Raw genomic sequence first — 57,671 nt, forward strand, 5'->3', positions numbered from 1 at the left:
GGGCGAGCTGTGGCTGGAGCTGCGGGTCGCGCCGTCCGGTCGCCGGGCCGGCACCCTGCACGGCCAACGGCTGGTGTTCGCACCACGCGGACTCTCGGGGATCCTGTGGTGGCAGGGCATGCTGCCGTGGCGGCGCATGGCCCTGGGCAAGCTGGCCGACGGGCTGGACGTCCGCAGCCCCGAGCAGTGACCCCGGGGCGGCCCATGGCGAACGCGCTGGAGGACAGGGTCGCACTAGTGGCGGGTGCGACCCGCGGCGCGGGACGGGCGATCGCCGTCGAGCTCGGTCGTGCCGGGGCCCACGTGTACGCCACCGGCCGCAGCAGCAGGACGTCGGGCCCGTCGGAGATCGGGCGGCCCGAGACGATCGAGGAGACCGGCGACCTGGTCGTGGCCGCCGGTGGGTCGTGCTCCGCCCTGGTCGTCGACCACGAGGACCCCGATGCCGTCGCCGACCTCGTGGCCCGCATCGACCGGGAGCAGGGCCGCCTCGACGTCCTGGTCAACGACATCTTCGGCGGCGATCGCTACGCCCAGTTCGGGTCGCCGCTGTGGGAGCACGACCTCCACGGGGGCCTGCGGATCCTCCGGATGGGCGTGGACACCCACCTTGTCACCAGCGCCCTGGCGATCCCACTGGTGCTGCGCTCCGGCGGCGGCCTGGTCGTCGAGATGACCGACGGCACCCGCGAGTTCAACGCCCACTACCGCCAGGGCGTCGGCTTCTACTACGACCTGGTGAAGGCCACGGTGGACCGGATCGTCCACTCGCTGGACACCGAGCTGGCCGACCACCCGGTGACCGCGCTGGGTGTCACGCCCGGCTGGCTCCGGTCCGAACACATGCTCGAGCAGTTCGGCGTGACCGAGAAGAACTGGACGGACGCCTGCCCGGACCACCCGGGCTTCGCGATCTCGGAGTCCCCGACCTACGTCGCCCGCGGGGTCGCGGCCCTGGCCGCCGACGCCGACGTGGCCCGGTTCGGCGGGCAGATCCTCACAGCGCGACAACTGGCCGACACCTACGACGTCACCGACGTCGACGGGTCGCGCCCGGACTGCTGGCGGCTGATCGCCGACCACGGCATCGGCGGCGGCGACGAGGTGGTCGCGCAGTACCGCTGATCCTGCCGGCCGGGGCGAGGGGCCGAGGACGCGACCCGTCAGAAGGTGAAGTGGCGGATGGACTCGCCGTCGTTGGCGATGTCGGTCATCGCCTCGATGCCCAGTTCGAGGTGGACTCGCGACCAGTCACGCGTCACGACGGTGTCGGACTCCTCGGACTTGATGCCCTCGAGGAGGTAGGGGGTGTCGGAGACCAGCAGCAGGGCGCCGTGCGGGATCTGGTTGGCGTGCGCGACGATGAAGAAGGTCGCGGTCTCCATGTCGATCGCCAGGGCGGTCAGCCGCCTGAGCCGCTCGAGGAACGCCGCGTCGTGCTCCCACACCCGCCGGTTGGTGGTGTAGACCACCCCGGTGCGGTACTCCATGCCCCGCTCGACGATCTTCTCGGACACGAACTTGTGCAGCTTGAACGACGGCAGCGCCGGGACCTCCGGCGGGAAGTAGTCGTCGGACGTGCCCTCGCCGCGGATCGCCGCGATCGGCAGGATGAAGTGGCCGATCTCGGTCGAGTGCTTGAGCCCGCCACACTTGCCCAGGAACAGCACGCCCGCCGGGTCGATCGCCGTCAGCAGGTCGGTGATCGTGGCCGCGTTGGAGGTGCCGATCCCGAAGTTGACCATGGTCAGGCCATCAGCGTTGGTGGCCGCCTGCATCGGTCGGTCGCGTCCGCGGACCTCGCAGTCGAAGTCGCTGGCGAAGGCCTCGAGGTAGGCCTTGAAGTTGGTGAGCAGCACGTAGTCGCCGAACTCGTCCAGTGGCATGCCGGTGTAGCGCGGCAGCCAGTCTGCGACGATCGCGGCCTTCTCGCGGGCCGGGATCTGGCTGGAGGCCGGGGTCGGCGTCGTGTCGGTCGGTTCGCTCACGAGGTCAGGCCAGCGCGCGGTACAGGTCGAGGGTCCGCTGGGCGATCGCCGACCAGCTGAACGCCTCGACGGCACGCTGCCGGCCCGCCGCCCCCATGGCCGCCGCCCGGTCGGGGTCGTCGACCAGGGCGGTGATCGCGCTGGCCAGGTCACGGGCGAACCCCTCCGGGTCGCGTGGCGTGCCGTAGTCGTCGTCGCCGGGCTCGTAGTCGACCAGCAGCCCGGTCTGGCCGTCCACGACGACCTCGGGGATGCCACCGACGGCCGAGGCGACGACGGCGGTCTCGCAGGCCATCGCCTCGAGGTTGACGATGCCCATCGGCTCGTAGATCGACGGGCACACGAACACGTCGGCGTGGGTCAGCAGTTGCACGACGTCGGCCTTCGGCAGCATCTCCTCGATCCAGGTCACGTTGCCACGGGTGGCCTGCAGCTCGGCGACGGTGGCGGCGACCTCGTCACCCAGGGCGCGGGTGTCGGGGGCGCCGGCGCACAGCACGACCTGCACGGCCGGGTCGAGGTGGGCGACGGCGTCGAGGAGGTGGGGCAGGCCCTTCTGGCGGGTGATCCGACCGACGAACAGCACCGTCGGGGCATCCGGGTCGAGGCCGTGTGCGGTGAGGACGTCGGTGTCGTGGTCGGGTGCGTACAGCTGCGTGTCGATGCCGTTGTGGATGACGGTGACCCGGTCGGGGTCGACCGCCGGGTAGCAGGACAGCACGTCGTCGCGCATCCCGCCCGAGACGGCGATCACCGCGTCGGCGTGCTCGATGCCCAGTCGCTCGCACCAGCTGGACAGGGCGTAGCCACCCCCGAGCTGCTCGGCCTTCCAGGGTCGCAGCGGCTCCAGCGAGTGGGTGGTGACCACGTGCGGGACGTCGTGGGTCATCGCCGACAGGTGGCCGGCGAGGTTCGCGTACCACGTGTGGCTGTGGACCAGGTCGACGTCGGCGGTGGCGGCGACCATCGACAGGTCGGTGGCCATCGTCCGCAGCGCCGCCAGCTCGGGGGCGTCGCCGGCCAGGGCGTCCCAGGTGCCGTGGGCGACGACCGCGGGCTGGTCGTCGGCGGTCGGGTCGGGACGCGGATCGCCCCAGCAGTGCACGGTGACCGGGGTCAGGGTGGCGAGGTGGCGGGCGAGTTCCTCGGCGTGGACCCCGGCCCCGCCGTACACGTCCGGTGGGTACTCGCGGGTCAGCAGTCCGACGTGGGGCGTGGTCATGCCGGCACCCTCCCGCCCTTGCCGACGACGACGATCCCGCCGTCGGAGATGGTGAAGCCACGGGCCCGGTCGCGTTCGTGGTCGCCCCCGATGCGTGCGCCCGGCTCGACCACCACGTCCTTGTCGAGGATGGCGTCGGTGACGACGGCACCCTCGCCGACCTCGACGTTGTTCAGCAGGACGCTGCGGCTGACCTCCGCGGTGGACTCGACCCGCACCCCCGGTGACAGGACCGATCGCCGGACCAGCCCACCGGAGATGATCACGCCCTCCGACACCATCGAGTCCACCGCCCGTCCACGACGGTCGTCCTCGTCCAGGACGAACTTGGCGGGGGGCAGGGGCTGGCGCCAGGTCAGGATGGGCCACCGGTCGTTGTAGAGGTTGAACGCGGGCTCGACCTCGACCAGGTCCATGTTGCCCTCGTGGTAGGAGTCCAGTGTCCCGACGTCGCGCCAGTAGGCGTGGTCGCTGGCGGTCTCGCCCGGCACCACGTGGCGCGAGAAGTCGTACACGGCCGCGTCGCCCGACTCGACCAGGTCGCGGACGATGTTGCCACCCATGTCGTGCTTGGAGTCGGTCGCGTCCGCGTCGGCCGTGACGGCGTCGACCAGCGTCTGGGTGGTGAACACGTAGTTGCCCATGGACGCGAAGACCTTGTCCGGGGCGTCGGGCAGCCCGATCGGGTCAGTGGGCTTCTCGTGGAAGCCGGTGATCCGGGTCGGGTCCTGGGCGCTGGTCTCGATGACCCCGAACGCGCTGGCCTCCTCGATCGGGACGCGGATGCCCATCACCGTGACGCCCGCCCCGGACGCGATGTGCTGCTCGAGCACCTGGCTGGGGTCGGCCCGGTAGATGTGGTCGGCGCCGAACACGATCACGTAGTCGGGCTTCTCGTCGCCGATGAGGTTGAGGTTCTGGAAGATGGCGTCCGCGGAGCCCGAGAACCAGTGCGGTCCACGCCGCATCTGGGCAGGGACCGGGGTGACGTAGGAGCCGGTCAGCGGGGACATCCGCCAGGTGACCGAGATGTGGCGGTCGAGGCTGTGGCTCTTGTACTGGGTCAGGACGGCGATCCGTCGGAACCCCCCGTTGACCAGGTTGGTCAGGGCGAAGTCGATCAGCCGGTAGGGCCCGCCGAACGGCACCGCGGGCTTGGCGCGATCCAGCGTGAGTGGCATCAACCGCTTGCCCTCGCCACCGGCGAGGACGATCGAGAAGACGTTGGGCATCGGGGGTGCCTTCCGGGTTGCGGACGTCCTTCGGCACGATAGGGGCTGCCCGTGCCGGCGACCGGGGGTTCGCCCGAGCCGGGCCGTGGTGGGGTCGATCTGGTGGGGTCGATCGCGTGGCCGGCGGTAGTGTCCCGCCGGGATGCTGGCAGGCCGAGGTGGAGGGCCGCACTTCGTGACGACGTCGACGGTCGGCGACGAGGACCGCCGTGCGGGGCTGAGGGCCGCGCGACGTCGGGCCACGGGCCTGCTCGTGGTCGTGACCGCGGTCTTCGCCGCGACCTTCCTGGTGGACGAGACCACCCTGGTCGGGTTCGTGCGGGCCACCGCCGAGGCGGCGATGGTGGGCGGGCTGGCCGACTGGTTCGCCGTGGTCGCCCTGTTCCGCCACCCTCTGGGCATCCCGATTCCCCACACGGCCGTGATCAGCCAGTCCCGCGACGGCCTGGGCGCGAACCTCGGCACGTTCGTGGAGGACCAGCTGCTGGACCCGCAGGTGGTCGCCGAGCGGCTGCGTGCCGCCGACCTGGCCGGGCGGGTCGGGGCGTGGCTGCGGGTGCCGGCCAACGCCGAGCGGGTCGCTGGCTCGGTCGCCACGACGCTGGCGACGGTGCTGGACGGGCTGGACCGTCGCGCAGTGGCCGACGACCTGGCGGAGCTGGCCGCCCGGGGACTTGCTGCCATGCCGGTGGCCGACCTGGCCGGCCGGGGCCTCGCGGCGGCGATCGCCGAGGACCAGCACCAGGAAGTGCTGACCGCCGCGATCCGTGGGGTCCGCCAGGCGCTGGACGACCATCGCGCCGTGCTGCGCGCTCGGCTCGGCCGCGAGTCGCCGTGGTGGGTGCCGCCGGCGGTCGACGACGTCGTCTACGACCGCGCGGCCGACGCCCTGCAGCGGTTCCTGGGTGAGCTGGCCGAGGATCCCGACCACGAGCTGCGCCGCTCGGTCGACGACCAGCTGCAGGTGCTGGTCGTGCGACTGCGCAGCGACCCGGAGGTCGCCGCCCGGCTCGCCGAGCGGGTCGACGACCTCGCCAACCGCGACGAGGTCCAGGCGTGGGCGACGACCACGGCCGAGCACCTGGTCGAGGCGATGGCCAGCTCGGCGCTGGACGACCAGTCCCAGGTCCGGGACCGCCTGACCCGGGCGATCACGACCCTGGGCGAGCAACTGACCACGGACCCACAGTTGCGACACCGGGTCGACGAGTGGATCACCGACCTGGCCCCCATGATCGCCGACGCCAGTCGTCGCGAGGTCGGCCGGATCATCGCCGACACCGTGCAGGGCTGGGACCTCGAGGACACCTCCAGCCGGCTCGAACTGTGGCTCGGCCGTGACCTCCAGTGGGTCCGCATCAACGGCACCCTGGTCGGCGGCCTGGTCGGACTCGTCCTCCACACCATCACCGTCCTCGCCACCTGACGGCCGGTCCCCCCCCCGACGCCCCGCCGAGAAACCCCGTCCCCGCCCCGAGCGTGATGGCTCAGTGCAACAGTCCGCACGATCCCATCACGGTCGGCGAGTCGGTGCACGAGACCAGGCAGGCACGTCTCGCAGCGAGAGACTGTGCCGACAGGAAAAAGGTGGAGCCCCGGCGCTTCTCAGCAGTCCGGGGCTCCGGCGGGGACGGCTTGGCGCTGTCCGGTCTCGAAGCCCCGTGAGGGGCGAGCCCGGCGCAGCGGCTTGGCGCCTCCGCAGACCAGGTCCTACGTCTGCCGTCGTCCGGCCCGAAGGCCGTCCTCCAGCATCCGTGGCCCCCGAAGGAGCCGCTGTGGACCCAGCCGCGCCGATCCTTCCGGGCCGAAGCCCTTCCAGCCGACGCTTTGCCAAACTCCAGCGCAGTGGACCTTGGCTCGGCGGCTCCCCTCCGAAGAGGGACTCCGCCTGCAGGAACCTCTGCGCGGCTCCTGCGGTCTCCGGTGGTGTTGCCACCCTCGGCGACTGGTTGGAACAGTAGCCGACGACCCCCCTGGCCTGTCCAGTCCTCGACGGGAAATGCTCGCTTTTGGAGACGTCGTGCGGTATGGCCGCACACTTTCCCACAACCCTGCACGGACCCCCCGTTCCATGTGCTAACGACGGCGCACGATGGTGTGAAATGCAAGTTCGTCACTGAGCTCGAACGTGGCGTTCTCCGTCCTCTGTGGGGCGTGTTCGCCGCCGTCCAGTCCACCGCCCCACGAGCTCGACGACCGCCGACGGCATTCCACATGTCTCGTCCTTCGGCCAGTGTCCGTCCGGTGGGTCCGATACGCTCGCCGGTGGCCAGGTGGGGCCTGTCACGCTGTCGACCCAGGTCACCTCGCACGCGGAACGGGCGCACCGCCATCCCCCGAAACTCCCCGGCGATCGTCCACGCGCTCGGGGCCGGCGTGCTCCATCGCGGTCGCCCACACTGCCCCCAACGCCTCGGAGCCTCGCTTGTCGCTCACCTACGCCGTCGGAGACACCGTCATCCACCCCCACCACGGGGCCGCCACGATCGACGACGTGGAGCAACGAGAACTCAACGGCGACCAGGTCGAGTACGTCGTCCTGACCTCCCCCTTCAACGACCTCACCCTCAAGGTTCCGGTGTCACGGGTCGAGGACGTCGGGATCCGGGCGTGCATGTCGACAGAGCGCCTCACCGAGGTGGTCGCGGTGCTCGAGGACGAGCCCACCCCGCAGAAGGGGCACTGGTCCCGCCGCTTGAAGCGCAACCAGTCCCGCATGCGCTCCGGTGAGCCGGCGAAGCTCGCCATGGTCGTCCGCGACCTGACCGCCAAGCTGAACACCAAGGGCCTGTCCCCGGCCGAACGCCGCATCCACCGGACCTCGCGACGCATGCTGCACGGCGAGATCGCTGCCGTCGTGGACGGCGGCGCCGAGGCTGCCGACGCGCTGCTCGACGAGGCCCTGTTGCGTCACATGGCCGACGACGACACCGAGGACTGAGCCACGGGTCGCCGGCCCGGCATCACCCCGGTCGTCGGGCCACGACCACGACGTAGTCCTGCTCGTCGTCGAGCGGGCGCCCGTCGAGGTCGCCGACGACGTCGGTGGTCGCCAGCCCGCGACCCTCGACCATCGCCACCAGTTCCTCCGGTCGGTACAGCCGCTGGACGGTGCCCGTCGACACCGCGACGCCCGCTCGTGGCTCGAGCCGGTAGTGGCTCGTCAACTGCTGCGTGGCCGCGGCCCAGCGACGGTGTGCCCGGACCGTGACGCCGTCGACCTCGACGACCTCGCGCTCGGGCTCGGCCAGCGCGGCAGCCCGGTTGGCGACCTCGAGGACCAGGCGACCGCCCGGCGCCACGGCATCGGCCAGGCTGTCGAGCAGGACCTCGTCCTGGGCCTGCGTCGGGAAGTAGCCGAAGCTGTTGTAGAGGTTGACGACCAGGTCGAAGGGGGGCCCGTGGCCGTCGGCCGGCAGGGGCAGGTCCAACGGACGACGCAGGTCGGCGTCGACGACCCGCAGGTCGATCCCGGCACCACCGGCGTCGCGGCGCGCCCGGTCCAGCAGCCCCGGGGCCCGGTCGACCAGGGTGACCCGCGCACCCAGCAGGGCCAGCGGGATGGCGTGGCGGCCCGCACCTCCCGGCGCGTCCAGCACGCGCCACCCCGGCCGGAACCCGACCAGTCCCAGCAGGTCGTTGACGGCGCGCTCGGTCTCCTCGGGCGTGATGGCCGGTGCGAACAGGGCCTCGTAGTGCGTGTCGAAGAAGTCCAGGAACCAGTCCGGCGCCACGGCAGGGCTGCCGGACTCGTCGGTCGGCACGGCTCAGCCCCCGAGCAGGTCGACGAGCCCGTGGTTGCCGGCGTCCTCGGCGTGGCGGGCAGCGGTCCGGCCGTCGTCGTCGGTGGTGCCCCGCCGGGCGCCCGCTGCCAGCAGTCGCTCGATCATGACTGGCTGACCACCGGCTGCGGCTCCCATCAGCGGCGTGAAGCCACCGGCCTGCCGGACGTCGACGGTGGCGCCGGCATCCACCAGTGCCGTCACGGTCGCCGGGTCGCCGCTGGCGACCGCGCTGTGGAGCGGGCGCACCTGCGAGTCGTTGTCCGCGATCGTCTCGATGTCGGCGCCGAGGTGGACCAGCAGGATCGTCACGCCGGTGCGGCCGAGGAAGGCCGCCAGGTGCAGCGGCGTGAAGCCGTCGACCGTGCGGGCACCCAGGGCCGCGGGATCGTCGGCGACGATGGCGGCGACGCGGGCCTGGTCGCCCATGGCCGCGGCCTCGAGCACGTCGAGGTCGAGGTCTGCCACGTCCATGGCGGCGGCGACGTCACCGGCCAGCCGCGGCCGGCCGTGGTACAGCGCCGTGAGCAGCAGCGAGACCTCGCCCGGGACGGTCGCCCGTGGGGCGCCCGGGTCCTCCTCGAACGCGCGCAACAGGGTCCCCCGGTCCCCGTCGATCACCGCCTGGCGAAGGGCCGCTGCATCGGTCGCACCCATGGTCCCCACTGTCGTCCGCTCCGCACGCCATGCTAGGAGGCGACGAGCATGCCGGACGATGCCAGTCGCGCACGGCCAGACGAGGTCGCTGCCGTCACGGAGGACACGATGACCACCCCGTACCCGGGACCCGACGCCGACAAGTCGACACTGCGCGCCTGGGCGCGGGCGCTGGCGCCGGCCACGCCGGTCGAGAGCCGCGCGGTCACCATCCGACTGGCGGCGTCGACGTGGACGGCACGGGTCCGACGAGCCTGCGTCTACCTGGCCATGCCGGGCGAGGTCGACCTCGCCGACCTCCCGGCCCAGTTGCCCGACGTGGACTGGGTCACCACCCGCACGACCGACGACCCGCTGCTCACCGTCCATCCGCTCGACGCGCCGCGGGAGCGCCACCGGTTCGGGTTCGCCCAGCCGGTGGAGGGCGCCCGCCGGATCGACCCGTCGACCGTCGACGTGTGGCTCGTGCCCGGCCTGGCGTTCGCGCGGACCGGAGACCGACTGGGCAACGGCGCGGGCTACTACGACCGGTTGCTCGCCCACGCGGCACCCTCCGCGACCACCGTCGGGGTGACGCTCGCACGCCGACTGGTCGACACGCTCCCACGCGAGCCCCACGACGTGGTGATGGACCTGGTCGTCCACGAGGACGGCACCAGCGGACCGGGCTGACCGCCGCCCGCGTGGCTCCGGCCCGGGCCGGGAGCGAGCTGCTCCCGACCCGGGCCGGTCCGTCAGGACACGCCCGGATCAGCCGATCCGGAAGTCTGCCTTCCTCGAGTTGTTGCCACGACCGGGCGTGTAGCCCTTCTCGGTGTTGCCCGAGGCGTCGACGGAGAACCACCGCACGGTGGTGTCGGAGGAGATCATGATCTCCTCACCGCCCTCGCGGACGCCGGCCGACTCGTAGACGGGTGAGTCGTAGTCCGGGCGCGAGCCGTCGAGCGTGTAGTAGATGTCGACCGGCTCGGAGGCACCGAAGGTCAGCGCCACCGGCTCGTCGTAGTTGCCCGGCTCCGGGTCGGTCCAGCTCTCCGGCGGTCGCCGGTCGGCGGCCCAGTCGTTGGCGACGTCGTAGAGCTCGATGACGCCGTTGGAGAACTCCATCATCTGGTTGAAGGCCTCGTCCCATTCCGGCTGGAAGGACGTGCCGACCTCGAAGTTCCACGCGTACAGGCCGTGCTTGTAGTACAGCATGTCGCCCGAGTTGCCGGCCGCCGAGTACAGCACGTCCGCGATCGGCCCGGTCCGGGCCGGCGTGACCGTCAGGCCGCGCCACTCGTGGATCTCGGTGAGGATGTCCTCCGACGCGGCGAAGAAGTAGTCCTCGGTGCCCAGGCTCGGGCGCGGCAGGGTCTCTCGACCCGGCACGACGTAGGCCCCTGGCGACCACATGAAGTAGTTGCCCGAGCTGTGGATGTTCATGGCGAACTTGATGTTGTCGTAGGTCGCCGGGACCCAGTCCACGTTCTTGCTCTCCGGCTCCGACAGCTCGGACGGCCCCGAGAAGACCGCCGACGTGCAGCTGGTCGACGCACCGTCGTAGCCGTCGAACAGCGACCCGACGTCGTAGTTGCGGTTGTTGTCGACGCCCCACGCGTTGCGCGCGTTGAAGTCGTTGGGATCGCCCGCTCCGCAGTAGTTGGTCATGTTCTTGCGCTGCGAGGCGAAGTCGTAGTAGCTGTACAGCTGCCCGTCGGGGTTGACGGTCGGGATGATGAAGATGTCGAGGTTGTTCACCAGCTTCTTCGTCTCGGCGTCGGTCTTGTAGTTGTGGAGCAGCCGGTAGGCCGTCTCGATGTTGACCAGCGGCGTCTGCCACTCGCGTGCGTGCTCCTGGCTGTAGGTCATGACCCCCAGCTTGGAACCGTCGCGGTGCTTGCCGATGCGCAGCATCAGCGGCTGGAACGGCTCACGCTCGACGTACTCGGGCGCGTTCAGCCCGTCAGTCATCTCCTGGCTGCCTGCCTGGACGACACCACCGCCACTGCTGCCGCGGTAGGTCGTGGCGGACACCAGCGCGCTGGCATCGGGCGAGGCGTTGATCGCGGCCACCACCTGCGCGGCAGTCGAGATCACGGCCCCGGCGGCGTTGGTGCCAAGGCTCACGGTGATGTCGTCACCGGACACCGCCACCGACAGTGGACTGTCCGTGGCGCCCGGGTCGACGTACCTGATCGTCAGGTCGTTGCCGCCCTCGTGGCCCCAGGCGTGCGAGGTCAGCACGACCCGCGAGGACGTGCCGCCGCCGGACAGCGCCATGGCGTTGCGCCGGTAGCCGTTGGTCTCGTAGGGCAGCTCGATGATGTCGGTGAGGTCCGGGAACTGCTCGTGCAGGTCGGCCAGGATCTCGTTGGTCTCGTAGACGTCCGGGTAGTGGTCCAGGAACCCCTGGAAGTACGTCGGCGAGTTGTCCTTGGTCGGCTCGCCCAGCCACTCGGTCACGTCGGCCTCGGCCGACCCACCCATCGAGCTGGTGACCCGCACCCGGGTCGGCACGACGGCCTCCTCCGCGGCGAGCGTGCCGGTGGTCGGCAGTCCGGCCTTGATGGCGGCTCCGTCGTCCTGGGAGACCATCACCGACGGGATCGTGATCGACGAGTCGCTGCCGCCCATCGAGAAGGGCGCTCCCCCGTCGTTGTTGGCGACGATCACGGCGACCGCACCCGCGGCCTGGGCGTTGCTGACCTTCTGGGTGAAGGGACAGCTGCCGCGGTCGACCAGGGCGATGTTGCCGGCAGTGAAGCCGACGAGCGGGTCACAGCCCTCGGTCGGGGCACCACTGTTGTCATCGACCAGCTCGATGGTCCCGCTGACCCCAGTCGTGTCCGGAGCCGATCCGAAGCCGGCCAGCACGGCCTCCACCCCTCCGATGCCGTCCACTTCCAGCGAGATGATGCCCGACAGGTTGAACTGGCCACGGTGGTACTGGTACTCGCCGGCATCGACGAAGGCATCCAGTTCGGCACTGCCGCCGTCCCCGATCTCGGTGCCCTCGCCTGCGTCCCACTCGACGGTCAGGTCGACGGCCTGCTCCTCGGTGGACTTGGCCTCGACCGACAGGTACTGGTCGCCCAGCGAGGTGAACCGGTCGGCCCGCGCGACCACGACCGTGTCGGTGGCCTCGACGGCCAGCGCCTCCGCCACGGCCTCGGCCGCCTCGATCGTCTCGGCGCGCTCGTCCATGAGCGCCACGCGGTTGGCCTCGATCTGTGCCGCCGTCTCCTCCACGGACACGGTCACGCCCATGGCCTCGAGTGCTGCCACCTCCTCGGGCCACACGATGCCGGTGACCTCGAACCCGGAACCGACCGGCTCCACGTCGTGGTCCAGGTCGGTGCCGGCCGCGACCACCTCGTCGAGGGTGTCACGGTCCGGGATGACCAGCGTGGCCACGGATGGTCCGACGTCGGACGGGCCGGCGGGGGGATCCTCGGCGCTGGCGGTGGCACCCGGCAACAACGCCAGGGCGACCGCCAGTGCGAGCGCGACCACGCCGAGAACGCGGCGCAGCAGCAGTGCATCGGTTGGGGAGTGCGACGACATGTGGGCCTCACAGTGCCGGTGGCCGCACGACGGCGACCACGTCAGGACGCCTCGGACCGCCGGTGCCCCCGAGCAACCTGCCCCGGCCCGAGGACCTCGACACCGCCCGCCCCATGTTCGAGGACGGCATCACCGGGGTCGACGACCCCAGTCGTCCGAGTAAAGACGCACGGTGACGACTGGTCAACAGGCTTTGTGCGACTGGCGTCCGAACGTGTGCAGAAACCTCGATGCACACCATGTTTCCCGGTGTGGCCACGTGGCACGGCCAGCCATCCCGGCGGTGATGGAACGAGGGCGAACCGTGTCGGCCCAGGCCGGGAGCGTGCTGCTCCCGGCCCGGGCCGACACCCGGTGCAGTGAGGCTCAGCCGATCGTGATCGTTGCCTTGCGGGCGTTGTTTCCGCGACCCGGCACGTACCCCTTCTCGACGTTGCCCGAGGCATCGACGGAGAACCACCGGACGGTGGTCGTCGCGTCGATCATGATCTCCTCGCCGCCCTCACGCACGCCCGCGGACTTGTACTGGGTCGACGCCAGCGTCGGCGCCGAACCGTCCAGGGTGTAGTAGACGTCCGCCGGCTCCGACGTCGTGAACGTCAGCGCGACGGGGCCGCTGTGGCGTCCCCCGGGCGGGCTGATCGAGCTCTCCGGCGGCCGGACGTCGTTGGTCCAGTCGTTGGCGACGTCGTAGAGCTCGACGACGCCGTTGGAGAACTCCATCATCTGGTTGTACGCCTCGTCCCACTGCGGCTGGAAGGACGTGCCGACCTCGAAGTTCCAGGCGTACAGCCCGTACTCGTAGTACAGCATGTCCCCCGAGTTGCCCGCCGCCGAGTACAGCACGTCGGCGATCGGCCCGGTCCGAGCCGGCGTCACGGTCAGCCCCCGGTATTCGTGGATCTCGGTGAGGATGTCCTCGGACGCCGCGAAGAAGTAGTCCTCGGTCCCCAGGCTCGGCCGTGGCAGCACTTCGCGACCCGGCGTGACGTAGGCACCCGGCGACCACATGAAGTAGTTGCCCGAACTGTGGATGTTCATCGCGAACTTGATGTTGTCGTACTCGCCCGGGATCCAGTGGATGTTGGCCGACTCCGGCTCGGACAGCTCGGCCGGTCCGGCGAAGGTCCCGGACGTGCAGCTGGTCGACGCGCCGTTGTAGCCGTCGAACAGGCTGCCGATGGTGTAGTTGCGGTTGTTGTCCACGCCCCACTGGTCGCGGGCGTTGAAGTCGTTGCTCTGGCCGATCCCGCAGTACCGGGTCATGTTCTTGCGCTGCGACGCGAAGTCGTAGTAGCTGTACAGCTGCCCGTCGGGGTTGACCGTCGGGACGATGAAGATGTCGAGGTTGTCGACGATCTTCTTCGTCTCGGCATCGGTCTTGTAGTTGTACAGCAACCGGTGCGCGGTCTCGAGGTTGACCAGCGGCGTCTGCCACTCGCGGGCGTGTTCCTGCGAGTAGGTCATGACGCCGGTCTTCGAGCCGTCACGGTGCTTGCCGATGCGCAGCATCAGCGGCTGGAACGGCTCGCGCTCGACGTACTCGGGCGCGTCCAGCCCGTCGTCCAGCTGGGCCGGGCCGGCCGGGACGACCACGCCTGCGCCGCTGTTGCCGCGATAGGTGTAGGCCACCACCAGGTCCGAGGCGGACGGCGAGGCGTTGAGCGCCGCCACCACCTGGGCCGCCGTGGAAGTCACCACGCCGGCGCCGTCGGTGGCCAGGCTGACCGTGATGTCGTCACCCGAGACCGACACCGACAGCGGTGCGTTCGCCGTGCCGGGGGCGACGTAGGCGATCGTCAGGTCGTTGCCACCCTCGTGGCCCCAGGCATGGGAGTCGACCCCGACGCGCTGGCTCGTGGCCCCGCCGGACAGCTGCTGGGCGTTGCGTCGGTAGCCGTTGGTCTCGTAGGGCAGCTCGATGATCTCGGTCAGGTCCGGGAACTGCTCGTGCAGGTCGGCCAGGATCTCGTTGGTCTCGTAGACGTCCGGGTAGTGGTCGAGGAACCCCTGGAAGTACGTCGGCGAGTTGTCCTTGGTCGGCTCGCCCAGCCAGTCGGTCACGTCGGCCTCGGCCGAGCCACCGTTGGAGCTGGTCACGCGGACACGGGTCGGGGACTCCGCCCCGCCAGACAGGTTGATCTGGCGCCGGTGGTACTGGTACTCGCCGGCGTCGTTGAACGCCTGGAGGGTGGTGCTGCCGCCGTCACCGATCTCGGTGCCCGCACCGGCGTCCCACTCCACGGTCAGGGTCACGGTGTTCAGGTCGGTGCTCTTGGCCTCGACCGACAGGTACGGGGTGCCCAGCGAGGTGAAGCGGTCTGCACGGGCGATGACGACCGTGTCGGTGGCCTCGATCGCGAGGGCGTCGGCCAGCTCGGCCTCGGCCGACATGGTCGCTTCGCGCTCGTCCATCAGCGCCTCGCGGCTCGCCTCGAGCTGGGCGGCGGTCTTCTTGACCGTCACGCCGACACCGCGGGCGCGCAGGTCGGACACGTCGTCGGGCCAGACGACACCGGTGACCTCGTAGCCGGATCCGACCGGCTCGAGGTCATGGTCGAGGTCGATCCCGGAGTCCGCCACCACGTCGAGGGTCGCTCGATCGGGGATGGACAGGGTGACCAGGGACGGTCCGTCGACGGCGGGGGGATCCTCCGCGCTGGCGGTCGTGCCCGGCAGCAGTGCCAGGGCGACGGCCAGCGCGAGGACGACCACGCCGAGCAATCGGCGCAGCGTCGGTGCGGAGGTGCGTGCGGGGGATGTCATCGGGGCCTCACAGTCCCTTGGGGTCCACGCCGGAGGCGCGGCCGGTCCGGTGCCTCGGATCGCGCGAGCCCAGGGGATTGCCCCGTCGGACGCCCCGAACCGCCCCTCGTGGGGGACGGCACCGCGGGGCCGTCGGCCCCACTGACGGAGGAGTATCCAACTGTACGATCGTAAAGTCAACAGTCTTCGTGCGGCCCGCGAACGAAGTCCTGCCACGCTGGACCCGGGTGGACGCAGACCGGCCCCCGCCGAAGCGGGGGCCGGTGTCCGTGGGGTGGTCCGTCAGGCCTTGGCGAGCGTCCCCAGGTACAGCTCGATGACCTTCGGGTCGTCGAGCAGGTCGCGACCACCACCGGTGTAGGCGTTGCGGCCCTGGTCCAGCACGTACCCGCGGTCACAGATCTGCAGGCACCGGCGGGCGTTCTGCTCGACCATGATGATCGACACGCCAGTCTTGTTGATCCGCTTGGCGTTGATGAACACCTCGTCCTGGAGGTCGGGCGACAGGCCGGCCGACGGCTCGTCCATCAGCATGACCTCGGGGTCCATCATCAGCGCACGGCTCATCGCCAGCATCTGGCGCTCACCGCCGGACAGCGCGCCGGCCCGCTGGTCCAGCCGCTCCCCCAGCCGTGGGAAGGTCTCGATCGTGGACTCGAGGCGCCGGGAGAACTTGCTCTGGTCGAGGTAGCAGCCCATCTGCAGGTTCTCGCGGATGGTCAGGCTCGGGAAGACGTTCTCCGTCTGGGGCACGTAGCCGATCCCCATCTCCACCAGTTCGTGCGCGGGCTTGTCGGCGATGTCCTCGCCACGGAAGGTGACGTCCCCGGAGCGGACCGGGATCAACCCGAACAGCGCCTTGAGCAAGGTCGACTTGCCGGCGCCGTTGGGCCCGACGATCCCGACGATCTCGCCCTCGTGGAGGGTGAGGTCACAGCCGTTGAGGATGTCGACCTCCGGGACGTAGCCCGCCACGACCTCCTTGACCTCGACGATGACCGGCGTGTCGGGCATCTCGACCCCGCCGCCGACGGTCTCCATGTCACTCATGTGGTCGCTCCGTCCTCGTTGTGGGCGTCGTCCGCCCGGTGGTCGTGGGCCACGTCACGTTCGTCGTCGTGGGCTACCTCACGCTCGTCGTCGTGGACCACGTCAGGCTCGTCGTGGACCGGTTGACCCTCGTCACCGCGGATGACGTCGCCCTCGTCGTCGAAGGTCAGGTCCGAGTCGTGGTGCGAGCCCAGGTAGGCGTCCACCACGGCCTCGTTCTTGGAGATCGCGTCGGGCGTGCCCTCGGCGATGATCTTGCCCTCGGCCATGACCACGACCCAGTCGGCGATCTCGTGGACCACGTCCATGTCGTGCTCGACGAAGATGATGGTCATCCCCTCGTCGCGCAGCCCGGTGACGTGCTGGAGCAGTGACTGGGTCAGGGCCGGGTTCACCCCGGCCGTGGGCTCGTCGAGCATCACCAGCTCGGGATCGGTCATCAGCGACCGCGCCATCTCCAGCAGCTTGCGCTGGCCCCCGGAGAGGGTGCCAGCGAACTCGTCACGCATGTGGTCCATCTTGAAGCGCACCAGCAGCTTGTCGGCGCGCTCCTCGATCGACTCCTCCTGCTCGTTCCACAACGGCTTGATCAGGGCCGGGAGGAACCGCTCACCCCGCTGCTCCTTGACCCCGAGCTTCATGTTCTCGATCACCGGCAGCCGGGTGAGCGACTTGGTCAGCTGGAAGGTCCGCACCATGCCCTGGCGGGCGAGCTTGTTCGGCGAGATGCGTCGTGGCATGGCCTCGCCGTTGAACTCGACCGCCCCCTCGTTGGGGGTGTCGAAGCCCGTCAGGAGGTTGAAGAACGTGGTCTTGCCGGCACCGTTGGGCCCGATCAGGGCCGTGATCCAGTGGCGCTGGATCTCGAGGTGCTCGACGTCCACGGCCCGCAGCCCGCCGAACTGGCGGACCATGGTGTCGACCTCGAGGATCGGGTCGGGCTTGGACGACCCGGGCACCGCCTCGATGCCGTCGGTCGGGATCCGTCCCGGATGGTCGGTGGTCGTCATGGTGTCCTCGGTCATCGGTCCGCCAACATCATCTCGTTGCGATCACCGAACACGCCCTGGGGTCTGAAGGCCATCAGCAGCATCAGCCCGAGTCCGACGATCATGAACCGGATCGAGCCTCCCCGGACCCCGGCCGTGACGGCCGCCGGCACGATCCCTGCCTGCGTCGCCTGGTCGAGCACGTTGTTGGCCAGCGACAGGATCATCCAGAACGCCACCGCGCCGAAGATCGGCGACCAGATCCGGCCCACGCCACCCAGGATCAGGGCCGTCCAGATGAAGAAGGTGACCGGCGGCGAGTACACGTCGGGCTGGACGGTGGACTGGCCGACCGACAGCACGATCCCGGCGAGACCGCCCAGCACGCCACCCAGGATCAGCGACTGCATCTTGTACCAGTAGGCGTTCTTGCCCAGGGCCCGGGCCGCGTCCTCGTCCTCACGGATCGACTTGAGCACCCGGCCCCACGGACTGCGCATCAACAGCCACACCAGCAGCGTCACCAGGACCGCCAGGGTCCAGCCGACGATGATGATGTAGGCCTGGTTGCCGAACACCTTCACCGAACCGAACCCGTAGGCAACGGATGGATCGAACGGGTTCCAGACGTAGAACCCGTCGGCGAAGCCATTGATCCCGTTCGAGCCACCCGACCAGTCGGTGAGTGCCACGGATCTGAACGTCAGCCGGATGATCTCGGACGCGGCGATCGTGACGATCGCCAGGTAGTCCGCACGCAGCCGGAGGGTCGGGACCCCCAGGAGCAGTGCCAGGAACACGGCGGCCAGCAGGCCGATGATGAACGCCAGCCACACGGGGGCGCCGTACTGCGTGATGGAGATCCCCACCCCGTAGGCGGAGATCGACATGAACCCGACCTGGCCGAAGTTCAGCAGTCCGGTGTAGCCGAAGTGGACGTTGAGCCCGACCGCGGCGATGGCGTAGACCGCGGCCTCGCGCGAGATGCCCGCGAGGATCGCGTTGCGAAAGATGACTTCCCAGTCCATGGATCAACCCACCCGTTCGGAGCGACCGAGGATGCCCTGTGGTCTGACCACCAGGATCAGGATCAGGGCCACCATCGCGGCGGCGTTCTTGAGTTCGGACGGAATGACCAGGGTCGACATCTGGATGAAGACCCCGACGACGAGGCTTCCCACGAGCGCGCCGTAGGCCGTCCCGATGCCGCCGAGGATCACGCCGGCGAAGATCGGCAGGAGCAGGCGGAAGCCCATGATCCAACTGACCGACTCGCCGAGGCCCCACAGGATCCCGCCGAAGGCGGCCAGTCCACCACCGACGGCCCACACGATCAGGATCACGCGCTGGACGTCGATGCCGGACGACTCGGCCAGGTCCCGGTTGTCCGAGACCGCCCGCATCGCCCGCCCGATCTTGGTCCTCTGGAGCACCAGGCCGACCCCGACCAGGACGATGATCGAGATGAGGACCGACCAGATGTCCTTGGGCGGCAGCACGATCGGTCCGATCTCGATGCCGCGCTGGATGTTGTAGTTGCCGTAGGAACGTGGATCGCCTCGGAAGACGTACAGCAGGCCGTACCTCAGGAACAGCGACAGGCCGATGGTGATCACCAACTGGGCGATCAACCCCACCCCGCGCTTGCGCAGTGGTCGGAAGATGCCCAGGTCCATCAGGGCGCTGGCACCCGCGGTGGCGATGATCGCCAGGATCGCGGCCAGGATGAGGTGCATGCCGATGGTCACGTTGAAGAAGTAGGCGATCACGGCGCCGATGCTGATCAGCTCGCCGTGGGCGAAGTTGACCAGCTGGGTGGTGCCGAAGACCAGTGACAGGCCGATGGCCATCATCGCGATCAGCAGGCCGAGCTTGATGCCCTCGACGAACAGCTGCAGGACCAGCCGCAGGTCGAACCCGCTGTCTGCACCCGGTCCCGGCCCTTCACCGATCGGGAACAGCACGGGCCGCACCTGGCCCGGGTTGACCGTCAGCGTGCGCGACGGCTCGTCGGGGTTGCGCAGGCTCGCGTCGTCGGGGAACGACTCGACGTCGACGGTGACGGTGTACTCACCGGTGTCGGTCACCTCGACGGTCCAGGCCCCCTCGGCGTCGGAGACGGCCTCGCCGACGACCGCACCGTCGGCGTCGGTCACCTCGACCCGCACGCCCTCGACCGGGGTGGGCCCGTCTTCGCCCTCGGGGTTGGTGAACGTGCCCTGGAAGCCGAGCTCCGGTCCCTCGTCCTGTGCCATGGCGGGAATCTGCAGGGATCCCAGCGTCACGGTGAGCAGGAGGAGCAGGAGCAGTCGATGGCGCCAGGACCATTTCGACGCCCCCCGGTCAGCGGTCATCGTGTTCATGTTCCTCCCTGGGCCTCGCCTGCCAGCAGCCTGCGGGCAGACTAGTCACTGCGATCCCCGCCTTCCGAACACTGTCCGTGTCGGTTCCCCGAACCTCGCCCCATGGAGGTGCACCTCGGCCACGCCCCGCCCGGGACGTGTGTGTGCCCCGTGCGCCCACCGTGCACCGGTTGGCGGCATGCCATCCAACTATCACTATCATAGGCTTCCGCACGCCGGAACCGGCGGCGCAGACGCAAGGAAGAACATGACCAGCAAGAGACGACTTCGCGCAGTCGCCCTCGTCGGGGCGGCAGCGCTGGTCTTCGCCGCCTGTGGCGGGGACGACGGAGCCGAAGAAGATCCCACGTCGGAGGAGACCACCGGCGCTGCGGAGACCGAGGCACCCACCGAGAGCGAAATGGCCTCGGAGATGCCGTCCGAGACCGCTGCGGCTTCGGAGACCACGGGGGGAGAAGGCGTGCTTCAGGGTGTCCGGGGGACGTTGCCGTCCGCCGACATCACCCAGGACTTCCGTGACCGCCTCCTCGAGGTGGACCCGGAGCTGACCGACTACTCCTACTCCGGTGAGACCTACGACGCCGTGATCATCCTCGCCCTCGCGGCCGAGGTCGCCGGCACCGACGACCCGCTGGCCATGGCCAGCGAGATCAACGGGGTCACCAAGGACGGCGATGTCTGCACCTCCTTCGAGGAGTGCAAGACCATGATCGCCGACGGCGCCGACATCGACTACGACGGTGTGGGTGGCCCGTACGCGTTCTCCGCCGCCGGTGAGCCGACCTCTGCCAGCTTCGCCATCCTGCAGTACGGCGCGGACAACCAGATCGACGACTCGCTGACCGAGTTCCGCCAGGCCGAGATCTCCGAGGACGCGCTGCCCACGGACGTGGCGACGCCGGAGGCTTCCGGTGGCGACTCGGACGGCCAGCTGCACGTCGGCACCCTGCTGCCGGAGACCGGGGACCTCGCGTTCCTCGGCCCCCCGGAGTTCGCAGGTGCACAGCTCGCCGCCAACGACGTCAACGACGCCGGTGGTGTCCTCGACCAGGAGATGCTGCTGACCCAGGGCGACTCCGGTGACACCAACACCGACATCGCCAACCAGACGGTGGACGAGCACCTCGCCGCAGGAGTCGACGCCATCGTCGGCGCCGCGTCGTCGGGCGTGTCCTTCACGGTGATCGACAAGATCACCGCGGCGAACAAGATCCACTTCTCGCCGGCCAACACCGCGCCGGACTTCACCACCTACGCCGACAACGGTCTGTACTTCCGGACCGCTCCGTCCGACGTGCTCCAGGGCCGGGTCCTCGCGGACTCGATCCTCGCCGACGGCGGCAGCAACGTGGTGATCTTCACCCGCCAGGACCCGTACGGCGAGGGCCTCCTGGAGTACACCCAGACGCCGCTCGAGGAGGCCGGAGCCACGGTCACCCCGATCGTCTACGACCCGGCCGCGACCGAGTTCGCCGCCGAGGTGCAGGAGGCGGTCGCCGCCAGCCCTGACACCATCGCCCTGATCGGCTTCGCCGAGTCGGAGCAGGTCATCAAGACGATGATCGAGCAGGGCATCGGGCCGCAGGAGATCCCGCTGTGGCTGGTCGACGGCAACATCGGCAACGCACTCGGTGAGAAGTTCAACGAGTGACCGACGCCTGAGCGTCACGCACGATCCGAGGGCCCCGGCATCTGCCGGGGCCCTCGCCGTGTCGTCGCACACGACAGCCCGGGCGCAACCCGCCCGGACGGACGGCACACTCGCACCCCTCCACTCCGGCGACGAGGCACCTGGATGACCACCGACGTCCGCACCGGCCTGACCGTCCCGATCTTCGGCCCGCTGGCCGAGCCGGGCGTGGTCGCGGAGTTGGCCGCCCGGGCCGAAGACGCCGGCTGGGACGGCTGCTTCGTGTGGGACCACGTCGTGTACCGGCGCGACCCCGACGGACCCGATCCCCACGGTCGCGCGGACCTGCCCGTGGCCGATCCGTGGATCACGCTGGCCGCCATCGCCACCGCCACCGAGCGGGTCCGACTCGGCCCGCTGGTCACGCCACTGCCCCGACGCCGACCCCACGTGCTGGCGCGTGCCACCACCACGCTGGACCGCCTGTCCGGTGGACGGCTGGTCCTGGGGGTCGGGATCGGCGGCGACGGCTACGGCGAGTTCTCCGACTTCGGGGACGAGGTCGACCCGCGCACCCGGGGCGCCATGCTCGACGAGCGCCTCGACCTCCTGCGCGCACTGTGGTCCGGTGAGGTGGTGGACTTCGAGCGCGACCACGCCCGCGCCACCGACGTGGTGTTCCACCCCCGTCCCGTGCAGCGCCCCGGTCCCCCGGTGTGGGCGGCGGGACGGTTCCCGAACCGGGCGCCGCTGCGTCGGGCCGTCGGACTGGACGGGTTCTTCCCGATCGACCTCGACGGTCCCGATGACCTCGCGGCGGTCGTCACCGCCGCCCGCGAGCTGCGGGGAGACCTCGACGGCTGGGACCTGGTCGCGCAGGGCATGCCCGGCGACGACCCGCGGCCGTGGGTCGCGGCCGGTGCCACGTGGTGGCTGACCACCCTGCGCCCGTGGGGGCTCGACCTCGACGAGGTGGCGTCCGTCGTCGACACCGGACCCCCGCCCGTCGAGTGAGCCGATCGCGGCCACGGATGGCCGTGGGCCGCACACTCGATGCCAGGTGGGGTCAGGCCTGGTCGGTCTCGGCGTGGGCTTCGGCTTGGGTGTCAGCGTGGGTTTCGGCCTGGGCGATGCGGGCGTCCAGCCACGGGACGAGCCGGCGTCGCTGGCGGTCCGTGGTGGAGGTGCGGGGCAGGTAGGCCGTGCCACGGCGTCGGCGATCGTGCCAGAACTCGCCGCTGGTCCGCGCCGCCTCGTCGGCGGTCGCGAGCCACACCATGGTGTCGGCGGCCTCGGCGGCCGGTCGCAGGATCGGGCCCATGACGCGATCGAACACGGGCAGTCCTGCGGTCACCCCGGGGGTCGCGGCCCAGCCGGGATGCATCGCGTGCACCACCGGGGTCGGACCCCATTCGCGGGCGAGCTGCTCGGCCAGCACGACCTGGCCCCGCTTGGCCCGGGCGTAGGCGACCGCGCCCCGGTAGTCGTCCTCATCCATCTCCAGGCGCGAGACCACGAGTGGCTGGGTGTACATCCCGCCCGACGACATGAACAGGACGCGGGCGTCCGCGGCCAGGTGGTCGGCCAGCAGGCGGGTCAGCAGGTAGGGCCCGACCAGGTGGGCCGCCAGCGTGGCCTCCATGCCCTGGGACGTCTCCCGGCGGTCCTCGGTCAGCGCCCCGGCGTTGTGCACCAGCAGGTCCACGCTGTCGGTGGCCGTGCGGAGCCGATCGGCGAACGCGCGGACCTGGTCGAGCTCACCGACGTCGACTGCCACCCCGGTGGTCGTGCCGCCACTGTCCTGCGCGACCTGCGCGGCCGCCTCCTCGGCACGGTCCTCGGAGCGACTGGTGACCCAGACGTGGGCGCCGAGCGCCGCCAGCCGGGTCGCGATCTCGCGGCCGATGCCGCTGGACGACCCGGTCACGACGGCCTCGCGTCCGGACAGGTCGGCAGCGGGAACCTCCCAGTCGTACAGGCGGCGCCGCACGACGGGTCCGATGCGCGAGAAGCTGCCCACCACGGTGGCCTCGAGCAGGCCGTCCAGCAGGTCGACGGTGGTCACGATCCGGCCTCACGTCGGGGAGAGGGGACACACCCGAGGCTATGGCCGGGTGGCCGCCACGGCCCGGGCCGTCCGGACCCACGCACGCCGTGGGACGTGGTTATGGTGGGCGCCCGCCGGCACCGTGACGGTGTCGGCCCCCCATCGACGAGGAGATGCCATGCCCGACGAGTCACGAGACACGGCCCCCGCGGATCCGGACACGGACGCAGGCACGGCGCCCCACGAGCCGGAGAAGGCCACCGTGGCCGCCACCCTGCGGACACCCACGCTGAGTGCGGACGACGCCGAGCGCGTGACGCAGCGGCTCGCCGCCAAGCTGGACCGCCGACTCGCGCGGTGGGACGCCGACCGGGTCGAGATGGAGTACACGGTCAAGGACCGCGACTCGGTCCAGCAGAAGGTCACCCTCGAGGCGTGGATCGCCGTGACCGGCCGGACCCACTTCGTGGCCACGTCCAACGAGGCCGACCTGGACGCCGCGACCGACGACGTCGCCACCGACCTGCAGCGCCAGGTCGGCAAGTTCGTCGACCGCCGGCTGGCGTCACACCGCTGAGCCAGCGGGCCGCCGCACGGCTCGATCCGCCGCGGCCAGGTCAGGTCCGGACCGGCCGGATCGCGGCCTCGCCGGTCTGGACCTGCCACAGCCCGTCGTAGATCCCCCGGCCGGCCACCAGGTCCTCGTGCGTGCCGGACTCGACCACCCGTCCGCGGTCCAGCACGTGGATCCGGTCGGCATGGCGCACCGTGGACAACCGGTGGGCGATCACGACCGTCGTGCGGTCGTGCGAGACGTGGGCCAGGGACCGCTGGATCGCCGCCTCGGTCTCGTTGTCCACCGCCGACGTGGCCTCGTCGAGCACCAGGATCGCGGGGTCCCGCAGCAGCGCACGGGCGATCGACAGCCGTTGTCGCTGCCCGCCGGACAGTTTCTGGCCGCGCTCTCCGACCACCGTGTCCAGCCCGTCGGGCATCTCCCGGACGAAGTCGGCGGCCTCGGCGAGCTCGGCCGCCCGCCACACCGCGTCGTCGCCGGCGTCGGGTGCGCCGTACACGATGTTGTCACGCACGGTGCCGTGGAACAGGAACACGTCCTGGCTCACCAGGCCGATGACCGGACGCAGCGCGTCGAAGGCCAGGTCGCGGACGTCGACGTCGTCGACCAGGACCCGTCCCTCCACGGGGTCGTACAGCCGCAGCAACAGCTTGACGACGGTCGACTTGCCGGCGCCGGTCGAGCCGACGATCGCGTGGGTCTCGCCGGCCGGGACCCAAAGGTCGACGCCACGCAGGACCGGGCCGCCCGACGCGTACGCGAAGTGCACGTCGTCGAACGTCACGCTGCCCGCGACCGGGTCGGGCAGGGCCGAGGTGCCCGGACGGATCGAGGGCCTGACCGCGAGCAGGTCGAGCAGCCGACGGACCGAGGCCATGGCGCGCTGGTAGTCGTCGAACACCTCGCCCAGCCGGGTGAGGGGCCACAGCAGTCGCTGGGTCAGGAACACCAGCACCGAGTAGGTGCCGACGGCCAGCACACCCTCCAGGGCCTGCACGCCACCGAGGTAGAGGGTCACCACGAACCCCGCGAGGATGGCGATCCGGATCAGCGGGACGAACGCGCTCGACAGCTTGATGGCGCCCCGGTTGACCACCTGGTAGTCGTCGGACGCGTCCGCGACGCGCTCGATCTCACGCTGCTCGGCGCTGAAGGCCTTGATGGTCGCGATGCCACCGAGGTTGTTGGCCAGGATCCCGTTGAGCAGCCCGACCCGTTCACGCACCTCCGCGTAGCGCGGCTCGAGCCGACGCTGGAACCACACCGATCCGGCGAGGATGACAGGGATCGGCAGGAACGCCAGGGGCGCGATGGCCGGGACCAGGACGACGAACGTCGCGCCGACGAACACCACCGAGGCGAGGACCTGCAGGATGTGGTTGGCGCCGGTGTCCAGGAAGCGTTCGAGCTGGTTGACGTCGTCGTTGAGGATCGACATCAGGCCGCCGGTCGACTGGTCCTCGAAGTAGGCGAGCTCGAGGTCCTGGACATGGGCGTAGGCGTCGAGCCGGGCCTCGTGCTGGACGACCTGGGCGAGGTTGCGCCAGGCGAGGCTGTAGCCGTACTCGGCCAGGGACTCGATCCCCCAGACCACCGCGCTGAGCACGGCGATGGCGACCAGCTGGGTGCGCTGGTCGGTGATGCCCAGCGTGGTGCCCAGCCAGGCAGCGTCACCCCGGACCACCACGTCGACCGCGGCACCGATCAGGAACGGTGGTGCAAGGTCGACCAGCTTGTTGAGCACCGACAGGAAGCTCGCCCACAGGATGGTCGGCCGGTGGTCGGCCGCATAGACCCACAGGCGGCGCAGCGGGTGCTGGCCCCGGACCGCCGGGGGGACGCGGGCCGGTGGAGCCTGGCTGGACGACATGGGTGGACCTCGGACGTGACGAGGTCCGCAGGGTACGGCGGCGGCGTCGGCGCCCCCGGTCAGCTCACCGGAAGGTGGCCAGCCGGTCGAGGGTCTCGCGGAAGTGGGTGCGACGCTCCTGGACGGTGTCGCGCATCGACTGTGCCAGGGCGGGGTCGTCGGCCGACGACGGGTCGAGCCGGCGCGCCACGTCCGCGTCGACCGCCGACCGCAGCCCGGCCGAGGCCTCCGACGACGACTTCAGGGCGTTGGACAGCGGGTCGCCCTGGGCGTCGACCAGCATGCGGGACAGGTCCTCCTCCATCCCGATCATCTGCTGGCGCGTGGACTGCCAGCTGCGCTCGAGCTGGCTCGGGTCGGTCAGGCGGAGCGCCTCGGTCGTCCCCTGGTCGAGGATCCACCGGCCGGTCCCGATGATGTCGCCGAGGTCCTCGGAGATCCGGGCGTGGACCGAGCGCCGGGCGTCCCGACGACGGCCGATCGCACCGAAGATGAGTGCCAGCAGGGCCAGGGCCACCAGCGCGGCGATGAGCCACGGGATCCAGTTGGTGTCGTCGGCATCGTCGACCGGCGCGTCGGACTCCTCGACGGCGTCCTCCGTCTCCGGCTCCTCGGTGGCCGGCTCCTCGGTGGCCGGCTCCTCGGTGGCGGCCTCCTCGGTCTCCTGGGCCTCGGTGGCCGGTGCCTCCGTGTCGGGCTCGTCGGGAACGGCACTCTGGGCCGCGTCGACAGCACTCTCGACCTGGTTGGCGATGTCCTCGCGCTCCTCCGGGGTGCACGCGGCCACCCCGAGCACGATCACGACCGTCAGCAGGCCCGCGAGACGGGCACGGACGGGGGTCCGGGTGATCGGCGCCATGACGGGGCCTCCGCTGGTTCTGTCCGAGCGCGACGATCGGTCGATCGTCGGGACGTGCGGCACGGAGCATAGGTGGCGTGCACGCCGGGTCCCACGACCCGCGACGCGACCTGCACGACCGACGGCCCGACTACGTGCCGAGCAGCTGCGCCTTGGCCGCCGCGAACTCGGCGTCGTCGAGGATCCCCTGGGCCTTCAGGTCCGCCAGCTGCTGCAGCTTGGCCAGCACGTCGTCACCTCCACCGGCTGTGGGCGCCGGGGCGGGTGGGGCCTGCGGGGCAGGCTCCTGGTACGCGGGCTCCTGGTAGACCTGCTGCTGTGGAGCGTGTCGAGCGGCCTGGCGACGGGCGACGCCGCCGCTCACGGCGGTCGCGGTGCCGCTGATGACGGCCGTGCGGGCCATCGTGCCCACCAGTCCGGGTCGTCCGATGCGGCGTCCTCCGAGTGGCATGGGTTCTCCTGTGGTCAGTCCTGGATGCCGGCGGCGACAGTGTCGACGACGTCGGCCGGGATGCGCACGTCCGCCACCAGCTCCCCACCGGCGTTGCGGACGGCGGTCTGCAGGCTGGTCGCCCAGCGGTGCTCGAAGACCAGGATCGCGGCCGAGCTGTTGGGTTCGAGCCCCGCGGCCAGCTCGAGCACGTCGTCCTCCGACAGCAGCCCGGCGACCCGGCTGTCCAGACCGGCCAGTGCCTCGGCGGCGTCGCCCTCCAGGGCGTCGAGCTCGAACCCCTCGATGGTCCCGTCCTCGTCGGCGATCACGAAGACCCCGTCGACGATCCCGATGACGTCGGCGGCGACCAGGCGTTGCAGCTCCGGGATGATCTCGCCACGGAACTGGTTGCCGGGGAACGCGAGGACCAGCACCTCGACCGGACCGAACGCCATGAGTGGGGCCTTGTGTTGGGGAGTCGGCATCGGCGCCGAGGCTAGTCGCCTCCGGTCGGTGGTTTCAGTCCGGGTGGACCAGCCAGCGCACCCCGTACGGCTCCAGCCACACGTGCCCGTCGACGCCACGTTCCGGGTGGTATCCGGTGAGCGCGTCCACGGCCCCGTCCATCCCGAGCTCGTCGACCCGGTGGCCATGCCAGGGCCGGTGCTCGGCCGTGACGTTGTACAGGCCGACCAGCCGGCCGATCGGGTGGTCGCGGACCGTGACGAGCACGCCCGGGTCGTCGAGTGGCCCGATCCGGGCCTGCGTCCCGGCGTGCAGGCGCTCCAGGCCGGCCCGGACCCGGGCCAGCGTGGCGAGGTCGGCGAACACGCGACCCGGCACGGTCGACGGATCGTGGCGCCGGGCGGCCCGGTCATGGTCCAGCACCGGCCGGTGGGCCCACCGGTTGTCGTCGGCGTGGCGAGGGTCCTGCGCCCAGTCCGCGTCGTTGGGTTGCCCGAGCTCGTCACCGCTCCACAGCACGGGGACCCCGCCCCACCCGTACACCAGGGCGTGGGCCATGCGCAGTGCGGCGACGGCCAGGTCGACGGCCGCGGGGTCGCCGGCCTCCTCGGCCGCCTCCAGGCCGACCAGGCTCGCCGCCGTCCCGCTGGTGCGCCGATCGCCGGTGGCCGGGTTGTGCTGGAACACCAGCCCGCGTGCCGGCGATCCCGGGAAGTCCCCCGAGAACCAGTCGGCGAGGAACGATCGGTGGCCGTGGCCGGTCACGCCGACGGCCGCCGCGTCGCCGTCGTCGATCGCCCACCCGATGTCGTCATGGCACCGCAGGTAGGTGATCCAGGTGCTGGAGGTGGGCACGTCGGGCAGTTCGGACAGGGCCCGGGCCGCCAGCCACACCTCGCCGGTGGCCAGCATGGACCAGGCCTGGACCATCAGGCTGTTGTGGTAGGCGAGGTCGCTCACCCGGCCGGTGAAGCGCCCGTGGCCGAGGTAGGCGACCAGGTCGCCGGGCGCCACGATCGCCTCGGCCTTGAAGGCGACGGCGGGGCAGGCGATCCGGGCGACGGCCCGCAGTGCCCGGACCAGGGCGTGGACCTCGGGCTGGCCCTGGCACGTGGTCCCGAGCCGCTTCCACAGGAAGGCGATCGCGTCGAGGCGCACCACCTCCACACCGAGGTTGGCCAGGTACAGGACGATGTCGACGAACGCGGCGAACACGTCCGGGTTGGACCAGTCGAGGTCCCACTGGAAGTCGTTGAAGGTCGTCCACACCCACGCGTCGAGGTCCTCGACGAAGGTGAAGTTGCCCGGCGCGAAGTCCGGGAAGACCTCGGGAAGCGTGGCCTCGAAGGCGTCGGGCACCGTCCGGTCCTCGAAGACGTGGAACCAGGCCCGCTTCTCGGCGTCCCCGTCGCGCGCCGCGCGGGCCCAGGGATGGTCGTCGGCGACGTGGTTGACGACCAGGTCCAGCACCAGGCTGATCCCGGCACCCCGCAGCTGGGTCGCGAGGTCCCGCAGGTCGTCGACGGTGCCGAGGTCGGGCCGCACGGTGCGGTGGTCGGCGACCGCGTACCCGCCGTCGTCGTCGCCCGCGCGTGGCTGCATGAGCGGCATCAGGTGGAGGTAGGTGACGCCCAGCTCCTGCAGGTACGGGATCCGGTCGACGACCGCCTCGAGCGTGCCCGCGAAGCGTTCGGTGTAGGCGGCGTAGCCCACCATCCGCGGGTGCTGGAGCCAGTCCGGCGCGAGGATGCGGTCGAGGTCCAGCCGGTGCAGGTCGTCGTCGCGCTCGACGAACGCGACCGCCGCGCTGCGCACCACCCGGGTCGCCAGCTCGGCCGCGACGTCGGACTCGTACACCTCCGCCAGACCGGCATGCAGGTCGCCCTGCCAGCGTCGCAGCCGGGCGTGGAACATCGACCGGCGGTCGGGTGACTGCCCATCCAGCAGGTCCGCGACGACGTCGGGGTCCACCACGGGGGGGACCGTGGCGTCGGGTGGCTCGGGTGGCGTGACCATGGGAGGAGTGTGGTCGATCGGTCCCGACGGCGCAGCGTGACGGCGGCCTAGGATCGCACCGCGAAGTGACGGACACGACCGGGGACGGCATGGACCGCGACGAGCTGGCGGCGGGATCGTGGGTGGTGGCCGGCGGGCGTCCCGACGCACCCGGCGAGCCGCTCAACCATCCACTCGTGCCGGCCTCGACGTTCCTCCACGGGGACGAGCGGCTGTACTCGCGGGCCGACGCGACCACCGGCTGGGAGGCGTTCGAGTCGGTGGTCGGTGGCCTGGAGGGTGGTCGCGCCACCGCCTTCTCCTCGGGCATGGCGGCGGTCGCGGCGGTCCTGTCCACGCTGGACGTCGGGGCGGTCGTCGCCCTGCCCGACGACGCCTACCAGGGCGTCGCGATGCTGGTCGACCGCGGTGCCGAGCAGGGACGCTGGACGGTCCGGCGCCTGCCGACCGCCGACACCGACGCATGGGTCGCGGCGGTCGGCGAGGTGGACCTCGCATGGCTGGAGTCGCCCTCCAACCCGCTGCTGGAGGTGGCCGACGTCCCGACCATCGCGTCGTCGCCGCGGCGGCCCGACAGCGTGCTCGTGGTCGACAACACCTTCGCCACGCCACTCAACCAGCGGCCACTCGCGCTTGGTGCCGACCTGGTCGTCCACAGCGCCACCAAGTTCCTCGGCGGGCACTCCGACCTGCTCGCGGGCGTGGTCGTCGCCCCCGCGGCCGGGACCCGCGACGACCTCGCCGAGGCGGTCCGGACCTCGCGGACCCTCGAGGGCGCCACGCCGGGCACGCTCGAGACGTTCCTGGCGCTCCGGGGGGTGCGCACCCTCGCCCTGCGCCTGGGGACGGCGCAGGCGAGCGCGGCGGTGCTGGCGGAGCGCCTGTCGGACCACGAGGCGGTGACCCGGGTGCGGTGGCCCGGCCTGGCCGAACATCCCGGCCACGAGCTGGCCGCCCGGACCATGGACAGCTTCGGGTCGATGCTGTCGCTGGAGGTCGCGGGTGGCGCCGAGGCCGCCGACCGGGTCTGTCGCACGGTGCGACTGGTGCGCCACGCCACCAGCCTGGGCGGGGTCGAGACGTCGGTCGAGCGCCGCGCCGCACTCCCGGGCCAGGAGCACCTCCCCGCCGGCCTGCTGCGCCTGAGCGTCGGCATCGAGGACGTCGAGGACCTGTGGCACGATCTCGACACCGCCCTGTCCGGAACGCCCTCGTGAGGGCGATCCGCACGGTCGACGAGCACACGATCGGGGAGCCGTTGTGAGGGCGATCCGCACGGTCGACTACCACACCGCCGGCGAGCCGTTCCGGATCGTGGTCGGCGGCGTCGACGTGCTTCCGGGACCCGACGTGCCGGCACGTCGGGCCCACGCGATGGCCCACCTCGACGACGTGCGCGCACTGCTGGTCAACGAGCCACGCGGCCATGCCGACATGTACGGCTGCTTCGTCACGCCCCCCGACGACGGTGACGGCGACCTCGGGGTCGTGTTCTTCCACAACGACGGCTTCTCGACGGCCTGCGGACACGGCACGATCGCGCTGGTCACGTGGGCGCTGGACGACGGCGTGATCGCCCGCACCGGTGCGCAGACCCGGGTGGTCGTCGACGCGCCGTCCGGGAGGCTGGTGACGACCGCGACCAGCGAGGACGGCCGGGTCAGCCGCGTGGCGTTCCGCAACGTGGCCGCCTACGTCCACGCCACCGGGCTGGAGGTGGCCCTGCCCGATCGCGCCGTCAGCGTCGACGTGGCCTTCGGCGGGGCGTTCTACGCCGTGCTGCCCGCGGCCGAGGTCGACTGTGCCGTGGTCGCGGAGGACCTGCCTGCCCTGGTCGCGGCCGGCCGCGCGATCAAGGCCGCGATCGAGGCCGAGCACGAGGTCGTGCACCCGACCGCGGAGCACCTCCGCGACGTCTACGGGGTGATCTTCGTCGACCAGACCCGGCGTGACGGTGACGTGCTGGAGCAGCGCAACGTCGCGATCTTCGCCGATGGGGAGGTCGACCGCTCCCCCACGGGCAGCGGGGTGTCGGCGCGACTGGCGCTGCTCGACGCCGACGGCACGCTCCCACGCGGCCACACGCTGGTCACCACCGGGATCGCCGGCCAGTCCTTCGTCGGACGGGTCGTGGACGACGCCGAGGTCGACGGTCGCCCCGCGGTCGTGCCGGAGGTCACCGGCAGCGCCCACCGCACCGGCACCCACACCTTCACCCTCGACCCCCACGACCCGCTCGGCACCGGCTTCCTCCTCCGCTGACCCGCCCCCTCGACCTCGCCGCCTCCCGCCCACTCCCCGACCCCGACGCCACCCGATCGCGATGCGAGTTCGCGATCCCGATGTGAGTTCGACGCGTCACAGCGCGGTTCCCACATCGGTGCGCACAACTCACATCGCGCGAGGTCGGCGACGGAGGGTTGGGCGGGGTGAACCGACGAAGGAGCGTGGCACGTGCTCGAGGACCTGGAACTGCTGGACGGGGCCGAGCTGGCGCGGCGGCTGCCGATGGCGGCGGCCGTGGACGCCCTGGAGGCCGTGTTCGCCGGCGGCGAGGCGAGCGCGCCACCCCGGGTCCACGCGGCGGTCCCGGGCGGGACCCTGCTGGTGATGCCGGCGTCCTCGCCCGCGCTAGTCGGGGTCAAGCTGGTCACGGTGACGCCGGGGAACCCGAACCGCGGCCACCCCCTGATCCACGGGCTGTACATCGCGTTCGACGTCGCCACGGGCGCACCCTCGGCCCTGGTCGACGGGGCGGCGCTGACCGCGCTGCGCACCGCCGCGGTCTCGGGGCTCGCGACCCGCCACCTCGCCCGGCCCGACAGCACGCACCTGGTCGTGCTGGGGGCCGGCACCCAGGCGCGCAGCCACGTGGCGGCGATGCGCGCGGTCCGGCCGATCGACCGGGTGACCGTGGTATCACGGACCCGGGCCTCGGCCGACCGCCTGGTCGACGAGCTCCGCGGGGAGGGGATCTCCGCCAGGGTCGGCGACCCCACGGACGTCGGCGTCGCCGACCTGGTCTGCGCCTGCACGACCAGCGACACGCCGGTCGTCGCGGGAACCGACCTGTCCCCCGGCGCGCACGTCAACGCGGTCGGGGCCTACACGCCAACCACCCGCGAACTGGACACGGCCACCATGCAGCGGGGCCGGATCGTGGTCGAGGACCGCGACGCGGCACTGGCCGAGGACGGTGACCTCGCGATCCCGGTCGCGGCGGGCGACCTGTCACGTGACGCCGTCGTGGCCGACCTGGCCGAACTGGTGACCGGGACGCCGGTGCGTCGCAGCGACGACGACGTGACCGTGTTCACCTCGGTCGGCCTGTCGATCGAGGACCTCGCCGTCGTGGCAGCCGCGCTCGCGGCCGGCTGACCTCAGGACAGCACGGCGTCGAGTGCCGTCACGATCCGGTCGACCTCGTCCGGTGTGTTGTAGTGGACCAGGCTCAGGCGCACGACGCCGGTGTCGGGGTCGATTTCGGTGGCCTCGAGGACCCGCCAGGCGTAGAAGTGGCCCGACGACGCCATGACGTGGTGGGTCGCGAGGTCGGCGGCCACGTCGGCCGCGGGACGGTCCGCCACGAACGACACGACCGGCACCTTGCCCACGGCCGTGGTGGGTCCCAGCACCCGCACGCCCGGGCGCTCCACCAGCGCGTCCATCAGGGGCGTGACCAACGCCGACTCGTGTGCCGACAGCAGGTCCTGCAGGACGATCCGGCGGGTCGCGGCCGTCGGCTCGTCGACGGTGAGGTGGTGGTCGGCCAGCGCGTCGAGGTAGTCGACCATCCCGGCCAACGCGGCGACCTGCGCGTGGTCGGGACCGGCCGGGACGAACCGCTTGGTGACCTGGTCGGCGTTGAAGAAGTGACCCTGGTTCGGGAGGCGGTCGGCCAGGCCACGACGCATCGCCATGACCCCCTGGTGGGGGCCGTAGACCTTGTAGGCCGAGAACAGCCACACGTCGGCTCCGAGCGCGCCGACGTCGGGCAGCCCGTGGGGGGCGGCGGCCACCCCGTCGACGATGGCCACGGCGTCCACGGCATGGGCGCGGGCCACGACGTCCGCCACCGGGTTGACCTCGCCGACCACGTTGGACACGTGCGGGAACGCCACGAGCGCGACATCGTCGTCCAGCAGTGGGTCGAGGTGGGCCGGGTCGAGGCGTCCGGTGTCCGGGTCGACCTGCCACTCCCGCACCTCCACCCCGGTGTCGGCCAGCCGTCGCCAGGCTCCGGAGTTGGCCTCGTGGTCCTGGTCGGTCACCACGACGGCGTCACCCGGTCCCAGCACCTGCGCGAACGCGCGACCCAGTGCGTAGGTCAGCGCGGACGTCGACGGTCCGACGTGGACCTCGTCCTCGCCGACGCCCAGCCAGCGGGCCAGTCCGGGCGCGGCCGCGTCCATGGCGGCCTGCTGGGCGGCGCCCGCCGGGAAGTGGGTCCCTCCCTGGATGCGGGTGAACCGCTGGAAGTGGTCGAGCCGGTCGGCCACCCGGTCGACCATCCACGATCCGCCGGCGTTCTGGGCATGGACCCAGTCGGCCAGGTCGGGGTCCTGCAGCGCCGGGAACCGGGCCCGGACCCAGTCCAGGTCCAGCGCCGTCACTGCGGGGTGCTCGGGAACGCGCAGAACTCGTTGCCCTGCGGGTCGCGCAGGACATGCCACCCGACGTCGGGGTCCGGCTTGCGCAGGATCGTGGCGCCCCGGTGCTTCAGCTCGCGGACGTCGTCGCAGAACAGGTCCCAGTGGACCCGGTTCTTGCCGTTCTTCGGCTCGTCGACGGGCACGACGTCGAGGCTCTCGAACGGCATGGACTCGACGTCCTCGACCCACCAGAACCCGCGGCCGTCGTCGGTGCTTGTCCCGCCGAGCACCTCCGCCCACCAGTCCGCGAGTTCCCGGGAGGACTCGGAGTCGGCCGTGTCGACCACGACCTCGAACAGTTCACCCGGCGCGTCGTCGTCCATCTCGTCACGGACGAACGCGCAGAACTCGCCGCCGCCGGGGTAAGCCATCACGTGCCACCTGGCCCCCTCGCTGGCGGGGGTGATCACGGTCGCCCCGGCCGCGAGCAGCGGGTCCAGTGAGCCGACCCGGAGGTCGAGGTGCACCCGGTGCTTGGCGACCTTGGGCTCCGAGACGGCGTTGACCCAGATCGTGTCGACGGGATCGTCGCCCCGGACGACGGCGTCGCCGTCGGCCATGTGCTCGACGTCGCGACCCAGCGCGGCACCCCAGAAGTCGGCCACGGTCCCCGTGTCGTTGGCGTCCATGCACAGGTCCTTGAAGCGCGCGAGGGCCATGTCTTCCTCCGGGTCGAGTCGGGTCACGAGCGATGCGACGCATCCGCGGTCCGACGGCGACACACGACGCACACCTCCACGATAGGGGCTGGCCCACCCGTCACGGGGGTCCGAGGCCCGGTCGGACGACCGTCAGCGCACGGCGACGATCCGGGACACGGTCCCGGCGTCCCAGTCCACGACCAGGACCTCGCCGTCGCCATCGGCGGTGATCGACGAGACCTGGCCGACCTCGAGCTGGTCGGACCAGTCCTGGGGATCGGTCACCGCCTCGCCGTCCCAGCCGACGCTGCGGATCCAGCCGTTGCACCAGTCGGCGTAGAAGTAGGTGCCGTCCAGTTCGGGGATCGACGGTCCGCGTGCCACCACGCCCCCGGTGATCGAGCAGCCCTGCCCCGTGTCGTCGTGGGCGACCGTCAGCACCGGGTCCACCGGCTCGGTCACCGCCGGGTCGTCGTAGAAGGTGCCGGTGCCCTCCCGGGCGGGCCAGCCGAAGTTCACACCGGCGTCGTCGAGTGCGACGACGTCGACCTCCTCCGCGGTCTCCTGGCCCACGTCCCCGATCCAGGCCAGCCCGGTCTGGGCGTCGATCGAGAAACGCCACGGGTTGCGCAGTCCGAACCAGTAGACCTCCGGTGCACCCGACACGCCGTCGACGGTCGCCCCGTCGGCGAACGGGTTGCCGGCGGGGATCGCGTAGGGCTCGTCACCGTCGACGTCCAGCCGCAGGATCGTGCCCGGCAGCGTCGACGGGTCCTGGCCGTTGACGCTGGCGCGGGCGGCGTCGCCCAGCGAGAGGAAGAGCAGCCCGTCGGGCCCGAACAGCAGCTTGCCACCGTTGTGGCGGACCTTGTCCGGCTCCTTGTCGACCGTCAGCAGCTCGGTGCGCGAGTCCGGGTCGACCTGCTCGCCGTCCGCCCCGACCTCGTAGGACACCAGCACGTTGTCGTTGCTGGGCAGCGAGTGGAACGCGAACACCCGCGGGTCGTCGGGGAAGTCCGGGTGGAAGGCGAGCCCGAGCAGGCCCTGCTCGATGCTGTGGATCTCCATCTCGCCCGAGACGTCCAGCAACGGGATGTCGGCCGCCGCGCCGTCGTCGATGCGACGCACGGTGCCGGGCTGCTCGACGACGTAGAGGCCCCCGTCGTCGGGTCGCACCGCCACGTCCAGTGGCTGTTCGAGGCCCTCGGCCACGAGCTCCAGGTCCAGGCCCTGCAGGGGTGGCAGCGCCTCGGTCTCGGTGTCGGTGGGACTGGCGGCCGGGCTGTCGCTCGGGCCGGCGGTCGTGGTGCCGGTGGGACCGGGGGTGGCCGGGTCCGACGGGCTCGGCGCCGGGTCTGGCGAGGACTCGTCGGTGGAGGAGGCCGAGGCGGTGGGTTCCGGCGAGGCGGTGGGCGGCTCGGGGTCACCGGAGCAGGCCAGCACGAGGCCGGCGGCCAGGGCGACGACGAGCGGTCGACGAAGGTCCACGGTCATCCCGACATCGGTGGTGGGCGGGCTCAGGCGTTGTACGACCCGGACGTGACGGCGCCACCACGGCCGGTCCAGTCGGTGTGGTGGTGCTCGCCCCGGGGCCCGTCGACGCGCTCGTAGGTGTGCGCGCCGAAGTAGTCCCGCTGTGCCTGGACCAGGTTCGCGGGCGTGCGTGCCGACCGGATCCCGTCGTAGTAGGCCAGCGCGGTCGAGTAGGCGGGCAGGGGGATGCCGGCGGAGATGCCGGCCCGCACGACCCGGCGCCACCCCGGCTGGGCGTCGGCCAGGGCCCGGGTGAACACGTCGGCGAGCAGGAGGTTGTCCAGCTCCGGGTCGGCCTCGTAGGCGGCGGTGATGTCGTCGAGGAAGACCGCGCGGATGATGCAGCCCTCGCGCCACAGGCTGGCGATCCGGCCGAGGTCCAGGTCCCAGTCGTGCTCGGCGCTGGCGTCGGCCAGGAGCATGAACCCCTGGGCGTAGGAGGTGATCTTGGAGGCGTACAGCGCGTCACGGAGGTCGTCGAGGTCGACGGCATCGGGCTCCAGTGTGCGATCGGGCCCTGCCAGGACGCCGGCGGCGGCACGACGACGGTCGACCAGCGCAGACACGACCCGGGCGAACACGGCCTCGGCGACCAGCGTGAGGGGCTGGCCCGCCTCCAGCGCGGCGATCGCGGTCCAGGTGCCGGTCCCCTTCTGTCCGGCCGCGTCCAGGATCACGTCCACCGTGGACTCACCCGTGTCGGGATCGGTGTGGGCGAGGATGTCGGCGGTGATCTCGACCAGGAAGCTGTCCAGCACCCCGTCGTTCCAGGTGCGGAAGACCTCGGCCATCTCGGCGTTGGCCATGCCCATGGCCGACATGAGGTCGTAGGCCTCGGCGATCACCTGCATGTCGCCGTACTCGATCCCGTTGTGGATCATCTTGACGAAGTGGCCGGCGCCGTCGGGACCGACCCAGTCACAGCAGGGCCTGCCGTCGGGGGCGTCGGCGGCGATCGCCTGGAACAGGTCGGCCAGCAGCGGCCACGCCTCCGGGTCCCCGCCGGGCATGATCGAGGGGCCGTGCCGGGCCCCCTCCTCGCCACCGGAGACGCCGGCACCGACGTAGCGGATGCCCTGCTCGGCCAGCTCCTCGGTGCGACGGATCGTGTCGGTGTAGCGCGAGTTGCCCCCGTCGATGATCACGTCGCCCTCGTCGAGGAGTGGCGCGACCTCCTCGATGACCCGGTCCACGACGGCGCCGGCCTTGACCATCAGCATCACCCGGCGCGGCGTCGACAGCGCGTCGACGAGCTCCTCGACGGTCTCGTGGCCCACGACGGAGGCGTCGGCGGCCGGGCCGTCGACGAACTCGCGCATCGTGGAGGTCGTGCGGTTGTGCACGCCCACGGTGTAGCCGTGGTCGGCCATGTTGAGCACGAGGTTCTGGCCCATCACGGCCAGCCCGATCAGGCCGATGTCGGTCGTGGTCATGTCGCGTGCTCCGGTGTGGGGGTCGGTCGATCCCCGACGATAGCCCCCACGGCCCCGCCACCGGCGATCCCGGTCGCCCCTCACGATCGCCCTCGGTGGGAGCACGTGGGGCGCCGCGCGCGTACCGTCCGGGTCCGGACCGGACCGCCCCCGACGACGGGAGCCCACATGGGCCAGGCACGACAGATCGAGGACGCCCTGCGCGACCACGCCCACGTGGCCGAGTGCACCGTGGCGCCGCTGGCCGACCTGTACGAGCGCGAGACCGTGACGGCCTTCGTGGTGATGCGCGACAACGTCGAGGCGAGCCTCGACTCGGTCTGGGACCACCTGCGTAGCGTGCTGCCCGGCGACCACCAGCCCGACGAGGTCCACGTGGTCGACACGCTGCCGGACGACCCGGCGGCCGAGGCGAAGCGACGTCGCGACGACGCCGACGGCTGACCCGGACGTGGGCGACGACCTGCGCGCGTACCGCGAGCGGCACGACCTGGAGGGCGCGCCGGAGGCACCCGGCGTTGTCCCGGAACCCGCGGATCGTCCGATCTTCGTCGTGCAGCAGCACGCGGCCTCCTCCATGCACTACGACCTGCGGCTCGAGGCGGACGGCGTGCTGAAGTCATGGGCCGTGCCGAAGGGCCCGTCCACGGACCCGTCCGAGAAGCGCCTGGCCGTCCGGGTCGAGGACCACTCCCTGGGCTACGCCGACTTCGAGGGGGTCATCGGCGAGGGTGAGTACGGCGGCGGCAGCGTGATCGTGTGGGACATCGGCCCGTACCGCAACCTCACCACCGACGACGACGGGGCCGAGGTCGACGTCGCCACGGCCGTGGACGCGGGCCATGTCAAGGTGTGGCTGGCCGGTGACAAGCTCCGGGGTGGCTGGGCCCTGACCCACGCCAAGGTCGGTGGCGACGAGGCGAACTGGCTGCTGGTCAAGGTCGCCGACGAGACGGCCGACGCGCGGTGCGACCCGACCTCCACCGAGACCACGTCGGTGCTGTCGGGGCGGACCGTCGCCGAGGTCACCGAGGACCCGGGCCGCTGAGCCTGCGTACCGTGATGGGCCCGCACCGCGACAGGGCACATCCATGGACCTCGGCCTGCACTACTTCACCTTCTCGACACCCGGCGACCCGTCGGCGATCGCGCCGACGTTGGCCGAGACGGCCCGGATCGCCGACCAGGGCGGCGTCGCGGCCTTCAGCCTGATGGACCACTTCTTCCAGATGGAGACGGGCGGCATGACCGCCGACGAGCCCATGCTGGAGGGCTACACGAGCCTGGGCTACGTGGCAGCACTGACCGAGCGGATGACCCTGGGACTGCTGGTCACCGGGGTGATGTACCGCGTGCCGGGGGTGCTGGCCAAGACCGTGGCCACACTCGACGTCCTGTCGGGCGGACGTGCCCGGCTGGCGCTGGGTGCGTCGTGGTACGAGCGTGAACAGGCCGCGCTGGGCGTGCCCGTCGTGCCCATGGCCGAGCGCTTCGAACGGCTCGAGGAGACCCTGCGGTTCTGCCTCCAGATGTTCTCCGACGACGACGGTCCGTTCACCGGGGAGCACTACCAGTCGACCGAGACCCTGTGCGTCCCCCAGCCCCTGACCAGGCCACATCCGCCGATCCTGGTCGGTGGTGGTGGCGAGCGCAAGACCCTGCGACTGGTGGCCGAGTACGCCGACGCCTGCAACCTGTTCGGCACCGGCACCGACGAGGTCGCACACAAGCTCGAGGTCCTGCGTGGGCACTGCGAGGACGTCGGTCGTGATCCCGACGACGTGACGAAGACCGTGCTCGCCACGAGCTCCCCGCTCGACGACGTCGACGCCTTCCTCGACCAGTTGGAGGACTGGGCCGCGCTCGGCGTGACCGAGGTGCAGGTGATGCCCGACCGCCACCCGGTCGAGTTCGCCGAGCGGCTGGTCGCCGACGTCGTGCCCGCAGCCGACACCATCGGCTGAGTCGGTCAGTCCAGGGCCGGATCGGTGTGGCGCTGGAGCACCATCCGGCCGTTGGTGAAGACCCGCACTCCGCCGTCGGTCGCGGACACGACCACGGCCGTGGCGTTGGTCCGCGCCGTGACCGCAGCGGCCGCGACGTGCCGCGTGCCCAGGCCGTTGGGCACGTCCACCTGCGTGTCGGACGAGGCGAGGTAGAGCCCGCCGGTCTGGATCAGGCCGTCACCGGTCAGCACGAACGCCCCGTCGAGCTTGGCCAGCTCGACCAACGTGTCGTGGAGGTCGGGGTTGGTGACCCGGCGGTCGTCGGCATCGTGGCCCCGCAGGGGGTTGAGGACGAGCTGGCGCGAGCCCTCCCTGACGCGGTCGCTGTCGCCGACCACGAACAGTGCACCGATGCGCTTGCCCCGGCTCGCCACGCGCCCCACCCGGGTCGCGATCGCCATGACCGACTCGAAGACGGCCGGGCTGATGTCGTCACCGAGCCGCACGAGGTCACCCACCCCGCGCAGCTGGCTGCTGTCGTCCAGGTCGGTCACCACCACGAGGTCGCCACCACCGAGGCTGGTTCCGTGGCCGACCACGCAGACGACCAGTTCGCCCTCCGAGACGGCCCCGGAGGCCAAGACCGAACCGGCCGCGAGCCGAGCCTGGCGGTACTTGTCGGCGACCTGGGTCGCGACCGTCACCACCTCGATCCCGTCCGCCTCGAGGGCGGCCCGGGTCCGGGCGTCGTGGGTCGCCGCGATGATCCGGAGGTCCGGGACCTCCTGGGCCAGGCGACGGGGCAGGACACCGTCGTCGGTGGCACAGATGACCGCATGGGCACCGACGACCTCCGCGATGCGGCACGCCATCGGCACCAGGTCCTCACGGGACCGCACGGCATCGATGGAGCTCACGCCCGGCTCCTTGTCGTGGACGAGGCCGACCCTACCCCCGGACCCCACCCACGGTCCGGTCGAACGCCGGGGCTGCGACCCGACCCCGCACACCACACGCCAACCCGTCCCCGGGCATGGTGTGGTTGGCTCGCGGAGCCGTCGGAGAGGACGCACGTGGGCACGACCGTCACGCGACCCGTCCGCGTGGTGCTGGACTGCGACCCCGGGATCGACGACGCCGTGGCCATCGCGTGGGCGGTGGCGCATCCCGCGATCGAGCTGGTGGCAGTCGGGACGGTGTGGGGCAACGTCGACCTGGCTCGCACGACCGACAACGCCGTGCAGGTCCTCGACGCCTGTGGCGCCGGACAGGTGCCGGTCGCCCGTGGCGCCGCGGGACCCCGCGGTGGCGGGACGGGCCCGGCATCGGGCCACGTGCACGGGACCGACGGACTGGGTGGCCTGGCGATGGCCACACCCGGGACGGGGCCAGCCGCGACGACGGCGGCGCGACAGCTGGTCGCGCGGTGCCGCGCCGACCCCGGCGCCATCCACGTCGTGGCGTTGGGACCGCGGACCAACCTGGCCGAGGCGCTGGACCTGGAGCCCGACCTGCCCGACCTCGTCGCCGGCGTGACCCTGATGGGTGGCGCTGCCCTGGTCCCCGGCAACGTGACCCCGGCGGCCGAGGCCAACGTCTTCTTCGACCCGCTCGCCGCCCGCCGGGTGCTGGCCGCATCGTGGGAGGTCACCGAGACGGCGAGCGTCGTCGCCGACGTCGAGACCGGCGACGGTCCGGGGCGTGGCGCGACGATCTTCGACCTGCGTGGCCATGCGCGGGGTGCCGCCCCGGACGACGACGCCCACGTCCGGGTCGTGCTGGGCGTGGCCGACGGGTTCGCGGACCAGGTCGTGGACACGCTCGTGGGCCCGTCGTGACGACACGTGGGGCGGAGGTGGTCGTCCTGGGGAGCGCCAACCTCGACGTCGTGGTCCGTACTCCTCGTCATCCCCGTCCCGGCGAGACCGTCACCGGACACGACGTGGCGCGCGTGCCCGGGGGCAAGGGCGCCAACCAGGCCGTCGCCGCGGCCCGTGCCGGGGCCATGGTCGCCTTCCTCGGTGCGGTCGGCGACGACGACGCCGGCCGGCTCCTCCGCGCGACGCTGGAGGACGCCGGAGTCGACACGACCGGGCTGGACGTGGTGGACGCGCCGACCGGCACGGCGCACATCACGGTCGACGACGTCGGCGAGAACACCATCGTGGTCGTTGCCGGTGCCAATGCCACGGTCGAACTCGACGACCACGCCCGCGGCGCGATCGCTGCCGCACGGTGCCTGCTGGTCCAGCTCGAGCTGGCGCTGCCGGTCGTCGCGGCGGCAGTGGCCCACGCGCGTCGGCACGACACGCTGACCGTGCTCACCCCCGCGCCGGCGGTCAGCCTCCCCGACGACCTGCTGGCGGACGTCGACGTGCTGGTCCCCAACCAGCACGAGGCCAGCGTCCTGACGGGCAGCGACGACCCCGAACGGGCGGCCGACGAGCTGCTCGGGCGCGGCGTCCGGGCGTGCGTGGTGACCCTGGGTGGCGACGGTGCCCTGGCGGCACGGGCGGACGCACGAACCCGCCATCCGGCCCCCCGGGTCCCGGTGCTGGACACGACCGGGGCCGGGGACGCATTCGTCGGCAGTCTCGCGGTCGCGCTGGTCGAGGGTCGGTCGCTGGGCGACGCGGTCGACGTGGCGACGGCCGCGGCCAGCCTGTCGGTGCAACGCGCCGGCGCAATTCCGTCGTTGCCGACCCGCGCCCAGATCGACGAGGTCACGGGGTGACGTAGGGCGTGCGGTGCCCGCACCGACATGCCCTCCTCCGAGCAGTGGGGTGCCGCGGGATGCCACGGGGACGCACCGCCCACGCCGTTCCGATACCTGGTCGTCACATTGCTCTTCCGTGCGACGCCTGCGCGAACTAGCGTCACCTTCCCCGAGTCGACGGGCACCAGCCCGTCGATCGTTGTCGAAAGGGTCATGCAGATGGGTCGATGGTCACGTCGTCGGACCGCCGTCACGGCGGCCGTACTCGCAGGTGGGATGCTGCTCGCATCCGGGCCGGTCGCCGCCGCCCCCGGTGGGCCATGGTGGGAGGTCGAGGCCGAGGAGGAGAATCCGTCGCCGTTCTACGACTCCATCCCGTACTCCGAGATCGGGCCGAAGCTGCGCGACATCGAGCAGTCGAGCAACCGGGTCCAAATCGAGGTCTCGGGCCAGTCCGCCGGTGGCAGGGACCTGTTCGTCGCCGTCGTGTCAGCCCCGGAGGCCGGAGGTCGGCTCGGCAGGTACAAGGCCATCGCCAACAAGATGGTCACCGACCCCGAGCGGGCCCAGGAGATGATCGCCGACCTGGGTGACTACAAGGTCCCGGTGTTCGTCAACGGCAGCATCCACGGCAACGAGTACCCGGGCACCGACGCCGCCCTGCGGCTGATCGAGACCCTGGCGTACGACGACTCGCCCGAGGTCCAGGCCGTCCTCGAGAACATCATCCTCGTGGTCAACGTGGTGCACAACCCCGATGGACGGGTCCTGGGCACCCGCGCCAACGCCAACGGCTTCGACATCAACCGGGACATGCTGAGCCAGACGCAGCCCGAGGCCAAGGCCATCGTCGACATCATGACCGAGTGGAACCCCCTGTCCACCCTGGACCTCCACGGCTTCGTCAACCCGATGCTGATCGAGCCGACCACGCCACCCCACAACTCCAACTACGAGTACGACCTGTACCTGAAGTGGGCGCTGGGCAGTGCCTTCGCGATGGAGGACGAACTGTTCGCTCGGACCGGCCTGGCGGCCCAGATCCCCTACCGCGACTTCGGAGACGGCTGGGACGACTGGGGTGGGCAGTACGTGCCGATGTACGCGATGTACCACGGGTCGTACGGCCACACGCTGGAGACCCCGAGCCGCGCCGAGCTGGGCGTGGACGCCCACGAGGCCGCCGTCTGGGGTGCGTTGAACTTCATCGTGGACAACAAGGACGAGATGCTGCACGACCAGGTGGAGATGTTCCGCCGTGGCGTGCTCGACATCCCCCAGCTGCCGATCCCCGACGAGCTGCTCGACGAGACCACCTTCGACCAGTACAACGAGCTGGTCGTGCAGGAGTTCCCGACCGCCCACGTGATCCCGGTGGACGAGCCGCTCCAGCAGAGCCCCCTGCAGGCCCAGCGCCTGGTCGACTTCCTGCTGTTCAACGACGTCGAGGTCGAGGCTGCGACGGCGGAGTTCACGGTCGACGGCACGACCTACCCGAAGGGCACCTACGTGGTGTGGATGGACCAGGCCAAGCGCAGCCTGGCCAACACCTTCCTCGAGGACGGCAAGAACCTGTCGGACGTCCAGGGCATCACGTTCTACTCGCCACCGGCCGTGTGGAGCCACCCGCTGCTGTGGGGCGCCACCCGGACGGTCGTGACCGACGACCTCGCCGTCGGGACCAAGCCGGTCAACAACGCCGTCGCGGCAAGCGGCACCGTGATCGGCACGAAGGGTGTCGCGTGGGCCTTCGAGCCGACCAGCCTGGAGGCCTTCCGGGTCGCCAACGAGCTGGTGGCCGACGGGACCGCGATCCGGCGTGCGCCGGAGGCGTTCAGCGACTCCGGGCACACGTTCGAGCCGGGCACGTTCGTCGTGACCGGTGGCAAGTCGCTGGCGAACTCGCTGGCCAGCGGCGAGGGCCTGGACGTGTACGCCCTGTCGGCGATGCCCGACAGCGTGGCCATGGAGCCCCAGCGCATCGCGCTGTTCTCCGACGAGGGCACGCGTCACGCGCTTGACCAGCTCGGGTTCGACTACGACACGGTCAGCACCGGCGACGTCAACGGCGGCGTGGTCAACGTCGACGACTACGACGTCTTCGTCAACTACAGCCGCAGCTTCACCGGCCTGCAGCAGTCCGGGCGTGACGCCCTGACCGCGTTCTACGCCGCCGGCGGGGACTACGTGGGCCTGCGGAGCACCGGCGTCGACCATGCGATCGATGCCGGCATCATCGACGCGGTGTACGACGCCGAGAGCGGCAACGCCATCGTCGAGGTCGACTTCGCCGACACCGGTGCGGTCGGCGGGTACGCCGACTCGGACGTCGCGTTCGTCTTCACCCCGACCTGGTTCACCAGCGTCGGCCCGGACGTCGAGGTCGCTGCCAGCATGGGCGTCGACGACTTCCTGGTCTCGGGCTACTGGCCCGGCTGGGAGGTCAGCGGTGCCGCGGGCCAGCCAGTCGTCGTCACCACCGACAACGGTGACAGCGACGTGACGCTGGTGGGCCTCGACGTGACCTTCCGTGGCCACCCGGAGAACACCTTCCGGATCCTCGGCAACGGCATCTTCGAGGGCCTCGACTGAGCGACCCGAACCACCACGACGGCCCGGCCCCGTGCCGGGCCGTCGTCGTGTCTCGGCCGGTGCCACGGGGCGAAGGCGTGGTCGCGCGAACGGCGGCGGGACGCCGCGGGCAGACCCGTTGGTATCTCACGGCGTTCCGCGTGCTCTCGTTCGACGACGGACGCCCGCACGGGGCGGGGTGTCCACCTCACACCGGTGAACCCGGAGCAAAGGACGTCGACCATGCACGCCACGAACACGACCAACCATCCCACCGGGCGACTGCGACGTCGCCTCGCCGCCACGGCGGTCGCCGGCGCGCTGGCGGCCACGACCCTGGTGGCCGGCACGACCTCGGCCGTCGCCGACGACCAGCCGGGCGCGGACCCGTCCGACCTCGTCTACAGCGGCGAGCTGGACGGCGCGAAGCTGCGCCGCGTCGAGATCGATCCGCTCGGCAAGGACGCCCACGGACGCCTGGACGAGCGCGACCTGGAGCTGGCGAAGAAGGACAAGTCGGGCCAGGACGTCCCCAAGCCTCGGGATCCGGGCCGCATCAGCCCGGACCTGGCGAAGCTGCTCGACACCGGTGACCACGACAAGCCGGTCGAGGTGCTGGTCACCTTGCAGGACGACGTGACCATCCCGCGCTTCCCGCAGCCGAACACCGACGAGTCGCGCGAGTCCGACACCAACCGCCGGGCACTGGACCGGGCCAACGAGCTGGTCGCACAGCTGACCAAGGCGCGGGCCCCGGGCTACGACAAGCTGGCCGACCAGTTCCGCGAGCTCGAGGGCGAGATCGGGCAGACCTTCTGGCTGATCAACGCCGCGACCGTCGAGCTGCCCCTGGGCAACGTCAAGCAGCTCCTGGAGCACGAGGGCATCCAGTACGTGCAGCTCGACGAGACCGTCACCCGACCACCGGTCGACGGCGACCCGACCAACGACATCCGCGACGGGCGCCAGCGCATCGCCAGCGACCCGTACTTCAACCTCGGCCAGACCGGGGGCTGGATCGGACTGCTCGACTCCGGCGTCCGCGCCGACCACACCTCGCTGACCGGGCCGGACCGGATCGCGTTCCACCTGGACCTGACCGGCGACGGCGACCCCGGTGACAACTGCGACTGGTGGTCCGGGCACGGCCACGGCACCGCGAGCGCATCGATCCTGACCGGCAACGCCAACCTCGGCTTCGACTGGCGTGGCGTCAGCGGCGTGCGGGTCGACAGCTTCGACGTGTACGGCGACGACTGCGGCCTGAACACCGCCGCCGCGGTGGACGGCTTCCAGCTGGGCGTCGCGGTCCTCGACCGGGTCATCGTGGCCGAGATCCAGGCCGACGAGGCCGAGACCGGCGCGATCGCCACGGCGGCCGACGCCGCCTACGACGCCGGCGTGGCCGTGATCGCGGCCAACGGCAACTTCGGCCCGAACGCCTCGACGGTCCGCTCCCCCGGCAACGCCCACAAGGCGCTGGGCATCGGGGCCGACCACGTCACGACCAGCTCGCTCAAGGGCTACTCGGGACGTGGCCCGACCAACGACGACCGGATCAAGCCCGACCTGGTGGCGCCGACCGACACCGAGGCGGCCTCGACCGCCGGCACGACCGCGACCTGGGAGTTCGGCGGCACCTCGGGGGCGACCCCGTACGCCGGCGGCGCCGCGTCGCTGGTGCGCAACTGGATGGCACCCAACGGTTCGTTCGACCCGGGCCACGTCTACGCCCGGATGCTGCTGTACGGCCAGAACGCCTACCCGTTCGACAACAACACGGGGGCTGGCGACCTGGTCATGGGCACCGGCGGGTCGGTGCACTACGGGAAGGTCAACGTGACCGACGGCGCCACCATCGACATCCCGGTCACCGTTGCCTCCGGACGCAACACCATCCAGGTGGCCCTGTGGTGGCCCGAGTCACCCGGCAGCCACGACGACGTCGACGTGGTCCTGCGCCGCCCCGACGGTGGCTACGGCGACGGCAGCTTCTCGATCCCGAGCGTGTTCGAGCGCGCCGCCGTGAACGGCTCGGCCACGCCGGGCACGTGGACCGTGCGGATCAGCGGCTACGACGTCTCCGGCACCCAGCCGGTGTACTGGAGCGCCCGCACGCGCTGAACCACCCCGAGGTGACGACGGCGGTGCGGGGCCGAGTGGTCCCGCACCGCCTCGTCAGTCCGGGTCGGGTCGGACCAGTCGGACCAGGTGCACGACGATCGCGACCATCGAGCCCACGATGGCGATGACCAGCAACGTGCGCACCAGCCAGGTCCAGTCGACGGCGTAGGCGGAGAAGTCGAACGGGAACACGTCCCAGACACGCACGGCCGCCACCAGCCCGACCGAGGTCGTGACCAGCTCGCCGGCCGCACGGATCCGTCCACCGTCGGCGACCAGGTACACCCCGTTGGCCAGCACGCTGGCGACCAGCGAGGCGGAGACGGCCCCGACCACGAGCGCGAGGTCGTCGGTCACGAACGCCGGCCAACCCCAGTCACCGAGCTGGAACAGCAGCCACAGCAGCAGCCCGTTGACCCCGATCGCGATCACGTAGCCGGCCCGTCGGCCGGTCGTCGGGCGCTGGTCGGTCCGGACCTGCGAGGTGGTCGTTGGTCGTGCGGACATCGCCATCACCTCCCCGGGGGCGCCCGCTCGTGGTCCCCCTCGACCACGATCGTGACATGGCGAGCGCGACCCGGACAGGGGCGCGGGACCCGGCCCTCCCCGCCGAAGGGCCCGCCCCGGAGCAGTCGCACGCCGTCGGTGGAGGAAGGCGTGGCGGATCACCGGGTCGGCGTCCGCTTGACTCTCCTGTCGGGGGAGACTGCATGCTCGGGACACCCGGGCACGGAGGCAGACATGGACGACCTGGTCCCGATCGGGCGGTTCGCGGCGACGAGCCGGTTGTCGATCACGGCACTGCGCCACTACCACGACCTCGGCCTGCTCGTGCCGGCCGTCATCGATCCTGCCAGCGGCTACCGGTACTACCGCCTCGGCCAGGCCAACCGCGCCGAGGCGATCCGGACGCTGCGCTCGCTGGACGTGCCACTCGACGAGGTGGCCGCGGTGCTGGACGGCGACGACGAGCAGGCCGAGGACCTGCTCCGTCGCCACCAGCAGCGGCTGTCCGACGCGTTGGCCCGCCATGAACGGATGCTCGGGTACGTCCGACGACTCGTCTCCGGAGAGGATCAGCTCATGCCCCACACCATCGACACCGCACAACTGCCGGCCCAGCCGGTCGCCTCGGTCCGCCGCACCACCGACCTCGCACACATCGGCGAGTTCATCGGCGAGGCCTTCGCCACCGCTGCGGGGGCGGTCACCATGGCCGGTGCGCCGATCGTCGGCGCACCATTCATCCTCTACCACGACCTCATCGACGAGGACACCTCGGGCGACATCGAGGTGTGCGTGCCGGTCGCCGACACCGACCTCGACCTCGGCGACGACGTCGAGGTGCAGACCCTGCCGGCCGCGACCACGGTCCGGACGGTCCACCGGGGCCCCTACGACCAGGTCGGCCCGGCCTACCACGCCCTGTTCGCCTGGATCCACGAGCACGACCGTGACCAGGCCGGGCCGCCGCGGGAGACCTACCTCAACGACCCCGAGGAGGTCGCGGTCGAGGACCAGCTGACCCGGGTCGACATCCCGATCGCCACCGGCTGAGCACGACCCGGCACGGCCGCGGACGTGACGACCGGGGCCGTTCGCCGCGATGACGCGGGTCCCTGGGCCCTGTCCGGCGGTCCGCGCCGCGGGCACGATCGCAGCGTGGGACCTGGCCTGCCGAGTCCGGCGCGGCGTCGCGGTCCCGCACGTCCCGTGGGAGGGTCCGCCATGACCACCTCGACCGATCGCTATCCGGCCCGGCTCGCCGTCGACTACCCCGAACGGCTCGACCGGGTCACCACGTTCTTCCGCCTGCTCTGGGCGATCCCGATCCTGGTGATCCTCGCCCTGCTGTCGGCGGGGTCCGACACGACCGTGGTGTGGCTCCAGGAGTCGGGTGAGTGGATCTCCGAGACCAGCCAGACCGGTGGCGGCGTGATGGCTGGGCTGGCCGTGGCCACGGCACTCATGATCGTGGTGCGGCAGCGCTACCCACGATGGTGGTTCGACTTCGCCCGCGAGTTCACGCGCTTCGCGACCCGCATCGGCGCCTACCTGGCCCTGCTGACCGACCGCTATCCGGCCACCGAGGACGAGCAGGCCGTCCACCTCGAGCTGGACTACCCCACCGACGTCGAACACGACCTGAACCGCTGGCTGCCCCTGGTGAAGTGGATCCTGGTGATCCCCCACGTCGTGGTGCTCGCCGTCCTGGCGATCGGGGCCGTCCTCGCAGTCCTGGTCGCGTGGGTCGCGATCCTGTTCACCGGCCGCTACCCGCGGGCCCTGTTCGACTACGTGGTGGGCGTGTTCCGGTGGGGGCTTCGCGTGCAGGCCTACGCCACGCTCCTGCTCACCGACCGCTACCCACCGTTCCGCCTGGCCTGACCGGCCGGCGACGCGCGGCCGGCTCCATCCAGGGTGGGGCCCAGCCGCGATCGGCCTCGGTCAGCGTCGTCCCGGGGGCCACGACCGCGTCGATGGCGTCGAGCGTGTCGTCGTCGAGTCGCAGGTCCTGCCCGGCGAGGACGTCGTCGAGCTGCTCGATGGTGCGGGGTCCGATGATCGCGGACGTGACCGCCGGATGGTGCAGGACCCAGGCGTTGGCGAGTCGGGTCAGGCTGGTGCCCGCCGCCTCGGCGATCGGACGGAGACGCTCCACGGCGTCCATCTTGGGGGCGTTGGCCGCGCTGGACACGTCGTAGCGACTCGCCACCGGGTGGTCACTGCCCCCCATTCGGTCGGCGCGTGAACCGGCCGGTGGTGACTCGCCACGCTGGTACTTGCCGGTCAGCCACCCCCCGGCCAGCGGGCTCCACACGATGGCGCCCATGCCGTGTTCGGCCACCACGGGCAGGACGTCGCGCTCGACGTGGCGGACGAGGATCGAGTACGGCGCCTGCTCGGAAACGAACCGTTCGAGGTTGCGGCGGTCGGACACGGCGTGCGACTCCACGATGGTGTGGGCCGGGAAGGTCGAGCACCCGATCGCCCGGACCTTGCCCATCCGGACCAGGTCGGTGAGCGCTCCGAGGGTCTCGGCCAGGTCGGTTCGCGGGTCGTGGCGATGCAGCTGGTACAGGTCGACGTGGTCGAGGTCGAGCCGGCGCAGCGAGTCGTCGATGGCCTGCATGATCCAGCGTCGGGAGTTGCCCTGGCGGAGCCGACCCCCGTACGCGGCGGGCCCCATGTCGCCATGGACCTTGGTGGCGACGACCACGTCCTCGCGACGAACGCCGCGGAGGGCCTTCCCGACGATCTCCTCGGATTCGCCCGACGAGTAGACGTCGGCCGTGTCGATGACGTTGATCCCGGCATCCAGGCCACGATGGATCATCGCGATCCCAGCATCGTGGTCCGGGTTGTTCCGCCCGCCGAACATCAGCGCACCGAGGCTGAAGGTCGACACCTCGATCCCGCTCGCGCCGAGCGTGCGATACTCCATGGCGATTCCTCCCACGCGTGGTTGCCGTCCCCCACCGGCGTGCCCGGTGGCGGCGCTCAGCGACGCTCGACCAGGTTGACCCGCTCGGTGGCCCCACGCTGGACGTCGCCGCGATCGAACCGGATCGGGACCCACTCCTCGTCGGAGTACAGCCGGGTCTGGTCCCCGAAGTGCGGCGACGTCGGGTCGCTGCTCTGCGAGTAGCTCAGCAGCATCTCGCCCTCCGGGCCGGCGTCGGTCATCTCGACCGCCACGAGCAGGCTGGCACCGCTGGTCACGTCGGGGTAGCCGTCGGCACCCCGGAAGGCCGCGTTGAGGACGTTGAAGACCCCGACGTTGCCACGTCCACCGTGCATCGGCAGCGCCTCGCCGTTGCGATCCTCGGTCTGGACCTCGCCCAGGGCGACGTCCAGCGGGATCCCGGCATCGCCGAGTCGGGCCACCGCGGTGGCCAGGGCCCGCAGCACCCGGGGGTCGTCGACATCGAGCGTGTTGGGGGTGGTCACCGGGTTCGACGGGTCGAACGGCACCGCGAAGCGGAGCCCACCGGACTCGCCGAACTCGCGGAACAGCACCGCGCCCACACTGTCGACGTCCACCCTTCGGTCCCACGCGGCCAGGACGTCACAGGCCTCGGCCAGGTCGACCGTCCGGCCGTCGGCGGCCTGGGCCGTGCCCGCCGACCGGCACAGGTCGACCAGCGCGTCGACAGCAAGTTCGGCCCCGAGGTTGCGGTTGCCGAACATCACGTCCTGCAGGGTCGGCACGGTGAAGCCGGGCGCACCGAGTCCGTCCGTGCCGGCGAGCCGCTCCTGGACCTGCACGATCCCCAGCCGCGTGCGCAGGCTGCGGGCCGTGCCCTCGTCGCCGATCACCCGGGCGAAGCCCTCCAGCGGCTGGTCGGGGTCGGACAGCCAGTGGCTGTCGTTGGACTGGGTGACCCAGTCGTCGGTCACCAGGACCGGCAGCGCGTCCGCGCCGAGGATCCCGTCACGGGGTGCGGCCGGGTCGGCCACCGGGTCGCAGGCCCGCGTCGTGCCGGCCAGCACGGCCAGCCCGGTCTGCTGCCAGGTCGGACGCAGTGCGGCCGGGATGCACTGGGTGGCCAGGGCGTCGGGCACGCCGGTCGTCACCGACAGCTGGGCGTACAGCGCATCACCGTGGCGGTCGGCGGCGGTCGTGTTGACCCACGGGATGCCGAGGTGGTCCGACATCACGTCGACGAGGTCACCGACGCTGTCGGCCCGGTTCATCGCGTTCCACTGGTCCAGCATCCGCAGGTTCTGGGCGTTGGCGTCGTCGAGCGCGACGGCGGTGGCCGTGTTCCAGCCCAGGCCGAGGCTCGGCACCACCACGACCGGGCCGAAGACGGTGTCCCAGACGGTCGCGCTCGGCCCACCGGGCACCTCGACGGTCGTCGGGGTCATCTCCAGGACCTCGCCGTCGACCACGTAGCTGGTCGGCTGGCCCGGGACCAGCTGGAGCAGTCGCAGCGAGAAGCGTTGCGCGGTGGAGACCGTGTGGCTCCACGCCACGTCGTCGTTGAAGCCGATCTGGACGCCGGGGGTGCCGAGCAGGGCCCCGCCCTGCACGTCGAGCACGCCGGGGATCGTCTGGTGCGACTGCCAGAAGCGGTCCGGCCCGTCCCACGGGAAGTGCGGGTTGCCGAGCACCATGCCGTTGCCGGACACGGTGGCGTTGGCCCCCAGTCCGTAGGCGTTGCTGCCGGGCCCGTCGTCGGCCTCGAGTCGCTCGAGCATGCCTTCGAGCGTGGCGTCGTCGACGAGGTCGGCGTCACCGCCGGACGATGCTGTCTCGCCCGCGCGCGCAGCTGCCCGTCCCTGCGGTGCCGTGGCCGGCGGGCTCGCGGCCACGATCCCGGCGGCCAGCGCGCCCGAGCTGGCCCGCAGTGCCGAGGCGTAGGACCGACGCCAGATGTCGGTCGCGGTCAGGGGACGGACCCACTCGGCTCCCCCGCAGGCCGTCCGGTGATGCCGTCTGCCCCGCCGACCTCCTCCAGCCACCGGTTGATGCCGGCGGCGAATCCCGCCACCTGTGCCCGGGCGTCGTCCGAGGGACCCGGCGGACGGTCGTCCGGTCCGCTGGCGAGCAGCGCGTCCACCCGACCCTCCGCCAGCAGCCAGCCCTGGAGGACGTCGCTGACGACATTCGCCTGCGACGGCCCGAAGTGGCGGGACCGCTCACCGTCGGTCGTGACCGCGTACTGCATGATCTCGCAGACGTTGTCCCGCGCGGCCGCGTAGCCGTTGCCGAATCCCAGGCTGCCGACGTCCGCAGCACGGATGTGCGGCATGCCGTGCTCGGTCCAGGTGATCGAGGCACGGTAGGGCGCGTTGCCCCGGTCCCGCGGCGGCGCGGCACCGGCCGCCGTGACCAGTGCGGCCAGCACGACGGCGGCGAGGGCCACCACGGACAGGGAACGGGCACGGCTGCGCACGGCGAGGCCTTCGGTCGGTCGGGGCCGAACGATCCCACCAGCCGTCGACAGTGCTGTCAACCACCCGGGCGTCACTCGCCTGCCCCGAGGGCTCAGGCGGGCTCGGGCTCGGGCTCCAGCGCCGCGCGCACGTCGACGTCCAGACCGGTCTCGCGCCGGGACACGTCCCACAGCGTCCGGATCGCGTCGCCGACCCCGGGCCGCAGCAACGGCTTGCGCACCGGTGGGCCGTTGTTGCCCAGCAGGGGGCCGTACATGGCACCCCCCGGCGCCTCGGGATCGGTCGCGGCCCGCAACTGGCTGAGGGCGCCCCGCTCGCTGGTCATCCCGACGCGCTGGACCAGTCCGAGGAAGAACGGACCGAGCGACCCGGAGCCACCCTCCCGGACGGTGCGCGCCTGCAGGTCGGAGTTGGTCAGGCCCGGGTGGGCGGCGAGGCTGCGGGCCTCGACACCGTTCGCGGCGAACTGGACCTGCAGTCCCTCGGCGAAGTGCCGGTTGGCGAGCTTGGACTGGGCGTACATCTCCCAGGGCTCGTACTCGTCACGCATGTGCGGGTCGTCCGGGTCGACCGGGTGGCCCTGGTGCTGGGCGGTCGACGTGACCGTCACGACCCGGGCACCGGGGGTGCGAACGATCGCGGGCAGCAGGTGGGACGTCAGCGCCCAGTGACCCAGGTGGTTGACGCCGAACTGGGTGTCGAACCCGTCCTCCGTGGTGCCCTGGGGCATCGCCATCAGGCCGGCGTTGTTGACCAGGAGGTCGACGTGGTCGTGACGGGTGAGGATCTCGTCGGCGGCCCGGGCGACCGATGCCAACGATCCGAGGTCGAGCTCGACCAGTTCGAGGTCGGCCTCGGGATTGGCCGCCCGGACCAGGGCCTGGGCGTCACGTGCCTTGTCCTGGTTGCGCGCGGCCATGACCACGGTGGCGCCGGCGTCGGCCAGCGCCCGGGTGGTCGCCAGTCCGAGCCCACCGTTGGCGCCGGTGACCACGGCGACGCGGCCGTGCTGGTCGGGGATGTCGGCGACGGACCAGGGCATGGAGGACTCCTCGGGATCGGCAGGGACGGACAGTCGAGGTCGACGGTATGCCGTCCCGGTCGGTCGGCCGCGTCCGTTCGCCCCGGATCGGCGACCGCCGGTCACCTGGCCCGCCGGCGGTCTCCTGCCTCCACGCCCTCCCAGAAGGCTGCCAGCACCGCGACGGTCGCGGCCGGGTGCTCCAGGGCCGGGGAATGGTCCGCCAGGGGCACCACCACGGTGCGCCCACCCAGCCGCGTGGCCATGTCGTCGACCTCCTCGACCGAGAAGACCCGGTCGTGCTCGCCCCGGACGACGCAGGTGGGCACCCCGGTGGCGGCCAGTGGCGCGACCCGGTCGGGCTCGGCGAGCAGGGCGTCGAACATGCCGAGGTAGGCCGCCATGGACGAGGCGACGAACCGGTCGCGGAGGTGGTCGCGCTCGGCCTCGGGCATGCGCTCGTCGACCCCGTCCAGGGCCCGCAGTCGGGCGTGGATCGCCGCCATGCCACCGCCGGCGGCGGACGCGACCTCCTTGCGCCGCACGGCACGGGCCCCGTCCCGGTCGGGACTGCGTGGCCCACTGTCGAGCAGCACGAACGAGGCCACGGCGCCGGGGTCGTCCAGCACGGCGGCGCGCCCGACCAGCCCGCCCAGCGAGTGCCCCACCAGGTGTGGCCGGTGCCCGGTCTCGGCCGTGAGCCCCGCAGCGACGTCGCGCACGGCGACGCCCAGCCGGGCGAAGCCGTGGTCAGCGCGATCCGGCCAACCGGCACTCTCGAACTGGCCGGGCAGGTCGATCGCGACGATCCTTCTCCCGGTGGCGGCCAGTGGCTCCACGACCGCGGACCAGTCCTCCTTGCTGCCGGTGAACCCCGGCACGAGCAGGGCAGGTGGCCGGGTCGGCTCGGCGGGCGACGCCTCCAGCGTGGCGAGGTCCAGTCCGCCGCCCTGGCGACGACGGCGAACACCGGCGTCGCCGTGGTCGACCCGCCAGGTCCGATGGGGCATCGCCGGGTCGACCACTCCCACGCTTCGTCCCGTCGTCGACATCGGTGCCGGGGATCCTAGGAGCGGGCGCCCGGGCCGGGAACCCGCACTCCGGTCCGGGTGGCGCTGCGACCTAGGCTGCGGCAGTCGATGGAGTCCCCCGAGTCACGAGGTCGCCCCGGTGCCCGATCCGCCCGTCCCGGACCCGGCGATCGTCGTGCTGGTCGGGGCTGCCGGGGCCGGCAAGTCCCACTGGGCCGCCCGGCACTGGCGCGACGTCGAGATCGTGTCGTCGGACCGGCTGCGCGACGTCGTCGGCAGCGGTCCGGCCGACCTGGCGGCCACCGACGACGCGTTCGACCTGTTGGACCGGATCGTGGCGGCACGTGCGGCGCGTCGGCTGACCACGGTCGTCGACACGCTCGGGCTGGACGCCGACCGGCGCCACGCGCTGCGCGACCTCGCCCGTCGCCACGACCTCACCGCCGCCGTGGTGGTCGTCGACACGCCGGGGGCCACCTGTCGGGCGCGCAACGGCGCCCGGGACCGGCCGGTCCCGGCCACGGCGCTGCGCTCGCAACTGCGCCGGGTCGCCGAGACCCGGGAGTCGCTGGCGGACGAGGACTGGGACCGAGTGCTGACCGTGTCGGGCGTGGGCCCGGACGCTGCGGGCGGTGTCACCGAGGCAACGAAGACCGCCGCGGCACAGCCCACCAGCGCGTCCGGCCTCGACGGCGTGGTGCTGCACGTGTCGCGGTTCCCGTGGGGCGAGGACCCGCAGGCGTGGCTGGTCGGGGTCGCCCGGGCCGCCGAGGAGGCCGGGTTCACCGGCCTGGCCCTGATGGACCACCTCATCCAGGTGCCCCAGGTCGGACGGGCGTGGGAGCCGATCCCCGAGCCGCTGGTCACCCTGGGCGTCCTCGCGGCCAGCACGACCAGCCTGCGGCTGGGGACGCTGGTGTCTCCGGTGACGTTCCGGCCGCCTGGCGTGCTGGCCAAGGCCATGGCCACCCTGGACGTCCTGTCGGGCGGCCGGGCGTTCTGCGGTGTCGGCGCGGGCTGGTTCGCACGCGAGCACGCCTCCCACGACGTGGCGTTCCCTCGCGTCGGTGCGCGACAGGGCGCCCTCGAGCGCGGCATCGAGGTCATGCGGGCGGTGTGGCGACCCGGCACGAAGGCCCACCACGGCGCCATGGTCGACCTGCCCGACACGACCAGCTATCCGCGACCGACCGGGGACCTGCCGATCGTGGTGGGAGGCAGCGGTGCACGCACGCTGCGGATCGCCGCCCGACTGGGCGACGCCAGCAACGTCCGCACCGAGCGGCTGGACGAGGCGCTCCCCGTGCTGCGCGACGCCTGCCAGCAGGCCGGTCGACGCCTGGGCGAGGAGGTGGCGGTGACCGTGCTCGACACCCCCGTCGTCGGGACCGATCGCGACGACGTCGCCCGACGGGTCGAGCGGGTCCGTGGCCGGCTCGACGCTGCGACCTTCACCTCGCGTCGGGCCGTCGGAACCGTCGCACACCACCGCACGCGGCTGGCCACGCTGGGTGAACGTGGCGTGGCGACGGTGTTCCTGGCGGTCGGCGACCTCGAGGGACCCGACGACGTCGAACGCCTGGCCCCCCTGGCCGGCGCACTGCCCGGCTGAGCATCGGCCCCGGGACCGGGGTCAGGCGCCTCGGGTCGAGCCCGTCCCGACCACGCGGTCGTGGGCCTCCCGCCTCGCCCGCTCGGCGTCGTCGCGGACCCAGCAGCCCGCGAGGTGGTCGTTGACCAGGCCCATCGCCTGCATGAAGGCGTACACGGTGGTCGGCCCGACGAAGGACCAGCCCCGCCGCTTGAGGTCCTTGGCGAGCGCCGTGGAGTCCGGCGTCGTCGACGGGATCGTGTCCGGAGCAGGCCCGAAGCTGGCCCGTGGCCACACGAACGCGGCGAGCGACCCGAACTCGTCGACCAGCTCGGTGGCACGGGCGGCGTTGTTGATCGTCGAGCGGATCTTGCCCTGGTGGCGGATGATCCCCGCGTCGTCCAGCAACCGGGCCACGTCGTCCTCGCCGTAGGTCGCGACGACGGTGGGGTCGAAGCCGGCGAAGACCTCGCGGAACCGGTCCCGCTTGCGCAGGATCGTCAGCCACGACAACCCGGCCTGGAAGCCCTCGAGGCACAGCTTCTCGAACAGCCGGTGGTCATCGGTCACCCCGAAGCCCCACTCGGTGTCGTGGTAGTCGCGGTAGTCGGGCGCACTGGTCCCCCAGCCACACCGTGCCCTGCCGTCGTCACCGGTGACGACTTCCATGCCTGGCTCCCTCGAGCGTGCGGACACGCAGGTGTAGCAGGCGCCTGCGACGACGCCGTCGCACGCCCGATCGGGCAGCGTGGGAACTTGCCTGCAGATTGGAATCGTTCTAGTCTGGCTCACGAGCCCGAACCACCGATCACCCGACTCCCATCGCAGCACCAAGGAGCTTCCACGTGGAAGAGACCGCCGCCAGCCAGTGCCCCTTCACCGGGTCGACCTCGACCAACACCGGCCCGTCCAACAAGGAGTGGTGGCCCGAGCAGATCGACCTCAAGATTCTGCACCCCAACCACCCCACCGAGGACCCGATGGGGCCGGACTTCGACTACGCGGAGCACTTCTCC

51 protein-coding genes (2 of these 51 running past the window's edge) are annotated in these 57,671 nt (G+C 71.6%); 22 read left to right on the forward strand and 29 right to left on the reverse strand.

The genetic code is table 11. The features are described from left to right. Together KR546_RS09360 and KR546_RS09365 are read left to right on the forward strand one after the other, a co-directional pair. Window positions 1–190 carry the 3' end of an NAD(P)H-binding protein gene (locus tag KR546_RS09360; protein WP_238444442.1) on the forward strand. The gene continues 1,283 nt to the left of window position 1, outside the view, so only the last 190 of its 1,473 coding nucleotides appear in the window; its start codon lies beyond the left edge, outside the window; it ends in the stop codon at window positions 188–190. A 14-nt stretch (window positions 191–204) separates the two neighbouring features. Further along, entirely contained in the window at window positions 205–1,125 is a 921-nt protein-coding gene (locus KR546_RS09365) for an SDR family oxidoreductase (protein ID WP_238444443.1), read from the forward strand. A 38-nt stretch (window positions 1,126–1,163) separates the two neighbouring features. Here the strand turns inward: KR546_RS09365 and KR546_RS09370 are convergent, their stop codons facing one another. From KR546_RS09370 to glgC, 3 genes are read right to left on the reverse strand one after another with little or no spacing between them, the layout of a single operon-like run. Further along, on the reverse strand, window positions 1,164–1,943 hold the full coding sequence (locus tag KR546_RS09370) for an AMP nucleosidase (protein WP_420804250.1): 780 nt from the start codon (window positions 1,941–1,943) through the stop codon (window positions 1,164–1,166). A gap of 49 nt (window positions 1,944–1,992) precedes the next feature. Further along, a complete protein-coding gene (glgA, locus tag KR546_RS09375; RefSeq protein WP_238444444.1) occupies window positions 1,993–3,210 on the reverse strand; it encodes a glycogen synthase in 1,218 nt (405 codons plus the stop codon). Continuing rightward, window positions 3,207–4,442, reverse strand: coding sequence for a glucose-1-phosphate adenylyltransferase (glgC, locus tag KR546_RS09380; protein ID WP_238444445.1), 1,236 nt, complete (start codon window positions 4,440–4,442; stop codon window positions 3,207–3,209). Before glgC ends, glgA begins: the two co-directional genes overlap by 4 nt. A 175-nt stretch (window positions 4,443–4,617) precedes the next feature. Here glgC and KR546_RS09385 point away from each other — a divergent pair, with 175 nt between their 5' ends. Beyond that, window positions 4,618–5,868 carry a DUF445 domain-containing protein gene (locus tag KR546_RS09385; RefSeq protein WP_238444446.1) on the forward strand — a complete coding sequence of 417 codons (1,251 nt, stop codon included), beginning with the start codon at window positions 4,618–4,620 and terminating at the stop codon, window positions 5,866–5,868. A gap of 999 nt (window positions 5,869–6,867) precedes the next feature. After that, the gene (locus tag KR546_RS09390) at window positions 6,868–7,383 is read left to right on the forward strand and encodes a CarD family transcriptional regulator (protein ID WP_238444447.1); all 516 of its coding nucleotides are present in this window, start codon (window positions 6,868–6,870) and stop codon (window positions 7,381–7,383) included. Window positions 7,384–7,405: 22 nt separating this feature from the next. On the opposite strand, the gene KR546_RS09395 is transcribed toward KR546_RS09390, so the two are convergent. After that, window positions 7,406–8,206 carry a class I SAM-dependent methyltransferase gene (locus KR546_RS09395; protein WP_238444448.1) on the reverse strand — a complete coding sequence of 267 codons (801 nt, stop codon included), beginning with the start codon at window positions 8,204–8,206 and terminating at the stop codon, window positions 7,406–7,408. A 3-nt stretch (window positions 8,207–8,209) separates the two neighbouring features. Then, window positions 8,210–8,881, reverse strand: coding sequence for an ankyrin repeat domain-containing protein (locus KR546_RS09400; RefSeq protein WP_238444449.1), 672 nt, complete (start codon window positions 8,879–8,881; stop codon window positions 8,210–8,212). 108 nt (window positions 8,882–8,989) lie between these two features. On the opposite strand from KR546_RS09400, the gene KR546_RS09405 reads away from it, so the two are divergent. Beyond that, window positions 8,990–9,553 carry a 5-formyltetrahydrofolate cyclo-ligase gene (locus KR546_RS09405; protein WP_238444450.1) on the forward strand — a complete coding sequence of 188 codons (564 nt, stop codon included), beginning with the start codon at window positions 8,990–8,992 and terminating at the stop codon, window positions 9,551–9,553. 78 nt (window positions 9,554–9,631) lie between these two features. Here KR546_RS09405 and KR546_RS19220 read toward each other — a convergent pair whose 3' ends face one another. The 6 genes from KR546_RS19220 to KR546_RS09445 all read right to left on the reverse strand — a co-directional run bounded on the left by KR546_RS19220 (window position 9,632) and on the right by KR546_RS09445 (window position 19,586). After that, the gene (locus KR546_RS19220; protein ID WP_274387873.1) at window positions 9,632–12,427 is read right to left on the reverse strand and encodes a M14 family zinc carboxypeptidase; all 2,796 of its coding nucleotides are present in this window, start codon (window positions 12,425–12,427) and stop codon (window positions 9,632–9,634) included. Window positions 12,428–12,793: 366 nt separating this feature from the next. After that, entirely contained in the window at window positions 12,794–15,193 is a 2,400-nt protein-coding gene (locus KR546_RS09420) for a M14 family metallopeptidase (RefSeq protein ID WP_238444451.1), read from the reverse strand. Between the two features lie 282 nt (window positions 15,194–15,475). Beyond that, window positions 15,476–16,207 (reverse strand): ABC transporter ATP-binding protein, encoded by a 732-nt coding sequence (locus tag KR546_RS09425; protein ID WP_420804251.1) that lies wholly within the window; start codon window positions 16,205–16,207, stop codon window positions 15,476–15,478. Window positions 16,208–16,239: 32 nt separating this feature from the next. After that, complete coding sequence (locus KR546_RS19225; protein ID WP_274387875.1) at window positions 16,240–17,253, reverse strand: ABC transporter ATP-binding protein; 1,014 nt, start codon at window positions 17,251–17,253, stop codon at window positions 16,240–16,242. A gap of 11 nt (window positions 17,254–17,264) precedes the next feature. Further along, entirely contained in the window at window positions 17,265–18,260 is a 996-nt protein-coding gene (locus KR546_RS09440; protein ID WP_238444452.1) for a branched-chain amino acid ABC transporter permease, read from the reverse strand. Window positions 18,261–18,263: 3 nt separating this feature from the next. Further along, window positions 18,264–19,586 (reverse strand): branched-chain amino acid ABC transporter permease, encoded by a 1,323-nt coding sequence (locus KR546_RS09445; RefSeq protein ID WP_238444453.1) that lies wholly within the window; start codon window positions 19,584–19,586, stop codon window positions 18,264–18,266. A 256-nt stretch (window positions 19,587–19,842) separates the two neighbouring features. On the opposite strand from KR546_RS09445, the gene KR546_RS09450 reads away from it, so the two are divergent. Then, on the forward strand, window positions 19,843–21,246 hold the full coding sequence (locus tag KR546_RS09450; protein ID WP_238444454.1) for an ABC transporter substrate-binding protein: 1,404 nt from the start codon (window positions 19,843–19,845) through the stop codon (window positions 21,244–21,246). A gap of 144 nt (window positions 21,247–21,390) precedes the next feature. Next, entirely contained in the window at window positions 21,391–22,239 is an 849-nt protein-coding gene (locus KR546_RS09455) for a TIGR03619 family F420-dependent LLM class oxidoreductase (protein WP_238444455.1), read from the forward strand. Between the two features lie 52 nt (window positions 22,240–22,291). Here the strand turns inward: KR546_RS09455 and KR546_RS09460 are convergent, their stop codons facing one another. Beyond that, complete coding sequence (locus tag KR546_RS09460) at window positions 22,292–23,290, reverse strand: SDR family NAD(P)-dependent oxidoreductase (protein WP_238444456.1); 999 nt, start codon at window positions 23,288–23,290, stop codon at window positions 22,292–22,294. Window positions 23,291–23,450: 160 nt separating this feature from the next. On the opposite strand from KR546_RS09460, the gene KR546_RS09465 reads away from it, so the two are divergent. Continuing rightward, window positions 23,451–23,849, forward strand: a complete 399-nt coding sequence (locus KR546_RS09465) for an HPF/RaiA family ribosome-associated protein (RefSeq protein WP_238444457.1) — start codon at window positions 23,451–23,453, stop codon at window positions 23,847–23,849. Between the two features lie 40 nt (window positions 23,850–23,889). Here KR546_RS09465 and KR546_RS09470 read toward each other — a convergent pair whose 3' ends face one another. The 5 genes from KR546_RS09470 to KR546_RS09490 all read right to left on the reverse strand — a co-directional run bounded on the left by KR546_RS09470 (window position 23,890) and on the right by KR546_RS09490 (window position 29,492). Further along, window positions 23,890–25,719: an ABC transporter ATP-binding protein gene (locus KR546_RS09470; protein ID WP_238444458.1), complete on the reverse strand. Its 1,830-nt coding sequence runs from the start codon at window positions 25,717–25,719 to the stop codon at window positions 23,890–23,892. Between the two features lie 64 nt (window positions 25,720–25,783). Next, entirely contained in the window at window positions 25,784–26,578 is a 795-nt protein-coding gene (locus KR546_RS09475; protein WP_238444459.1) for a hypothetical protein, read from the reverse strand. A gap of 130 nt (window positions 26,579–26,708) precedes the next feature. Further along, a complete protein-coding gene (locus tag KR546_RS09480) occupies window positions 26,709–27,029 on the reverse strand; it encodes an SHOCT domain-containing protein (protein ID WP_238444460.1) in 321 nt (106 codons plus the stop codon). Between the two features lie 14 nt (window positions 27,030–27,043). After that, window positions 27,044–27,466: a DUF6325 family protein gene (locus tag KR546_RS09485; RefSeq protein WP_238444461.1), complete on the reverse strand. Its 423-nt coding sequence runs from the start codon at window positions 27,464–27,466 to the stop codon at window positions 27,044–27,046. Window positions 27,467–27,530: 64 nt separating this feature from the next. After that, a complete protein-coding gene (locus KR546_RS09490) occupies window positions 27,531–29,492 on the reverse strand; it encodes an alpha-amylase family protein (protein WP_274387876.1) in 1,962 nt (653 codons plus the stop codon). A gap of 89 nt (window positions 29,493–29,581) precedes the next feature. On the opposite strand from KR546_RS09490, the gene KR546_RS09495 reads away from it, so the two are divergent. The 3 genes from KR546_RS09495 to KR546_RS09505 all read left to right on the forward strand — a co-directional run bounded on the left by KR546_RS09495 (window position 29,582) and on the right by KR546_RS09505 (window position 32,870). Next, the gene (locus tag KR546_RS09495) at window positions 29,582–30,709 is read left to right on the forward strand and encodes a trans-sulfuration enzyme family protein (RefSeq protein ID WP_238444462.1); all 1,128 of its coding nucleotides are present in this window, start codon (window positions 29,582–29,584) and stop codon (window positions 30,707–30,709) included. A gap of 43 nt (window positions 30,710–30,752) precedes the next feature. Then, window positions 30,753–31,754: a proline racemase family protein gene (locus KR546_RS09500; protein ID WP_238444463.1), complete on the forward strand. Its 1,002-nt coding sequence runs from the start codon at window positions 30,753–30,755 to the stop codon at window positions 31,752–31,754. 192 nt (window positions 31,755–31,946) lie between these two features. After that, window positions 31,947–32,870 (forward strand): ornithine cyclodeaminase family protein, encoded by a 924-nt coding sequence (locus KR546_RS09505; RefSeq protein ID WP_238444464.1) that lies wholly within the window; start codon window positions 31,947–31,949, stop codon window positions 32,868–32,870. 2 nt (window positions 32,871–32,872) lie between these two features. Here the strand turns inward: KR546_RS09505 and KR546_RS09510 are convergent, their stop codons facing one another. The 4 genes from KR546_RS09510 to gnd form a co-directional block, all read right to left on the reverse strand. After that, window positions 32,873–34,105 (reverse strand): aminotransferase class V-fold PLP-dependent enzyme, encoded by a 1,233-nt coding sequence (locus KR546_RS09510; RefSeq protein ID WP_238444465.1) that lies wholly within the window; start codon window positions 34,103–34,105, stop codon window positions 32,873–32,875. After that, window positions 34,102–34,803 carry a VOC family protein gene (locus tag KR546_RS09515; RefSeq protein ID WP_238444466.1) on the reverse strand — a complete coding sequence of 234 codons (702 nt, stop codon included), beginning with the start codon at window positions 34,801–34,803 and terminating at the stop codon, window positions 34,102–34,104. The genes KR546_RS09510 and KR546_RS09515 overlap by 4 nt, the downstream gene beginning before the upstream one ends. 132 nt (window positions 34,804–34,935) lie before the next feature. Then, complete coding sequence (locus tag KR546_RS09520) at window positions 34,936–36,279, reverse strand: PQQ-dependent sugar dehydrogenase (RefSeq protein ID WP_238444467.1); 1,344 nt, start codon at window positions 36,277–36,279, stop codon at window positions 34,936–34,938. A gap of 23 nt (window positions 36,280–36,302) precedes the next feature. Then, window positions 36,303–37,751, reverse strand: coding sequence for a decarboxylating NADP(+)-dependent phosphogluconate dehydrogenase (gnd, locus tag KR546_RS09525; RefSeq protein ID WP_238444468.1), 1,449 nt, complete (start codon window positions 37,749–37,751; stop codon window positions 36,303–36,305). 168 nt (window positions 37,752–37,919) lie between these two features. On the opposite strand from gnd, the gene KR546_RS09530 reads away from it, so the two are divergent. From KR546_RS09530 to KR546_RS09540, 3 genes are read left to right on the forward strand one after another with little or no spacing between them, the layout of a single operon-like run. Next, entirely contained in the window at window positions 37,920–38,195 is a 276-nt protein-coding gene (locus tag KR546_RS09530; protein WP_238444469.1) for an AMP-binding enzyme, read from the forward strand. Between the two features lie 7 nt (window positions 38,196–38,202). Next, on the forward strand, window positions 38,203–38,799 hold the full coding sequence (locus KR546_RS09535) for a DNA polymerase ligase N-terminal domain-containing protein (protein ID WP_238444470.1): 597 nt from the start codon (window positions 38,203–38,205) through the stop codon (window positions 38,797–38,799). 43 nt (window positions 38,800–38,842) lie between these two features. Then, window positions 38,843–39,715, forward strand: a complete 873-nt coding sequence (locus KR546_RS09540) for an LLM class F420-dependent oxidoreductase (RefSeq protein WP_238444471.1) — start codon at window positions 38,843–38,845, stop codon at window positions 39,713–39,715. A gap of 5 nt (window positions 39,716–39,720) precedes the next feature. Here the strand turns inward: KR546_RS09540 and KR546_RS09545 are convergent, their stop codons facing one another. After that, window positions 39,721–40,614, reverse strand: a complete 894-nt coding sequence (locus tag KR546_RS09545; protein ID WP_238444472.1) for a diadenylate cyclase — start codon at window positions 40,612–40,614, stop codon at window positions 39,721–39,723. A gap of 156 nt (window positions 40,615–40,770) precedes the next feature. On the opposite strand from KR546_RS09545, the gene KR546_RS09550 reads away from it, so the two are divergent. From KR546_RS09550 to KR546_RS09565, 4 genes are all read left to right on the forward strand, one after another. Then, complete coding sequence (locus tag KR546_RS09550; RefSeq protein WP_238444473.1) at window positions 40,771–41,535, forward strand: nucleoside hydrolase; 765 nt, start codon at window positions 40,771–40,773, stop codon at window positions 41,533–41,535. After that, window positions 41,532–42,431 (forward strand): ribokinase, encoded by a 900-nt coding sequence (rbsK, locus tag KR546_RS09555; protein WP_238444474.1) that lies wholly within the window; start codon window positions 41,532–41,534, stop codon window positions 42,429–42,431. The genes KR546_RS09550 and rbsK overlap by 4 nt, the downstream gene beginning before the upstream one ends. 258 nt (window positions 42,432–42,689) lie before the next feature. Beyond that, window positions 42,690–45,005 carry a M14 family zinc carboxypeptidase gene (locus KR546_RS09560; protein ID WP_238444475.1) on the forward strand — a complete coding sequence of 772 codons (2,316 nt, stop codon included), beginning with the start codon at window positions 42,690–42,692 and terminating at the stop codon, window positions 45,003–45,005. Window positions 45,006–45,227: 222 nt separating this feature from the next. After that, the gene (locus tag KR546_RS09565; protein WP_238444476.1) at window positions 45,228–47,108 is read left to right on the forward strand and encodes a S8 family serine peptidase; all 1,881 of its coding nucleotides are present in this window, start codon (window positions 45,228–45,230) and stop codon (window positions 47,106–47,108) included. A gap of 54 nt (window positions 47,109–47,162) precedes the next feature. Here KR546_RS09565 and KR546_RS09570 read toward each other — a convergent pair whose 3' ends face one another. Next, window positions 47,163–47,615 (reverse strand): hypothetical protein, encoded by a 453-nt coding sequence (locus KR546_RS09570; RefSeq protein WP_238444477.1) that lies wholly within the window; start codon window positions 47,613–47,615, stop codon window positions 47,163–47,165. A gap of 234 nt (window positions 47,616–47,849) precedes the next feature. Between KR546_RS09570 and KR546_RS09575 the strand changes: the two genes are divergently transcribed. Further along, on the forward strand, window positions 47,850–48,665 hold the full coding sequence (locus KR546_RS09575) for a MerR family transcriptional regulator (protein ID WP_238444478.1): 816 nt from the start codon (window positions 47,850–47,852) through the stop codon (window positions 48,663–48,665). A 171-nt stretch (window positions 48,666–48,836) separates the two neighbouring features. Continuing rightward, on the forward strand, window positions 48,837–49,496 hold the full coding sequence (locus tag KR546_RS09580) for a DUF4389 domain-containing protein (RefSeq protein WP_238444479.1): 660 nt from the start codon (window positions 48,837–48,839) through the stop codon (window positions 49,494–49,496). Here KR546_RS09580 and KR546_RS09585 read toward each other — a convergent pair. From KR546_RS09585 to KR546_RS09600, 5 genes are all read right to left on the reverse strand, one after another. Then, window positions 49,462–50,553 carry an aldo/keto reductase gene (locus KR546_RS09585; RefSeq protein WP_238444480.1) on the reverse strand — a complete coding sequence of 364 codons (1,092 nt, stop codon included), beginning with the start codon at window positions 50,551–50,553 and terminating at the stop codon, window positions 49,462–49,464. The genes KR546_RS09580 and KR546_RS09585 overlap by 35 nt on opposite strands. Before the next feature lie 56 nt (window positions 50,554–50,609). Further along, a complete protein-coding gene (locus KR546_RS09590) occupies window positions 50,610–52,427 on the reverse strand; it encodes a penicillin acylase family protein (protein ID WP_420804249.1) in 1,818 nt (605 codons plus the stop codon). A gap of 74 nt (window positions 52,428–52,501) precedes the next feature. Further along, window positions 52,502–53,011 carry a penicillin acylase family protein gene (locus KR546_RS19230; protein ID WP_338019131.1) on the reverse strand — a complete coding sequence of 170 codons (510 nt, stop codon included), beginning with the start codon at window positions 53,009–53,011 and terminating at the stop codon, window positions 52,502–52,504. Window positions 53,012–53,103: 92 nt separating this feature from the next. Next, entirely contained in the window at window positions 53,104–54,054 is a 951-nt protein-coding gene (locus KR546_RS09595; protein WP_238444481.1) for an oxidoreductase, read from the reverse strand. 101 nt (window positions 54,055–54,155) lie between these two features. Continuing rightward, complete coding sequence (locus tag KR546_RS09600) at window positions 54,156–55,043, reverse strand: alpha/beta fold hydrolase (RefSeq protein WP_238444482.1); 888 nt, start codon at window positions 55,041–55,043, stop codon at window positions 54,156–54,158. 160 nt (window positions 55,044–55,203) lie between these two features. Here KR546_RS09600 and KR546_RS09605 point away from each other — a divergent pair, with 160 nt between their 5' ends. Further along, window positions 55,204–56,676, forward strand: a complete 1,473-nt coding sequence (locus KR546_RS09605; protein ID WP_238444483.1) for an LLM class flavin-dependent oxidoreductase — start codon at window positions 55,204–55,206, stop codon at window positions 56,674–56,676. A 21-nt stretch (window positions 56,677–56,697) separates the two neighbouring features. On the opposite strand, the gene KR546_RS09610 is transcribed toward KR546_RS09605, so the two are convergent. Then, window positions 56,698–57,324 (reverse strand): DNA-3-methyladenine glycosylase I, encoded by a 627-nt coding sequence (locus KR546_RS09610; RefSeq protein WP_238444484.1) that lies wholly within the window; start codon window positions 57,322–57,324, stop codon window positions 56,698–56,700. Window positions 57,325–57,500: 176 nt separating this feature from the next. Here KR546_RS09610 and katG point away from each other — a divergent pair, with 176 nt between their 5' ends. Beyond that, window positions 57,501–57,671, forward strand: partial view of a catalase/peroxidase HPI gene (gene katG / locus KR546_RS09615; protein ID WP_238444485.1) — the start only. Its footprint extends 2,025 nt past the window's final position; 171 of the gene's 2,196 nt are visible here — the first part of the coding sequence; its start codon is at window positions 57,501–57,503; its stop codon lies off the right edge, out of view.

The organism is Salsipaludibacter albus (assembly GCF_019798055.1).
In the GTDB taxonomy this organism is placed as follows: domain Bacteria; phylum Actinomycetota; class Nitriliruptoria; order Nitriliruptorales; family Nitriliruptoraceae; genus Salsipaludibacter; species Salsipaludibacter albus.

Bases quoted from the DNA above. Each gene is read 5' to 3' on its own strand.
- KR546_RS09365 (WP_238444443.1), top strand. From the start codon at position 205: ATGGCGAACGCGCTGGAGGACAGGGTCGCACTAGTGGCGGGTGCGACC.
- glgA (WP_238444444.1), bottom strand. From the start codon at position 3,210: ATGACCACGCCCCACGTCGGACTGCTGACCCGCGAGTACCCACCGGAC.
- glgC (WP_238444445.1), bottom strand. From the start codon at position 4,442: ATGCCCAACGTCTTCTCGATCGTCCTCGCCGGTGGCGAGGGCAAGCGG.
- KR546_RS09400 (WP_238444449.1), bottom strand. From the start codon at position 8,881: ATGGGTGCGACCGATGCAGCGGCCCTTCGCCAGGCGGTGATCGACGGG.
- KR546_RS09405 (WP_238444450.1), top strand. From the start codon at position 8,990: ATGACCACCCCGTACCCGGGACCCGACGCCGACAAGTCGACACTGCGC.
- KR546_RS19220 (WP_274387873.1), bottom strand. From the start codon at position 12,427: ATGTCGTCGCACTCCCCAACCGATGCACTGCTGCTGCGCCGCGTTCTC.
- KR546_RS09420 (WP_238444451.1), bottom strand. From the start codon at position 15,193: ATGACATCCCCCGCACGCACCTCCGCACCGACGCTGCGCCGATTGCTC.
- KR546_RS09425 (WP_420804251.1), bottom strand. From the start codon at position 16,207: ATGCCCGACACGCCGGTCATCGTCGAGGTCAAGGAGGTCGTGGCGGGC.
- KR546_RS19225 (WP_274387875.1), bottom strand. From the start codon at position 17,253: ATGACGACCACCGACCATCCGGGACGGATCCCGACCGACGGCATCGAG.
- KR546_RS09440 (WP_238444452.1), bottom strand. From the start codon at position 18,260: ATGGACTGGGAAGTCATCTTTCGCAACGCGATCCTCGCGGGCATCTCG.
- KR546_RS09445 (WP_238444453.1), bottom strand. From the start codon at position 19,586: ATGACCGCTGACCGGGGGGCGTCGAAATGGTCCTGGCGCCATCGACTG.
- KR546_RS09450 (WP_238444454.1), top strand. From the start codon at position 19,843: ATGACCAGCAAGAGACGACTTCGCGCAGTCGCCCTCGTCGGGGCGGCA.
- KR546_RS09455 (WP_238444455.1), top strand. From the start codon at position 21,391: ATGACCACCGACGTCCGCACCGGCCTGACCGTCCCGATCTTCGGCCCG.
- KR546_RS09465 (WP_238444457.1), top strand. From the start codon at position 23,451: ATGCCCGACGAGTCACGAGACACGGCCCCCGCGGATCCGGACACGGAC.
- KR546_RS09470 (WP_238444458.1), bottom strand. From the start codon at position 25,719: ATGTCGTCCAGCCAGGCTCCACCGGCCCGCGTCCCCCCGGCGGTCCGG.
- KR546_RS09475 (WP_238444459.1), bottom strand. From the start codon at position 26,578: ATGGCGCCGATCACCCGGACCCCCGTCCGTGCCCGTCTCGCGGGCCTG.
- KR546_RS09480 (WP_238444460.1), bottom strand. From the start codon at position 27,029: ATGCCACTCGGAGGACGCCGCATCGGACGACCCGGACTGGTGGGCACG.
- KR546_RS09485 (WP_238444461.1), bottom strand. From the start codon at position 27,466: ATGGCGTTCGGTCCGGTCGAGGTGCTGGTCCTCGCGTTCCCCGGCAAC.
- KR546_RS09490 (WP_274387876.1), bottom strand. From the start codon at position 29,492: ATGGTCACGCCACCCGAGCCACCCGACGCCACGGTCCCCCCCGTGGTG.
- KR546_RS09495 (WP_238444462.1), top strand. From the start codon at position 29,582: ATGGACCGCGACGAGCTGGCGGCGGGATCGTGGGTGGTGGCCGGCGGG.
- KR546_RS09515 (WP_238444466.1), bottom strand. From the start codon at position 34,803: ATGGCCCTCGCGCGCTTCAAGGACCTGTGCATGGACGCCAACGACACG.
- KR546_RS09520 (WP_238444467.1), bottom strand. From the start codon at position 36,279: ATGACCGTGGACCTTCGTCGACCGCTCGTCGTCGCCCTGGCCGCCGGC.
- gnd (WP_238444468.1), bottom strand. From the start codon at position 37,751: ATGACCACGACCGACATCGGCCTGATCGGGCTGGCCGTGATGGGCCAG.
- KR546_RS09530 (WP_238444469.1), top strand. From the start codon at position 37,920: ATGGGCCAGGCACGACAGATCGAGGACGCCCTGCGCGACCACGCCCAC.
- KR546_RS09540 (WP_238444471.1), top strand. From the start codon at position 38,843: ATGGACCTCGGCCTGCACTACTTCACCTTCTCGACACCCGGCGACCCG.
- KR546_RS09560 (WP_238444475.1), top strand. From the start codon at position 42,690: ATGCTGCTCGCATCCGGGCCGGTCGCCGCCGCCCCCGGTGGGCCATGG.
- KR546_RS09565 (WP_238444476.1), top strand. From the start codon at position 45,228: ATGCACGCCACGAACACGACCAACCATCCCACCGGGCGACTGCGACGT.
- KR546_RS09570 (WP_238444477.1), bottom strand. From the start codon at position 47,615: ATGTCCGCACGACCAACGACCACCTCGCAGGTCCGGACCGACCAGCGC.
- KR546_RS09575 (WP_238444478.1), top strand. From the start codon at position 47,850: ATGGACGACCTGGTCCCGATCGGGCGGTTCGCGGCGACGAGCCGGTTG.
- KR546_RS09580 (WP_238444479.1), top strand. From the start codon at position 48,837: ATGACCACCTCGACCGATCGCTATCCGGCCCGGCTCGCCGTCGACTAC.
- KR546_RS09585 (WP_238444480.1), bottom strand. From the start codon at position 50,553: ATGGAGTATCGCACGCTCGGCGCGAGCGGGATCGAGGTGTCGACCTTC.
- KR546_RS09595 (WP_238444481.1), bottom strand. From the start codon at position 54,054: ATGCCCTGGTCCGTCGCCGACATCCCCGACCAGCACGGCCGCGTCGCC.
- KR546_RS09600 (WP_238444482.1), bottom strand. From the start codon at position 55,043: ATGCCCCATCGGACCTGGCGGGTCGACCACGGCGACGCCGGTGTTCGC.
- KR546_RS09610 (WP_238444484.1), bottom strand. From the start codon at position 57,324: ATGGAAGTCGTCACCGGTGACGACGGCAGGGCACGGTGTGGCTGGGGG.